At 71.7% G+C, this 57671-nt stretch carries 45 protein-coding genes, 1 tRNA gene, 2 pseudogenes and 1 riboswitch (1 of these 49 only partly in view); of the genes and pseudogenes, 15 read left to right on the forward strand and 33 right to left on the reverse strand.

The genetic code is table 11. From position 1 onward, the window contains the following. Window positions 1-41 precede the first annotated feature (41 nt). The 6 genes and pseudogenes from IE265_RS03330 to IE265_RS03355 form a co-directional block, all read right to left on the reverse strand. Window positions 42-1028, reverse strand: a pseudogene (locus tag IE265_RS03330) (MFS transporter); the annotation flags it as partial. After that, entirely contained in the window at window positions 1003-1953 is a 951-nt protein-coding gene (locus tag IE265_RS03335; protein ID WP_190033792.1) for a catechol 2,3-dioxygenase, read from the reverse strand. The pseudogene IE265_RS03330 and the gene IE265_RS03335, both read right to left, overlap by 26 nt. A gap of 9 nt (window positions 1954-1962) precedes the next feature. After that, entirely contained in the window at window positions 1963-3051 is a 1089-nt protein-coding gene (locus IE265_RS03340) for a 4-oxalomesaconate tautomerase (RefSeq protein ID WP_190033793.1), read from the reverse strand. Beyond that, complete coding sequence (locus IE265_RS03345; protein ID WP_190033794.1) at window positions 3048-3782, reverse strand: 4-carboxy-4-hydroxy-2-oxoadipate aldolase/oxaloacetate decarboxylase; 735 nt, start codon at window positions 3780-3782, stop codon at window positions 3048-3050. Before IE265_RS03345 ends, IE265_RS03340 begins: the two co-directional genes overlap by 4 nt. Further along, window positions 3779-4528, reverse strand: a complete 750-nt coding sequence (locus IE265_RS03350) for a PIG-L deacetylase family protein (RefSeq protein WP_190033795.1) — start codon at window positions 4526-4528, stop codon at window positions 3779-3781. The genes IE265_RS03345 and IE265_RS03350 overlap by 4 nt, the downstream gene beginning before the upstream one ends. 48 nt (window positions 4529-4576) lie before the next feature. Then, on the reverse strand, window positions 4577-5227 hold the full coding sequence (locus IE265_RS03355; protein ID WP_190033796.1) for a GntR family transcriptional regulator: 651 nt from the start codon (window positions 5225-5227) through the stop codon (window positions 4577-4579). A 166-nt stretch (window positions 5228-5393) separates the two neighbouring features. On the opposite strand from IE265_RS03355, the gene IE265_RS03360 reads away from it, so the two are divergent. Then, window positions 5394-6119, forward strand: a complete 726-nt coding sequence (locus tag IE265_RS03360; RefSeq protein ID WP_190033797.1) for a class I SAM-dependent methyltransferase — start codon at window positions 5394-5396, stop codon at window positions 6117-6119. Window positions 6120-6329: 210 nt separating this feature from the next. Here IE265_RS03360 and IE265_RS03365 read toward each other — a convergent pair whose 3' ends face one another. Beyond that, window positions 6330-6755, reverse strand: a complete 426-nt coding sequence (locus IE265_RS03365; protein ID WP_190033798.1) for an FMN-binding protein — start codon at window positions 6753-6755, stop codon at window positions 6330-6332. A 10-nt stretch (window positions 6756-6765) separates the two neighbouring features. Further along, complete coding sequence (locus IE265_RS03370) at window positions 6766-8106, reverse strand: ferredoxin reductase family protein (RefSeq protein ID WP_229916003.1); 1341 nt, start codon at window positions 8104-8106, stop codon at window positions 6766-6768. Between the two features lie 151 nt (window positions 8107-8257). Between IE265_RS03370 and IE265_RS03375 the strand changes: the two genes are divergently transcribed. Further along, window positions 8258-8947: a response regulator transcription factor gene (locus IE265_RS03375; protein WP_190033800.1), complete on the forward strand. Its 690-nt coding sequence runs from the start codon at window positions 8258-8260 to the stop codon at window positions 8945-8947. Next, entirely contained in the window at window positions 8944-10404 is a 1461-nt protein-coding gene (locus IE265_RS03380) for a sensor histidine kinase (RefSeq protein ID WP_229916004.1), read from the forward strand. Before IE265_RS03375 ends, IE265_RS03380 begins: the two co-directional genes overlap by 4 nt. 67 nt (window positions 10405-10471) lie before the next feature. Here IE265_RS03380 and IE265_RS03385 read toward each other — a convergent pair whose 3' ends face one another. Further along, the gene (locus IE265_RS03385; RefSeq protein ID WP_190033801.1) at window positions 10472-11326 is read right to left on the reverse strand and encodes a LysR family transcriptional regulator; all 855 of its coding nucleotides are present in this window, start codon (window positions 11324-11326) and stop codon (window positions 10472-10474) included. 68 nt (window positions 11327-11394) lie between these two features. Between IE265_RS03385 and IE265_RS03390 the strand changes: the two genes are divergently transcribed. Then, entirely contained in the window at window positions 11395-12312 is a 918-nt protein-coding gene (locus tag IE265_RS03390; RefSeq protein ID WP_373302899.1) for an EamA family transporter, read from the forward strand. Between the two features lie 91 nt (window positions 12313-12403). Here IE265_RS03390 and IE265_RS03395 read toward each other — a convergent pair whose 3' ends face one another. The 16 genes from IE265_RS03395 to IE265_RS03470 all read right to left on the reverse strand — a co-directional run bounded on the left by IE265_RS03395 (window position 12404) and on the right by IE265_RS03470 (window position 31741). Continuing rightward, the gene (locus tag IE265_RS03395; RefSeq protein ID WP_190033802.1) at window positions 12404-13921 is read right to left on the reverse strand and encodes a family 43 glycosylhydrolase; all 1518 of its coding nucleotides are present in this window, start codon (window positions 13919-13921) and stop codon (window positions 12404-12406) included. Then, on the reverse strand, window positions 13897-15408 hold the full coding sequence (locus IE265_RS03400) for a family 43 glycosylhydrolase (protein WP_190033803.1): 1512 nt from the start codon (window positions 15406-15408) through the stop codon (window positions 13897-13899). Before IE265_RS03400 ends, IE265_RS03395 begins: the two co-directional genes overlap by 25 nt. A 463-nt stretch (window positions 15409-15871) precedes the next feature. Beyond that, a complete protein-coding gene (gene yjfF, locus IE265_RS03405) occupies window positions 15872-16891 on the reverse strand; it encodes a galactofuranose ABC transporter, permease protein YjfF (RefSeq protein WP_190033804.1) in 1020 nt (339 codons plus the stop codon). Beyond that, window positions 16891-17991 (reverse strand): ABC transporter permease, encoded by a 1101-nt coding sequence (locus IE265_RS03410; protein WP_190033805.1) that lies wholly within the window; start codon window positions 17989-17991, stop codon window positions 16891-16893. Before IE265_RS03410 ends, yjfF begins: the two co-directional genes overlap by 1 nt. After that, window positions 17988-19526, reverse strand: a complete 1539-nt coding sequence (locus IE265_RS03415) for a sugar ABC transporter ATP-binding protein (protein WP_190033806.1) — start codon at window positions 19524-19526, stop codon at window positions 17988-17990. The genes IE265_RS03410 and IE265_RS03415 overlap by 4 nt, the downstream gene beginning before the upstream one ends. Before the next feature lie 97 nt (window positions 19527-19623). Next, the gene (locus IE265_RS03420) at window positions 19624-20637 is read right to left on the reverse strand and encodes an ABC transporter substrate-binding protein (protein WP_190033807.1); all 1014 of its coding nucleotides are present in this window, start codon (window positions 20635-20637) and stop codon (window positions 19624-19626) included. Between the two features lie 166 nt (window positions 20638-20803). Further along, complete coding sequence (locus IE265_RS03425; RefSeq protein WP_190033808.1) at window positions 20804-21850, reverse strand: LacI family DNA-binding transcriptional regulator; 1047 nt, start codon at window positions 21848-21850, stop codon at window positions 20804-20806. Window positions 21851-22836: 986 nt separating this feature from the next. Continuing rightward, window positions 22837-24024, reverse strand: coding sequence for an ABC transporter ATP-binding protein (locus IE265_RS03430; RefSeq protein WP_190033809.1), 1188 nt, complete (start codon window positions 24022-24024; stop codon window positions 22837-22839). A 90-nt stretch (window positions 24025-24114) separates the two neighbouring features. Then, the gene (locus tag IE265_RS03435; RefSeq protein WP_190033810.1) at window positions 24115-24948 is read right to left on the reverse strand and encodes a carbohydrate ABC transporter permease; all 834 of its coding nucleotides are present in this window, start codon (window positions 24946-24948) and stop codon (window positions 24115-24117) included. Then, window positions 24948-25907 (reverse strand): carbohydrate ABC transporter permease, encoded by a 960-nt coding sequence (locus IE265_RS03440; protein WP_190033811.1) that lies wholly within the window; start codon window positions 25905-25907, stop codon window positions 24948-24950. Before IE265_RS03440 ends, IE265_RS03435 begins: the two co-directional genes overlap by 1 nt. 70 nt (window positions 25908-25977) lie before the next feature. Continuing rightward, on the reverse strand, window positions 25978-27186 hold the full coding sequence (locus tag IE265_RS03445; protein ID WP_229916005.1) for an ABC transporter substrate-binding protein: 1209 nt from the start codon (window positions 27184-27186) through the stop codon (window positions 25978-25980). A 571-nt stretch (window positions 27187-27757) separates the two neighbouring features. Further along, window positions 27758-27831: transfer RNA gene (locus IE265_RS03450), tRNA-Pro, on the reverse strand. 361 nt (window positions 27832-28192) lie between these two features. Continuing rightward, complete coding sequence (locus tag IE265_RS03455; protein ID WP_190034075.1) at window positions 28193-29116, reverse strand: ABC transporter substrate-binding protein; 924 nt, start codon at window positions 29114-29116, stop codon at window positions 28193-28195. Between the two features lie 101 nt (window positions 29117-29217). Further along, complete coding sequence (locus tag IE265_RS03460) at window positions 29218-29907, reverse strand: ABC transporter permease (RefSeq protein ID WP_190033812.1); 690 nt, start codon at window positions 29905-29907, stop codon at window positions 29218-29220. Next, a complete protein-coding gene (locus IE265_RS03465; protein ID WP_190033813.1) occupies window positions 29904-30569 on the reverse strand; it encodes an ABC transporter permease in 666 nt (221 codons plus the stop codon). The genes IE265_RS03460 and IE265_RS03465 overlap by 4 nt, the downstream gene beginning before the upstream one ends. After that, complete coding sequence (locus IE265_RS03470) at window positions 30566-31741, reverse strand: ABC transporter ATP-binding protein (RefSeq protein ID WP_190033814.1); 1176 nt, start codon at window positions 31739-31741, stop codon at window positions 30566-30568. The genes IE265_RS03465 and IE265_RS03470 overlap by 4 nt, the downstream gene beginning before the upstream one ends. Before the next feature lie 119 nt (window positions 31742-31860). Between IE265_RS03470 and IE265_RS03475 the strand changes: the two genes are divergently transcribed. Genes IE265_RS03475 through IE265_RS03485 form a run of 3 tightly spaced genes read left to right on the forward strand, consistent with a single transcriptional unit; the run spans window position 31861 to window position 35338 of the window. Further along, a complete protein-coding gene (locus IE265_RS03475) occupies window positions 31861-32871 on the forward strand; it encodes an ornithine cyclodeaminase family protein (protein ID WP_229916006.1) in 1011 nt (336 codons plus the stop codon). Then, window positions 32868-34436, forward strand: coding sequence for an aromatic amino acid lyase (locus tag IE265_RS03480; RefSeq protein WP_190033815.1), 1569 nt, complete (start codon window positions 32868-32870; stop codon window positions 34434-34436). The genes IE265_RS03475 and IE265_RS03480 overlap by 4 nt, the downstream gene beginning before the upstream one ends. Continuing rightward, on the forward strand, window positions 34433-35338 hold the full coding sequence (locus tag IE265_RS03485) for an amidohydrolase family protein (RefSeq protein ID WP_190033816.1): 906 nt from the start codon (window positions 34433-34435) through the stop codon (window positions 35336-35338). Before IE265_RS03480 ends, IE265_RS03485 begins: the two co-directional genes overlap by 4 nt. Window positions 35339-35384: 46 nt before the next feature. Here IE265_RS03485 and IE265_RS03490 read toward each other — a convergent pair whose 3' ends face one another. The 3 genes from IE265_RS03490 to IE265_RS03500 all read right to left on the reverse strand — a co-directional run bounded on the left by IE265_RS03490 (window position 35385) and on the right by IE265_RS03500 (window position 39111). After that, window positions 35385-35891 (reverse strand): hypothetical protein, encoded by a 507-nt coding sequence (locus IE265_RS03490; protein ID WP_190033817.1) that lies wholly within the window; start codon window positions 35889-35891, stop codon window positions 35385-35387. A 510-nt stretch (window positions 35892-36401) separates the two neighbouring features. Next, window positions 36402-37874: a glycoside hydrolase gene (locus IE265_RS03495; RefSeq protein ID WP_190033818.1), complete on the reverse strand. Its 1473-nt coding sequence runs from the start codon at window positions 37872-37874 to the stop codon at window positions 36402-36404. A gap of 145 nt (window positions 37875-38019) precedes the next feature. Further along, the gene (locus IE265_RS03500; protein WP_190033819.1) at window positions 38020-39111 is read right to left on the reverse strand and encodes a maleylacetate reductase; all 1092 of its coding nucleotides are present in this window, start codon (window positions 39109-39111) and stop codon (window positions 38020-38022) included. A gap of 428 nt (window positions 39112-39539) precedes the next feature. On the opposite strand from IE265_RS03500, the pseudogene IE265_RS03505 reads away from it, so the two are divergent. Then, a pseudogene (locus IE265_RS03505) lies at window positions 39540-40607 on the forward strand (RNA polymerase sigma factor); the annotation flags it as partial. Window positions 40608-40631: 24 nt separating this feature from the next. Here the strand turns inward: IE265_RS03505 and IE265_RS03510 are convergent. From IE265_RS03510 to IE265_RS39215, 4 genes are all read right to left on the reverse strand, one after another. Next, window positions 40632-43055, reverse strand: coding sequence for an ATP-binding SpoIIE family protein phosphatase (locus IE265_RS03510; RefSeq protein ID WP_190033821.1), 2424 nt, complete (start codon window positions 43053-43055; stop codon window positions 40632-40634). Window positions 43056-43368: 313 nt separating this feature from the next. After that, window positions 43369-44745 carry an NtaA/DmoA family FMN-dependent monooxygenase gene (locus IE265_RS03515; RefSeq protein ID WP_190033822.1) on the reverse strand — a complete coding sequence of 459 codons (1377 nt, stop codon included), beginning with the start codon at window positions 44743-44745 and terminating at the stop codon, window positions 43369-43371. 19 nt (window positions 44746-44764) lie between these two features. Beyond that, the gene (locus IE265_RS03520; protein ID WP_229916033.1) at window positions 44765-46009 is read right to left on the reverse strand and encodes an LLM class flavin-dependent oxidoreductase; all 1245 of its coding nucleotides are present in this window, start codon (window positions 46007-46009) and stop codon (window positions 44765-44767) included. Between the two features lie 96 nt (window positions 46010-46105). Then, entirely contained in the window at window positions 46106-46225 is a 120-nt protein-coding gene (locus IE265_RS39215) for a putative leader peptide (RefSeq protein ID WP_359309524.1), read from the reverse strand. A gap of 238 nt (window positions 46226-46463) precedes the next feature. Then, window positions 46464-46609, forward strand: a riboswitch (SAM riboswitch). On the opposite strand from IE265_RS39215, the gene IE265_RS39220 reads away from it, so the two are divergent. The 7 genes from IE265_RS39220 (at window position 46592) to IE265_RS03550 (ending at window position 56251) form a co-directional block, all read left to right on the forward strand. Continuing rightward, a complete protein-coding gene (locus IE265_RS39220; protein ID WP_359309522.1) occupies window positions 46592-46711 on the forward strand; it encodes a putative leader peptide in 120 nt (39 codons plus the stop codon). (Overlaps the previous riboswitch by 18 nt.) Window positions 46712-46819: 108 nt before the next feature. Continuing rightward, on the forward strand, window positions 46820-47638 hold the full coding sequence (locus IE265_RS03525; RefSeq protein WP_190033824.1) for a glutathione S-transferase family protein: 819 nt from the start codon (window positions 46820-46822) through the stop codon (window positions 47636-47638). Window positions 47639-48197: 559 nt separating this feature from the next. Next, on the forward strand, window positions 48198-49925 hold the full coding sequence (locus IE265_RS03530; RefSeq protein ID WP_190033825.1) for an ABC transporter substrate-binding protein: 1728 nt from the start codon (window positions 48198-48200) through the stop codon (window positions 49923-49925). Next, window positions 49925-50914, forward strand: coding sequence for an ABC transporter permease (locus IE265_RS03535; RefSeq protein WP_190033826.1), 990 nt, complete (start codon window positions 49925-49927; stop codon window positions 50912-50914). Before IE265_RS03530 ends, IE265_RS03535 begins: the two co-directional genes overlap by 1 nt. Then, window positions 50907-51914 carry an ABC transporter permease gene (locus IE265_RS03540; RefSeq protein WP_229916007.1) on the forward strand — a complete coding sequence of 336 codons (1008 nt, stop codon included), beginning with the start codon at window positions 50907-50909 and terminating at the stop codon, window positions 51912-51914. The genes IE265_RS03535 and IE265_RS03540 overlap by 8 nt, the downstream gene beginning before the upstream one ends. After that, window positions 51911-53659, forward strand: coding sequence for a dipeptide ABC transporter ATP-binding protein (locus tag IE265_RS03545; RefSeq protein WP_190033827.1), 1749 nt, complete (start codon window positions 51911-51913; stop codon window positions 53657-53659). Before IE265_RS03540 ends, IE265_RS03545 begins: the two co-directional genes overlap by 4 nt. Before the next feature lie 531 nt (window positions 53660-54190). Then, window positions 54191-56251 carry a serine/threonine protein kinase gene (locus IE265_RS03550; RefSeq protein ID WP_229916008.1) on the forward strand — a complete coding sequence of 687 codons (2061 nt, stop codon included), beginning with the start codon at window positions 54191-54193 and terminating at the stop codon, window positions 56249-56251. Window positions 56252-56553: 302 nt separating this feature from the next. Here IE265_RS03550 and IE265_RS03555 read toward each other — a convergent pair whose 3' ends face one another. Beyond that, window positions 56554-57671, reverse strand: partial view of a hypothetical protein gene (locus tag IE265_RS03555; RefSeq protein ID WP_229916009.1) — the end only. It continues 1123 nt past the right edge of the window; the window shows 1118 of its 2241 coding nt (coding positions 1124-2241); its start codon lies beyond the right edge, outside the window; it ends in the stop codon at window positions 56554-56556.

A 57671-nucleotide genomic window follows, 5' to 3' on the forward strand; every position in this document is an offset into this window, starting at 1 on the left:
CCGCGCGGCCCGCGGGACCTGACGACCCGCGGGCCGCGCGGTCAGTGGGTGGTGAGGAGTTCCTGCGTCGTGCCGGCGCGCGGCGCCTGCCTGGCGCCGCGCAGGGCGGCGACGCCGATGAGGACCATGGACGACAGGCCCGCGATGGCGAAGGCGGTGAAGCCCCAGTCCCCGTTGCCGGAGGCGAGCAACTGGCCGCCCAGCCAAGGGCCGAAGACCGCGCCGAAGCGTCCCATTCCGGAGGTCCATCCGACGGCGGTGGCCCGGTTGTCGGGCGTGGAACGCAGCGAGACCGTCGCGTAGACCATGGTCTGCGCGCTGTTGAGGAACACCCCGGTGAGGAAGACGACCACGAAGGTCACCCCCAGCGGCATGTGGACGCTGAGCAGGAAGACCCCGGCTGCGGTCAGCGCGAACCAGAGCGAGGAGATGCGCGGGGCCCCGAAGCGGTCGGCGGCCCGCCCGGCGACCAGCATGCCCACGATGCCGCCGAGGTTGAAGACGACCACGAAGGTCAGGGCCGAGCCCAGTTCGTAGCCCTCGCTGCGCATCAGGGTGGGCAGCCAGGTGGCGACGCCGTAGACGAGCAGCAGGCCGCCGAAGGAGGCCAGCCAGTACAGCAGGGTCCGGGTCCACTCGCCGCCGCGGAACAGGTCGGCCAGTGCGTCCCGGCGGTCCGCCGGAGTCCTGCGGTCGGGTGCGGCGGGCAGTTCGACGGCGAAGCGGCCGGCCAGCGCGGTGGCCTCCTCGACGCGGCCCTTGGCGACCAGGAAGCCCAGCGACTCGGGCAGGAACTTGGCGAGCACCGGCACGAACAGCAGGGGGGCCACGCAGACCCAGAACGCGGCGCGCCAGCCGAAGGGCTCCACGACCCACAGGGCCACGTAGGCGGAGAGGATGCCGCCGGCGTGGTGGGCGGTCATGTCAACAATCTCAGGAACGACGAGGGCGGCAGCGGCCGGTGCACGCCGCGTGCCGCCCTCGATGTGGCGTGGGGAGCCGTCAGCCCACCGGCGGAGTGCCGTGGGTGTGGAAGGACTCGATGGTCTTCAGGCCCCAGGCCTGGCCCTTCTTCCGCTCGTCCTCGGTCCAGGTGACCAGCGGCCAGTCGGGGGCCAGCACGAGGCGCGTGAGCGGGTTGCACAGCTCGATCCGGTTGCCGCCCGGCTCGTAGACGTACAGGAAGAACGTCTGCTGGATGGCGTGCTTGTGCGGCCCCGTCTCGATGAACACACCGGTGTCGACGGCGAGGTCGGCGGCCCGCAGGATGTCGTCGCGCGTGTCGGTGGCGAACGCGATGTGGTGCAGTCGGCCGTTCGAGCCGGTCCAGTCCTCGGTGTAGACGATGTCGTACGACTTGCTGCTGAAGGTCAGCCACTGCGCGGCGATCCGCCCGCTGTCGAGCCGGATCTGCTCGGTCGGACGGGCGCCGAGCACCTCGTGCACGAAGCCGCCGCCGCTCGCCACGTCCGCGGCGAGGAAGTTGACGTGGTCCAGGCGGCGCACACCCACCCCGTGGGCCGGCTTGGCCTGCGGCTGGTTCTTCAGCCCCGGCCTCAGTTCCGGCGGGGCCTGGTACCACTCGCTCTCCCAGTAGAGGGCGATCTCGTGGCCGTCGGGATCGGTGGTGACGTACAGCGGGCCGATGCCCGGCTCGTCCTCGACCCACCGGCCCGCGCGGCCGGCGTTCTCGATCTCCTTCACCCGTCGGTGCAGCGCCTGTTCGCCGGAGGCGCGCAGGGCCGTGCGCCGGATGCCGGACGTCTCGTGGGCGGTGAGGGTCAGGCTGTGGTGCTCGTAGTCGTCCCAGGTCCGCAGGTGGACCGAGTCGCCGGAGCGGCCGTTCTCGGTGAGGCCCAGGTAGTCGGTGAAGAACCGGACGCTCGCGTCCAGGTCCGGGGTGAGCAGTTCGACGTGCCCGAGGTGGGCGATGTCGCCGAGCGGCGGGGCCATGGGGCCTCCTCAGGGGTGTTGTGCGGCTCCGGCCGGCCGGGGGAAGACCGTGCCGTCGAAGATCTTTCGTGCGGTGCGCACCACCGCGGTGCGTCGCGCGACCGGCGCGCCGCCCGGCGCGTCGTACGCCACGGCCGTCTCGATGTCGAGGTAGCCGCTGGGGTGTTCGATGCGCAGCCGGTCCCCGCGGGACGGGAGGCGCGCCACGCCCCGGCCGACGCCGCCCTCGATCCGCAGGCCGGCGCCGACGCTCGCGGCGCCCAGTACGCCGATCGACGTGTGGCAGCGGACCGGGATGAAGGTGCGGGTCGCCACGGCACCGTCGCCCGACGGCGGTGCCAGCAGGCTGAGTTTGGGCACCGTGGTGCCCGTGACGTCGCCCAGGCCCATCAGCTTCCCGGCCGCCAGCCGGATCTCCCGGAGCCGGTCCGCGAGGTTCTGGTCCTCCTCCAGCGCGGCCGGCGTCTCCCGGCCGGTGACGCCGAGGGAGGCCGCGGCGATCAGCACGGTCGGCATGCCGTTGTCCACGCAGGTCACCGGTACGTCGGCGACCAGGTCACGGGGGCGGCCGGTGGGCAGCAGCGGGGCGCCGCCCGGCGGGAACTCGATCAGCACCGGCGCGGCGGTCCCCGGCACACCGGAGATCCCGGTGGAGCCGCGGGAGTCGACGCGTCCGCCCGGGGTGGGGAAGGCGGCGACGGCCAGGTCGCCGGTGTTGAGCATCCTGATGCGGACGGACGTCCGGTCACCGCCGGCTCCGACGAGTCCCTGCTCGACGGCGAACGGGCCGACCCCCGCGAGCAGGTTCCCGCAGTTCTGACGGTCGCTCACCTCGTCGCTGTCCACGCCGACTTGGAGGAACAGGTAGTCGACGTCCGCCCCGGGGTCGCCGGCCGCGGACACCACGGCCACCTTGCTCGTCAGGGGGTGTCCGCCGCCCAGGCCGTCGATCTGGCACGGGTCGGGGCTGCCCATGATCCGCAGCAGCAGGTCGTCGCGCTCGGCGGGGGCGGCCGGCAGGTCCGAGGCCAGGAAGTAGGCGCCCTTGGAGGTGCCGCCCCGCATGAGCACGCAGGGCACCCCCTCGGCCCCGGTCACTCGCCCGCTCCGTGCGGGCCGCCGTCGCGCTCGTACTCGTACACGTACTCGTCGTACGACCGGTACCGCACACCCAGCCGTTCGAGTGTCCCGCGCAGCCCGTAGCGGTCGAGCCCCAACTCCCCCTCGGCGAAGGCCGCCCTGGATGCCTCCTCCTTCGCCGTGCGCGCCGCGGACGCCTCGACGGCCTCGCCGGAGCGCTCGCGCGGCACGACCAGCACGCCGTCGTCGTCGGCGAGGACCACGTCGCCCGGGCGGACGCGCTGCCCGCCCAGCACGACGGGGACGTTGACCGAACCGCCGGTCGCCTTCACCGTGCCCTGCGCGGACACGGCCGCCGCCCACACGGGGAAGCCCATCGCACGCAGTTCCTGCGTGTCGCGCACGCCCGCGCCGGTGACCAGGCCGCGCACCCCGCGGCGGCTCAGCGCGGTCGCGAACAGTTCGCCGAACATGCCGTCCGTGGACGGCGAGGTGGTGGTGACGACGAGGATGTCCCCCTCGCCGCACTGCTCGACCGCCGCGTGGATCATGAGGTTGTCGCCCGGCCAGCTCAGTACCGTGACCGCGGTGCCCGCGACCCGGGCGCCCCGCTGGATCGGGCGCAGCCCGGCGCCGAGGAGCCCGGTGCGGCCGAGTGCCTCGTGCACGGTGGCGACGCCGTACCCGGCCAGCGCGTCGACGTCCTTCGCGGGCGCCTTCGGCGGCCCGGTGACGATCAGGCCGCTCATGCCAGAACCGCCGTGACCTGCGGGTACGGGCGCATGTACGCCTCGGCGTACGTCGTGTGCGGCAGACCCAGGTTGGGGCCGGCGTTGCGCTTGAGCTGCACACCGCGCCGGACGGCCAGGTCGGTGTAGTAGTCCCAGAGGTGCCGTTGGGCCGCGAGGCACTCCATGGCCTTGCGCTTGGTCTCCCACACCTCGGAGATGTCGAGGAGCACCTCCGGACGGAATCCGCACATCTCGGGCTGGTGCGGCTCGAAGAAGAACACCGGCGGGGCCCCGATGACCTCGCCCTCGGCCGGATAGCCGACGGCCTGCGCGAGGACACGCGCGTCCAGGGCCATCCGGGCGGCGGCCGGATGGTCCCCGTTGTACGGGTCGTCGAGCGGGTGCGTGAGCACGACGTCCGGCCGTGTGTCGCGCAGCACGGCGACCAGACGGTCCGTCAGTTCCCTTGTGGCGGTGAGCGGGTAGTCGCCCGCGTCGAAGAAGACGACCTCGGCGCCCAGGGTGGCGGCGGCCTGCTCGGCCTCCCCCCTGCGCAGCGCCTTGATCTCCTCCAGCGACCTGCCCTCGCGCCACGCCTTCGCGGACTCGCCGCGCTCGCCGTAGGTCAGGCACGCGATGGTGACCTTCTCGCCGCGCGAGGCGGCGAGGGCAATCGCTCCCCCGGCCCGCCACACGAAGTCACCCGCGTGCGCGGTGACGACCAGGGTGGACCGTGGATCGGTGGGTGCCTTGCCGTGGGTCATTGCTGCAGTCTCCTTGGTGGACAGGCCGGTCGACCCACCCCGGCGACGTCACTCGCGCAACGCGTCGATCACGCCCGAGAGATGGGCGCGGACGGTCGCCTCGGCCGCCTGCGGGTCGCGGGCCCTGATCGCCTCGATCATGGCCAGATGCTCACTCAGGGACTTCTGCGGCCTTCCCGGCCGCAGCGCCAACTGGAAGCGGTGACGCACCAGTTGGCCGTTGAGCCGGTCCAGGAGTCCGTCGGCCACCTGCTGGCCGGAAAACTGCCTGATGGCGGCGTGCAGTTCGTGGTTGAGCTCGGAGTACGTCACCGGTTCGCCGTCGGCGACGGCCTTGGACATCGCCGTGCCCAGGTCCGCCAGCCGGGTCAACTGCTCCTCGTCGGCCTCGACGGCCGCCTTGGCGGCGCACAGCCCTTCGAGGACCATCCGGCATTCGGTGATGGCGACCGCTTCCTCCACGGTGACCACCCGGACCCGCGAACCGCGGTTGCGGATCCGCTCGACCAGCCCCTCCGACTCCAACTCGATCAGCGCCGCCCGGACACTGGCCCGCGTCACCCCGAACTGCTCGGCGAGTTCGTTCTCCACCAGCCGCTGGGCGGGTGCCATCTCGCCGCGCAGGATCGCCTGCCGCAGTTGCGCGAGCGCGTACTGCTTGGCCTGCTCCCCGGTGCTCGGACGGGCTTGCTCCGGCATGTGTGCCCTCCCTGAGTGAGTGCCTGTCGAACCTAAATCTAGACGAACAAGATTGTCAACAATTTTGTTCGGCATATGTCCCGCAGGATGCCGCCGCCTCGGAGGGCTTCGCGCGGACGCCGAACCCGGTGGCTCCGCGGGGCCGGTTCCGCGTACGTTCACCGGCATGGCTGACGAATGCTTCGGGCATCCGCGACTCGCCGCGATCCACGACGCGCTCGACCCCGACCGCCGCGACCTCGACGCCTACCTCCGGATGGCCGAGGAGTCCGGGGCGCGCCGGGTCCTGGACATAGGCTGCGGCACCGGGGTGTTCGCGCTCCTCCTGGCCGAGCGCGGGATCGACGTCGTGGGCGTCGATCCCGCCCGGGCGTCCGTGGACGTCGCCCGGGCCAAACCGGGCGGCGAGCGGGTGCGCTGGATCCGCGGTGACGCAACGGCCCTCCCGCCACTGCGGGTCGACCTCGCGACGATGACGGCGAACGTCGCCCAGCAGATCGTCGATCCGGGCAACTGGCAGAGCACGCTGCGGGGAGCCCGTGAAGCGCTGCGGCCGGGCGGGCGCCTGGCCTTCGAGACCCGTGATCCGGCCGGCCGCGCCTGGGAGCGGTGGACGCGGGAGGACTCCTGGCGGGTGACGGAGATCCCGGGCGTCGGCTCCGTCGAGAGCTGGGTCCGACTGGTGGATGTGACCGGGCCCCTGGTGGCCTTCCGCTGGACCTACGTCTTCGCGGCGGACGGACAGGTGCTGACGTCGGACTCGACGCTGCGCTTCCGGGAGCGCGAGGAGGTCGAGGCGGACCTGCTCGCGCAGGGGTACCGGGTGGAGGAGGTTCGCGACGCGCCGGACCGGCCGGGCAGGGAGTTCGTCTTCCTCGCACGACGCGTCTGATCCCGGAGGGCCGCGCGAACCGAACTCCGGTCGCGGACGTCTGAGTTCGCAGCCCTGGACACCCCCGGCACCCCTCCCCAGCCCGGTGCCGGCGACAAGAGGCGGCCACCGGCACCGGGCAGCGACACCGGGCGGAGGCGTCCGAGAAGGGCCGCGGGCTCTCGGACGGCGACCGGGAGCCCCCTGACGTGCCCGACGCGGCGCGTCCGGTCAGCCCCGCGCGTCGATGGCGGCCTGGAGGGACTCCGCGTATCCCTCGCTGGTGATCGTGGCGCCGGACACCGCGTCGATGTCGGCGCTCTGCGCGCGCAGGGTCTCCTCGATCAGCTTCGGCACGGCGTTCGTCGTCTGCGGGTGGTCGGGCTGCTTGAGCATCCGTACGGAGTCGATGGTGTCCCCGTCGAAGGTCACCTCCACCTGCACGGCGCCCTTCTCCGTGGCGACCGTCGACCCCTGGACGACCCGGGAGGCGTCGTCCGGGGAGGCCGGCGAGGACGCGCCGGAGGACGGGGACGGCGAGGGGGCGGGCAGCGCGGGGGCGGCCTCGGCGGTGGCCGCGGTGTCGGACGGCGCGTAGCGCCAGACGGGGATGAGCCCGGCGACGGTCAGCAGCAGTGCGGGCAGTGCTCGTTTCACGGTGTGGTCCTCATCCCGCCAGGCTGAATCGCTCGAAGTGGATCTGCTTCCTGGGCACGCCCAGCGCGCGCAGGGTGCGCAGGACGGCCGCCGTCATGCCGGGTGGTCCGCACACGAACACGTCCCGCTCGGCCACGTCCGGTACGAGACGGGCCAGTTCGGGCGGTGCGAGCCGGTCCGGGGTGGCGGGTCCGGTCACGAGGTGGAGCTCGATGTCCCTGGTCCGGGCCAGCTCCCGCAGTTCGTCGTGGAGGACGGCGTCCTCCACGCCCGCCACCCGGTGGATGAGCACGGCGTGGCCGTCCAGCTCCTCCAGCAGGGCCCGGATGGGCGTGATGCCGACACCGCCCGCGACGAGCAGGGTGCCCGGCCGGGTCCGGTGCAGGGTGGTGAACGCGCCGTAGGGTCCCTCGGCGAAGACGCGGGTGCCCACCTTCAGGTGCCGCAGGGCCGCGGTGCCGTCGCCGGCCGTCTTGGCGGTGAGCCGCAGCGTCCGGCCGTCGGGTGCCGCCGACAGGGAGAACGGGTTGGCCTGCCACCACCGGTCCCTGGTCAGGAACCGCCACAGGAAGAACTGGCCCGCGCGCGCGGGCAGCCGGTCCAGGTCCCGTCCGGTGATGTGGACGGACACGACGGTGTCGGACTCGGGCACGACGGCCGAGACACGCAGCCGGTGGCGCAGGTTCCGCCGCACCGGGAGGACGAGCCGGCCGACGGCGACCGAGGCCAGCGCGGCACCCCACAGGGTGTACCAGTAGGCGGTGGCCGCGGCCGACGCGGTGAAGGTGCTGCCCACGGCGACCTGGTGGGTGAAGGCCAGCACCACGGCGACGTACGTGTAGAGGTGGACGAAGTGCCAGGTCTCGTACGCGAGTCGGCGGCGGGCGAGGCGCGCCGACACCGTGCCGACGACGAGGATCAGGCCGAGGGCGACGATCGCGCGCAGTACGCCCTCGACCGTCCCGGCGAGGTCCACGAGCTGGTCCACCGGGTCCATGGCGGACAGTTCGGCGTAGCCGAAGGTGATGAACACGGCGTGCCCCAGGAGCGTCCACAGCAGGCCGAAGCCGGCCCGGCGGTGCCAGGAGGTGAGCCGGTCCATGCCGATGCGGCGGTCGAGCCAGGGCAGCCGGGCGACGAGGAGGAGCTGGAAGGCCATCAGGAGGGCGGCGTAGAGGCCGGTCAGCCGCCCGAGCAGGATCAGGGCGTTCGAGCCGAACCCCGCCTGGACGAAGAACACGGTCACGGCGCCCGCGTTCAGGCCCAGCACGCCGTACAGGCCGGCGCGGGCCACCACCGCGGGACGTAGCGCCGGAGGTGGCGGCGGGGCGGTCGTCTGGACAGTCGTCACGGACGGCAACTCCTTGATCGGGTCCTGGGACTCCGAGCCTGCCTGCGGTGAGCTGTCGTTTCCCTGTCGGACGACTTTCAAGTCCCTATCGATGTGGCATCGACGGGCCCGCGGCCGTGGCCCGCGGCGGCGCGTCGAGCAGTATGGGCACGTGGAGAAAGTACGACTTCTCGTCGTGGACGACGACCCGCCCATCGCCGACCTGGTGGCGACGGTCGCCCGCTACGAGGGCTGGGAGGCGGTCACCGCCCATTCCGGCGAGGAGGCGCTGCACCGCGCCGCGGAGTTCCATCCGGACATCGTGGTGCTCGATCTGATGCTGCCGGGCCTGGACGGGTTCGCGGTGCTGGACCGGCTGAGGCGGTCGGGGACGATGGTGCCGGTGGTGTTCCTCACCGCCCGGGACGGTGTCGCGGACCGGGTCGCGGGGCTCACCCGGGGCGGCGACGACTACCTGGTCAAGCCGTTCGCGGTGGAGGAGCTGATGGCCCGCTTGCGGACCGTGCTGCGCCGCAGCGCGGGGCCGGGGTTCCAGCGGTCGGTGCTGCGGGTCGCGGATCTGACGATGGACGAGGACACGCGTGAGGTGCGCCGCGCCGACCGCCCCCTGACGCTCACCCCGACCGAGTACGAGGTGCTCCGCTATCTGATGCGCAAGTCGCCGACCGTGCTGACCAAGGCCCAGATACTCGACCATGTCTGGGAGTACGGCTTCGGGGGCCGCTCCAACGTGGTGGAGCTGGTGGTCAGCCGACTGCGGCGCAAGCTCGACGACACGGGCGAGCCCCTGATCCACACCGTGCGGGGAGTCGGGTACGTGGTGCGGCGGGTCGCCGGGTGAGCGGCGGCCTCCGCGCGGCCTACCGCAGACTGCGGCTGGGGACCCGGCTCGCCCTCGGCATGGGCGTCCTCTCGCTGGCCGTGTTCGCCGTCGTCGGCACGGCTCTGTCGACGTACATGCGCGACTACCTGGAACGCCAGCTCGACGACCAGATGAAGCTCGTGCAGCTCACCCAGTCCAAGGACGCGCAGGCGCACGGCACGGTGGAACGGCGCCCCTACTACGGCTGGTACACGGCCGTGTACGAGGTCTCCGGCGGCAAGGCGTCGTTGCGCAGGCCCAGTGACGTGCCAGCCGACTCCGGTCAGCTCGCCGCCGTCGCCGTGGCGCAGGCGCGGGCCGGTTCGCGGGAGGTCCGGCACACCGCGCGCATCCGGGACGAGGGCGCGTACCGGCTGCGGGCCTGCGAGGTCGAGCCGGGAGTGGTGCTGGTGACCGCGGCTCCGCTGGAGGAGGTCGAGGACACGATGGACCAGCTCGCCACGGTCCAGGTCGTGGCGTTCGCCCTGGCGCTGGTGGGGCTCGTGGTCCTGGGGCGCGCGGTACTGCGGCGGGGCCTGAAGCCGCTGAGCGACATGGCGCGCACCGCCCGCGGCATCACCTCGCACGACTTCACGGACTCGGCACGGCTGCCGGTCCGGGCGGACCGCGGCAACGGGGGCCCGGAGGTCGAGGAGCTGCGGACCGCCTTCAACACCATGCTGGAGCACATCGACGACTCGCTGGCCGTCCGTACCCGGGCCGAGCAGCGGTTGCGCCGGTTCGTGGCGGACGCCTCGCACGAGCTGCGGACGCCTCTCATGTCCGTACGCGGATACGCGGACCTGTTCCAGTACGCGGCGGCCAACGAGCCCGGGGAGCGGGAGCGGCATCTGGCGCGGCTGCGTGCCGAGGCGGCCAGGATGGGGGTGCTCCTGGACGACCTGCTGCTGCTCGCGCGGCTGGACGCCGCCGAGGTGGAGGCGCCGCTGCGGCCGGAGGACACGGACCTGGCGGAGCTGGTGCGGCAGGCGGCGGACGCGTTCCGCGCGGGCCACCCGGAGCATCCGCTGTCCGTGGCGACGGCGCCCGGCCCGGTCCCGCTGCGCCTGGACGCCCTGCGCGTCAGGCAGGTCCTGGACAATCTGCTCACCAACGCGGCCGTGCACACCCCGGCCGGTACGGAGGTGTCGGTCGGGGTGTCCGTGGCGGCCGGCGAGGCCGTGGTGCGGGTGTGCGACACGGGTCCCGGCATAGCGGCCGAGGACCAGGTGCGGGTCTTCGACCGGTTCTACCGGGTGGACAAGGCCCGCAGCCGCGACCGGGGCGGCAGCGGCCTCGGGCTCGCCGTCGCCCTGTCACTGGTGCGGGCGCACGGGGGCACCGTCGACCTGGCGAGCCGTCCGGGCTCGACGGTGTTCACCCTGCGGATTCCGCTGGTCCGTACGGGAGACGCCGTCCCGGCCGACAGCAGCTGAACGGCCCGTCCGTCCGGCCCGTGCGGGGCCTGCGGCACCGTCCGGCCGCTGCGGGCAAGGCCCCGGGTCAGCCGGTCCGGTAGAGGGTGGTGAGCAGTTCGATGGCCTGCTGCACGGCGGGGTGGGGTTCGTCCCGCCACCAGGCGAGGCGCACCGCGATCGGCTCGGCGTCGCGGACCGGCCGGTAGACGATGCCGGGGCGCGGGTACTGGTGCGCGGTCGACTCGGCCGTCATTCCCACGCAGCGGCCCGTGGAGATCTCCGTGAGCCATTCGTCCACGTCCTGGGTGTCCCTGGTGGCCGGACGGGAGCCGGCGGGCCACAGGTCCGTCGTGGTGGTGCCGGTCCGCCGGTCCACCAGCAGCGTGCGCCCGCCGATGTCCGCGAGCCGTACGGACCGGCGGCGGGCCAGGGGGTCGTCCGAGGCCATGGCGCACAGCCGCCGTTCCAGCCCCACGATGGCGGAGTCGAAACGGCTCTCGTCCAACGGCCGCCGGACGACGGCGAGTTCGCCGGCGCCCTCGGCGAGTCCCGCGGTCGCGGAGTTGACGCGGACGAGGTGCAGTTCCGTGCCGGGGTGCGCTTCGGCCCAGCCGCGCTGGAAGGCCAGGGTGTGCCGGCCGAGCGCGGACCAGGCGTAGCCGACGCGCAGCACCGCGTGCCCCGTGGTGGCCTCACGGACCAGTTCGGCCACCTCCGCGAGCACCCGCCGGGCGTGCGCCAGCACGCGCAGTCCCGCCGGGGTCGGCGCCACCTCGCGCGAGGTCCGCCGCAACAGCCGTGTCCCCAGGGCGCGTTCGAGGGAGGCCAGGGTGCGGGACACGGCCGCCTGGGAGACACCGAGCGCGATGGCGGCATCGGTGAAGGTGCCCTCGTCGACGATCGCGACCAGGCAGCGCAACTGCCGCAGTTCCACATCCATGACTCCAGCGTATGGGTGCGCCGGTGGATGCATTTTGCGCATGGTGCGGCGCGGCCCAGCATCGGGCCATGCCCGAAGCCCTCGCCCGTACCGCGGACGCCTCGCACCGGCCGCCCCCGGCCCCGTCCGGCCCGGGGCCGGCCCTCGTGCCGGCCCGCCCGTGGCCCGCCGCCGTGCTCACCATGACCGCGAGCAGCCTGTCCAACCAGACCGGCGCCGCGATCGGCGCCCTGGCCTTCCCGGTCCTGGGTCCCCCCGGGGTCGTCGCGGTGCGCCAGTACGTCGCCGCGCTCGTGCTGTGCGCGGTGGGCAGGCCGCGGCTGCGCGCCTTCACCGCCCGCCAGTGGTGGCCCGTCCTGCTGCTGGCGGTGGTGTTCGCGACGATGAACCTGTCCCTCTACACGGCGGTGGACCGTATCGGCCTCGGGCTGGCGGTGACCCTGGAGTTCCTCGGGCCGCTGGGCATCGCGCTGGCCGCCTCGCGGCGCGGCAAGGACGCGTGCTGCGCCCTGCTGGCGGCCGCCGGCGTGCTCACCCTGACCCGGCCCCAGCCCTCCGCCGACTTCGTCGGGATGGGCCTCGGGCTGCTGGCCGCCGCGTGCTGGGCCGCGTACATCCTGCTGAACCGTACGGTCGGACGGCGGGTCCCCGGTGCGCAGGGGCCGGCGGCCGCCGCCCTGGTGTCGGCCCTGGTGTTCCTGCCGGTCGGCGTGGCCGTGGCGGTGCGTCACCCTCCGACGGCGGGGGCCGCGGGGTGTGCCGTCGCGGCGGGGGTGCTCTCGTCCGCGGTGCCGCTCCTCGCGGATCTGAGGACCCTGCGCAGGGTGTCCGCACCGGTGTTCGGGCTGTTCATGAGCGTCAATCCGGTGCTGGCCGGCCTGGTGGGCTGGATCGTCCTCGGTCAGGGACTGGGCTGGGCGGAGTGTGCCGGCATCGGCGCGATCGTCGCGGCCAACGCGATCGTGATCGGCGCGCCGGACCGGTAGCCGCCGCGCCGAACGGCCGGGCCGGTGGTGCACCGGCCCGGCCGTTCGGCGCACCACCGGCCGGGTCCGCGGCGGACCCGGCCGGTGCGCTTCACTCGGCGTAGAACGTGGCGTCCGCCTTCGCCGCCGCCGTGTCGGCGGGCTGCGTGTACAGCAGGTAGTCGTAGTGCCGGACGAACCGGCCGGGGAAGTTGTACGACTCGAAGGAGACGCCGGCCGAGCTGTCGGCCAGGCCCGCCCGCCGGTGGAAGGTCGCGTCGTTCTTGAAGGTCGTGGTCCCGTCGTTCTTCTCCACCCACACCTCGTTGTTCCTGTGGCGCAGGTAGTACCCGGGGAAGTTGGCCGACTCCAGGGAGACGGTCCCGCTGCCGGCCAGTCCGGTCACCACGCGGAACTGCGAGTCGGCCAGGTTCGTGACGTTCGCCTCCAGCCTGCCCCGGTACTCCCAGTGCCGGATGAACCGGTCGGGGAAGTTGTACGAGGAGAAGCGGACGGGGGTGGCGCCGTCGGCGACCGGGATGCCGAAGTTGGGGGTGCCGTCGGCGTTCCAGTACAGCTTCTGGAAGCGCGTGCGGCGGTTGGGGTCGTTGAGCGGATCGCCGCTGATGTCCTTGTAGTTGCGGTCGTGGTAGACGAGGACGTCGGACTTCCCGTCCTCGGACACCGTGAAGGTGTTGTGGCCCGGGCCGTACTGCCCGGTGGCGGCGTTGCTGGTGAACACCGGGTTGGGCGTCTTGGTCCAGGAGGAGGCGCTCATCAGGTTCGCCGAGGCCGAGGCGGTCAGCAGGCCGAGGCAGTAGTTGCTGTCGGTGGCGCTGGCCGAGAAGGTCATGAAGACCTTGCCGCCCCGCTGGATCACCGCGGGCCCCTCGTTGACCGTGTGGCCGATCTTCTCCCAGGCGTTGGTGGGCCGGGAGATCATGACCGGACTGCCGCTGATCGTCCAGGGGTTGGACATCCTGGCCAGGTAGATGTTGGTGCCGTCGCCGACCGCCGGGTCGTTCTGCGCCCAGCTCAGAAAGCGGGTGCCGCCGACGGTGAAGGTGGTCGCGTCCAGGGAGAAGGTGTCCAGCGGCAGGGCGATCCGGCCCTTCTCGGTCCAGCTCCCGGTAAGCGGGTTGGCCGCGCTGCTCTCCAGGACGTAGGGCCGGATCTTCCAGATGTCGTTGGAGGCGCCTGCCGCGAAGTGGACGTACCACTTGCCGTCGATGAAGTGGATCTCCGGCGCCCAGATGTGGGCGCCCATCTCACCGCTGGAGTGCTTCGTCCAGATGGTCGTCTCGGACGCCGTGGACAGCCCCTGGAGGGTGGTGGCCCGGCGCATCACGATCCTGTCGTACGCGGGCACGGTGGCGGTGAAGTAGTAGTAGCCGTCGCTGTGTCTGAGGATGTGCGGGTCGGCGCGCTGCGCGGCGACCGGGTTGGTGTAGGTGACGGCGGGCGAGGCGGGGGCCGCGGCCCCGGCGATGCCGGAGGTCAGGGCGGCCAGGGTGACGAGCAGGGCGGTGACGATCCGTGCGGCGGTGCGCTTCACTGATGTCCTCTCGATCACGTCGGGTGTCGTTCTCGCGTCGCGCGCGGCGGTCACGTCGTGGGCCTCAACTGCCATTGCTGGCAGGTGTTCCCGAGCCAGGTCCACTGGCGGACGTCGGTGCCGTCCGCGGTGCCGCAGCCGGCCACGTCCGCGACCTTGCCGGTGGCCTGGTTGACGACGCGCACGTGGTCGCCGGTCGCGGTGTGCACGAGGCGGAACCTCTGGCAGTTGTTGTTCAGCCACGACCACTGGCGCAGGTCGGCGCCGTCCGCCGTGGAGCAGTCGGCGGTGTCCATCACCTTGCCGGTCGCCACGTTGACCAGCCTGCTGGTGTCGTCACCGAGGTCCTCGACGCGCCACTTCTGGTTGGCGCCGCCGGTGCAGGTCCACTGGAGGATGTCGGTGCCGTCCGCGGTGGCGCCGCCCGCGACGTCCAGGCACTTGCCGCTGTTGCGGTTCACGAGGGTGTACGCCGTCGGGGTCGCGGCCGTCTCCCCGGCGGGTCCCGGCAGGGTGGTGCCGAGTGCCACCGGAGTGCCCAGGTTCGGTGTGCCGTCCGCGTTCCAGGTGAACTTCTGGGCGCGCGTGGTCCGGCCGTTGCCGCAGCCTCCGGAGGCGCTGGTGTTGCCGTGGTAGACGATCCAGTTCTCGGTGCCGTCCGGTGAGGTGAAGAACCCGTTGTGGCCCGGTCCGTGGACGCCGGCCGCGTCGTCGCGCTGGAAGACGGGCGTCTGCGTCTTGGTCCAGGAGGAGGCCAGCAGCGGGTTGGCGCCGGTCAGTTCGAGCCGCCCCAGTTTGTAGTCCGCGGTCTGGCATGAGCTGGCGGAGTAGGTGAGGAAGGTCCTGCCGTTGCGGTACAGGGGTTCGGGGCCCTCGTTGACCGGGCGGCCCTGCGTCTCCCAGCTCAGGGTGGGGCTGGAGATGACGCTGAACGTCGAACCGGCCAGCGTGTACGGGTTGCTGAGCGGGGCGATGACCAGGCTCTGCGTGCTGCCGTTCACGAAGCCGCTGCCGAGGAGGTAGAGGCTGTTGCCGTGTTTGAGCACGCTGGCGTCGATCAGCCAGCCGCCGGGGCTCAGATTGGCGCCCGTGAGCCGGCTCTTGAAGGTGTAGGGGCCCATGGGGTCGGTGCCCGCGCTCTCCAGCACGTAGGTGCGCTGGGAGTCGCAGCAGGCGACCCCGCTCTGCCCGGCCGAGTAGTACAGGTACCAGCGGCCGTCGAGGAAGTGCAGTTCCGGCGCCCAGAAGTTGGTGTCGCGGGTGGCGGTGGTGTCGCTCCAGACCTGGACGCTCGGGGCGGTGGACAGTCCCGCGAGCGTCGGCGACTTCCGCATGGTCAGCACGCCGGTGAAGGAGGTGGTGACCAGGTGGTAGTTGCCGTTGTGGTACTCGATCCAGGGGTCGGCGCCCTTCACCGACTTGACGGGGTTCGTGTACGGGCGGCCCTCCGCGGCGGCTGCCGGCTGCGCGAGCACCGGCACGAGCGTCACGAGCAGCGCTGCCACGAGAGTGAACCACTGACGGGTGCGGAACACGGCAGGTCCTTCCGACGAACGTGTCATAGTTCGAGATATCGGACAGCGTGCGTAACTTCGACCAGAAGATAGGTACGCATGAGGCGCGAGTCAACGCTTCCGACACGGTCGGTTCCGATCGGCCTCCTGGGGCGCGAACGACTGACGGCCCCTGAACCTGCGCCCGTTGCCGCCGCCCGACACGTCGGACACCGTCCCGGGACCGGTCGGCGCCCCGCCCGTACCGCCGCACACCGGCGGGGCACGCGGCAGCAGGGCGACACGGGAAGCGCAACAAGCACCACAGGACGTCAGAACGGCAGGCGCGACGGCACGGCGGCGCGGGAAGGGCAACGAGCACCGCAGCGCGGCGAGCACGACCGGCACGGCAGCCGACGGACACGGCAACGCCACGGCACCGACCACGCGGCGCCCGGGGCAATCCCTCCCGGACACCGCGTCCGACACGCGGGACGGGGTCGGCCGCGCGGCCGCGCCCGTCCCGCCGGGGTCAGGTCCGGCGGCTCGTCATGGCGCGCTGGACCAGGATGAACACGCACAGCAGGACACCCGTGGCGATCTTCGTCCACCACGAACTGAGCGTTCCCTCGAACTGGATGATGCTCTTGATCAGGCCGAGGACCAGGACCCCGAACAGGGTGCCCAGCACATAGCCGGACCCGCCCGTGAGCAGGGTGCCGCCGATCACGACCGCAGCGATCGCGTCGAGTTCCATCCCCGTGGCGTGCAACGGGTCGCCGGACTGGATGTAGAGCGTGAACAGCAGCCCCGCGAGCGCCGAGCAGAACCCGCTCACCGTGTACACGGCGATCTTCGTGCCGCCCTGCGGAAGCCCCATCAGCAGGGCCGACTGCTCGTTGCCCCCGATGGCGTACACCCTCCGTCCGAAGCGCGTGAAGTGCAGCACGTAGATCGCGACGGCCAGCACGACGAGCGCGACGACGGCGCCGATCGACAGGAACGCCCCGCCCAGGGACACCTGCGTCTGGGCCATGCTGCTCACGGACGCGTCGCCGATGGAGATCGACTCCTTGCTGATGACCAGGCACAGGCCCCGGAAGAGGAAGAGGCCGGCGAGCGTCACGATGAAGGGCTGGATCTCGAAGTTGTGGATCACGTATCCCATCAGGAACCCGCCGAACGCGCCCACGGCCAGCGCCATGGGGATCACCACCACGATCGGCAGTCCCTGACGCTCCACCAGCCACGCCGTGAACATGGTCGTGAAGCCGATGACGGAGCCGACCGACAGGTCGATGCCGCCGGACAGGATCACGAAGGTCGCGCCGACGGCGGCCACCAGGAGGTAGCCGTTGTCGATGAACAGGTTCATGAAGACCTGCGGTTCGGCGAAGCCGTAGTTCTGGTAGCGGCTCAGACCGACCACGTACATCACGAGGAACAGTCCGGCGGTCACCAGGACGGGCAGCCGCCGGTCCCCCAGCAGCCGCGCGGTCCTGCCCGGCGTGCGTGCCTCGGGTGTCGTGGGGCTCTGGGTGGTCGTGCTCATCACGACACCTCCATCCTGGGAGCGGCCTCGGGCGCGGGGGCGGCGTCGGCCGGGGACGTGTCCGGCGTGCCGCCGCCCTTCGCGCCGGAGCGCCGGGCACCGAAGACCTTGGCGCGGAACTTCGGGGACTGGAGCAGGCAGACCACGATGACGACGGCCGCCTTGAAGACGAGGTTGGTCTGGGTCGGAACGCCGATCGTGTAGATCGTCGTGGTGAGTGTCTGGATGACGAGGGCGCCGACGACCGTGCCGCCGACGGAGAAGCGTCCGCCGAGCAGCGAGGTGCCGCCGATCACCACGGCGAGGATCGCGTCGAGTTCGATCCACAGGCCCGCGTTGTTGCCGTCGGCGGCCGAGGTGTTGGAGCTGATCATCAGGCCGGCGATGCCCGCGCACAGCGCGCAGAAGACATAGACCATGATCTTGATGCGGCGGGACCTGATGCCGACGAGCCGGCTGGCCTCGGCGTTGCCGCCGACCGACTCGACGAGCAGGCCGAGGGCCGTACGGCGGGTCAGCGCCACGGTGACGGCCACGACGGCGGCCACCACGAAGATGGAGAACGGCAGGGTCAGCCAGTAACCCCCGCCGATCAGCTTGTAGGGCTCGCTGTTGACGGTGATGATCTGCCCGTCGGTGATGAGCTGGGCGACGCCCCGGCCGGCGACCATGATGATCAGCGTGGCGATGATCGGCTGGATGCCCATCCGCGCGACCAGGAAGCCGTTCCACAGACCGCAGACGGCCGCCGCCGCCAGGCCGAGCGCCATGGCGAGCAGCACTCCGGACAGGGCGCCCTGGTCGGTCTGGTCGCTCAGGTACGAGCAGGCCAGCGCGCCGGTGATCGCGACGACCGCGCCGACGGAGAGGTCGATGCCGCCGGTGGCGATGACCAGGGTCATGCCGACCGCGACCAGGATCAGCGGTGAGCCGAACAGCACGATCGAGACGAGGCTGCCGTAGAGGTGGCCGTCCGTCATCCTGATCGAGAAGAAGTCGGGCGTGAAGGGGACGTTGACGAGCAGCAGGAGGACCAGCACGGCGACCGGCCAGAACAGGTGGTGGTGCGTCAGTGCTCGCCATCGGGGCGTGGTGGTCACTGGTCTTCTCCGCTCGCGATGGTCTCCAGGATGCGGCCGGTGGTGATGTCGGGCCCGTTGGCGATCCGGGCCACCAGGCGGCGGTCGCGCAGCACCCCGACGGTGTGGCTGAGCCGGAGCACCTCCTCCAGCTCGGCCGCGATGTAGAGCACCGACATGCCGTCCTCGGAGAGCGAGACCACGAGCTTCTGGATCTCGGCCTTGGCGCCGACGTCGATCCCGCGGGTGGGTTCGTCGAGGATCAGCAGCTTCGGCCGGGTGATGAGCCAGCGGGCGAGCAGCACCTTCTGCTGGTTGCCGCCGCTGAGCCGGCCGACCCTGGCCTCGGGGTCGGCGGGCCTGATGTCCAGTGCCGTGATGTACCGGGTGACGAGTTCGTCGCGCTGGGCGGCCGGGATGGGCCGGGTCCAGCCGCGCGCTGCCTGCAGCGCGAGGATGATGTTCTCGCGCACCGTCAGTTCGGGGACCAGGCCCTCGGTCCTGCGGTTCTCCGAGCAGAACGCGACCCCGGCCGCGATGGCGTCGTTCGGGGCGTGCATCGGGATGCGGCTGCCGTCGATGGTGACGGTTCCGCTGTCCGGCTGGTCCGCGCCGAAGAGCAGGCGGGCGAGTTCGGTGCGGCCGGAGCCCAGCAGGCCCGCCAGGCCGACGACTTCGCCCTTCTTGATCTCCAGGTCGAAGGGGGCCACGGCACCGGTCCTGCCGAGGCCGCTCGCCCGCAGGAAGGGCTCGCCGACATCGGCGTGCAGTTGCTGGTCGTGCAGCTCCTCCAGCTGTCCGAGGGCCTTGCCGATCATCAGTTGAACCAGTCCGACCTGGTCGAGTTCGCCGACCGGGTGCTCCCCCACGTGCGCGCCGTTGCGCAGGACGGTCATCCGGTCGCAGATCTCGTAGACCTGGTCGAGGAAGTGCGTCACGAACAGGATCGCGACACCCTCGTCCCTCAACCGCCGCATCAGGCGGAAGAGTTCGAGGACCTCGTCGCGGTCGAGGCTGGACGTGGGCTCGTCGAGGACCAGGACCTTGGTGCCCGATCCCTCGCCGTCGCTGTCCCCGGTGCCCACCGCCCGTACGATCGCGACCAGTTGCTGCACGGCCAGCGGGTACGCGGACAGGGGCGCGGTGACGTCGATGTCGAGTCCGAGCCGGTCGACCAGTTCCGCCGCCTCGCGCCGCAGCTGCTTCCACCGGATGCGGCCCCACCGGGTGGGCTCGCGTCCGATGAAGATGTTCTCGGCCACGGAGAGGTTCGGGCAGAGGTTGACCTCCTGGTAGACCGTGCTGATGCCGGCGTGCTGCGCGTGCAGCGGGCTGCCGAACCGCACGGACTCCCCGTCGAGGGTGATCGTGCCTCCGTCCAGGGAGTAGACCCCGGTCAGGACCTTGATCAGGGTGGACTTCCCGGCGCCGTTCTCGCCCATGAGGGCGTGGATCTCACCGGGGAAGAGCCGGAAGTCGACGCCGGACAGAGCCCGTACCCCCGGAAACTCCTTGACTATGCCCGTCATCTCCAGGACGGGCTGCGGCTCTGCCATGGCAGCGCTCCTCATGAAATGGGTTCAGGCCTGCGGGGAGCCTCCCTGGCCGGGGCGTGCCCGGCCGGCGGAGGCTCCCCGTAGGGGGTGCGGTCCGTCAGTACTTGCGGTCCGGGAGCGCGGCCTTGGCCTCGTCCTGCATGAAGTCGCCCTCCTCGGTCTTGATCCGGCGCTCGACCGTCTCGCCGTCGTTGACCTTCTTCACGAGGTCCATCAACTGCGGGCCGAGCAGCGGGTTGCACTCGACGATCGCGTTGATCTTGCCCTCGGACATCGCGACGAAGCCGTCCTTCACGCCGTCGACCGAGACGATGAGGATGTCCTTGCCGGGCTTCTTTCCGGCGGCCTCGATGGACTGGATGGCACCGAGGGCCATGTCGTCGTTGTGCGCGTAGAGCACGTTGATGTCCGGGTTGGACTGCAGGAAGGCGGCCATGACCTGCTTGCCGCCGGCCCGTGTGAAGTCGCCGGTCTGGCTGACGACGACCTTCCAGTCGTCCTTGTGCTCGGCGTCCATGACCTCCTTGAAGCCCTTGGCCCGCTCGATGGCGGGAGCCGCACCGGTGGTGCCCTCCAACTGTGCGATCTTCACCGCGCCCTTGTGCCCGGCCTTGGCGAGGACCTTCTCCAGCATCCGGGCCGCGCGGCGGCCCTCGTCGGTGAAGTCGGAGCCGATGAAGCTGACGTACAGGGAGTCGTCGGACGTCTCGATGGAGCGGTCGGTGAGGATGACCGGGATCTTCGCGGTCTTGGCCTCCTTGAGCACCGCGTCCCAGCCCGTGACGACGACCGGCGAGAACGCGATGACGTTCACCTTCTGCGCGATGTAGCTGCGGATCGCCGAGATCTGGTTCTCCTGCTTCTGCTGCGCGTCGGAGAACTTGAGGGTGTAACCGGCCTCCTTGGCCGCCGCCTTGACCGACTTGGTGTTGGCGGTGCGCCAGCCGCTCTCCGAGCCGACCTGCGCGAAGCCGAGAGTGATCTTCTTGCCGCCTCCGCCGCTGCCGGAGTCGGAGCCGGAGGAGCTGTCGTCCTCCTTCGCACAGGCCGCCAGGCCGCTCGCAGCCGCCACGCCGACCGCCGCAGTGAGGAAGCCTCGTCTGTTGAGCATGTTTCTTCTCCTTTGAAGAGCCGGCCCTGGCGGACCTGCTGGTACTCGATGGCACGTGCTGGGACGGCCTGCGCCGCGTCCAGCCTGTCGATCATTGTTCGAAATACCGGCCACGCATCTGTCCGGCCCGGCCGGCGGATACCCCGTCGGGGAGGCGCCCACCGCGTCAGGTCGGGGCGGCCCCCTGGCCGGAGGCGTACGGGAAGGTGCTCGCCCGGACGACGAGCTGGGGCTCGATGGCGATGCGGGGCACCCCAGCGGGCTCCCTGCCCTCGATCATGTCCAGCAGCAGGGCGATGCTCCGCTTGCCCACCGCGGAGAAGTCCTGGCGGACGGTGGTGAGCGGCGGGGCGAAGAACTCCGACTCCGGGATGTCGTCGAACCCGGCGACCGCCACGTCCTGGGGCGTCCGCACCCCCGCCTCGCGCAGTGCCCTCAACACCCCCAGCGCCATCTGGTCGTTGGCGACGAACACCGCGGTCAGCCCCCGGCCCACCCAGCCGGCCAGCTCCTGTCCCGCCCGGTAGCCCGACAGCGGACTCCAGTCCCCGCGCAGTGTCATCGGCGGTTCGACGCCCGCGGCTTCGAGGGTCGCCCGCCAGCCGGCCGCCCGGTCGGCGGCCTCCTGCCAGTCCTCGGGTCCGGCGAGATGCCAGACCGTGCGGTGGCCCGCCGCCAGGAGGTGGCCCGTCGCCAGGCGCGCGCCCAGCTGCTGGTCCACGTTGACTCCGGGGATGCCCACCCCGGGACCGCTGCCCACCGTCACCACCGGGAACCGGTGGCGCAGTTCGGCGAGGGCCTCGACCGCCGACCGCTGCGGGGCGATGGCGACCACGCCCTCCACCCCGCCCCCGCCGAGGTGGTCCAGTGCCTCGGAGAGCGTGTCCACGGTCAGCCTGCGCAGACTGACCGTCGAGACGAGGTACCCCTCGGCCCGCGCCGCCTCCTCCAGTGCGAACAGGGTGCTCGCGGGACCGTAGAGCGTGGTGTCGGAGGCGACGACTCCGAGTGTCCTGGTGCGCCGGGTGACCAGGGCCCGCGCGGAGGAGTTGCGGCGGTAGCCCATCTCCTCGATCGCACGCAGCACCCTGGCCCGTGTCTCGTCCCGCACGTTGGGGTGGTCCCCCAGCACCCGGGACACGGTCTGGTGGGAGACACCCGCCCGTCGTGCGACGTCGGCCATGGTGGGCGGCCGGAGCTGAGCCGGTGCCATGCCGCACCTCCTCGGCGGTCGTGTACCGGAAGACCTGGGTGGCAGGTCCGGACGTCTCCGTGCGGTGGGGCGCGGATCGGGCGACGGCGCCCGATCCACCCGGGGGGCGGTCGGGCCGCGGTGCGTCCCGCCTCCCCGCGGCAGGCCGGCGGGCCGGCCCTTCCGGACCCTCCGGGGCCTCACGACACGTACCGCGGAGGCGAGTTGGAGCGCTGTGGACGCCACTGTCGTTCCTCCCCGGCTCTCGTCTGGTGGATGCGGAGGTCATTGTGAGCGCTAACAATTCATGCGGGTCAAGGGGTCCCGCAGCAGGAAGACGTCACGTTTGAGTAACGCGACGGAAGCACGCCGTGTCCGCCCCCGGGCCCGCGTGACCGGTCGCGACGCGGGGTATTGACGTCCTCGGGGCGCGGCCCTATTTTCGGCACCGAAACTTCGAACCGCGCACGAAATATCGGACGTTGGTGATGAACGGCTCCCGTCCCAGACCACCGCACCCGCCCCTCGCCGGCCGGCGAACGGGACTCGCGCGCCCGGTGCGACCAGTCGTTCCGGACCCGGCGCGGCCGGACGGCCGGCCCGCTGCGCCTGCGGCGACCTTCGGACCCGGGCATGCGGAAAGGGCCCTCGCGGACTCTCGTCCGCGAAGACCCTTCGTAAGTCGGGACGACAGGATTGAACCTGCGACCCCTTGACCCCAGGAGCGAGAGTCACCTACATCATCGGCGGACAACAGACGCAATCCGGGCGTGTGTTGTGCGTCAATGGCCCTACCGTGCAAGATCGCGCAGACCGTGCGGTCCCCAACTGGTCTTCCCCAAGCCGCTTCAGAGGAGCACCTGGCACCGCCCGCCGGTGGCGCCTGACACCACGCGCCGCCTCCGCGGGGAACACCCTTTCCGGGACGCCTGCACGGTCGACGAAGACCAGCCGCCTCTTGAGTCGCCGGGTGCACGGCTGCGGATCGCGCCCCGTGTGGTGCGTCGTCAGTCCGCCCTCACTGGATGCGTGAGGTTCGCTCCGGTCGCCGGGTCGAACACGTGGGCCTTGGCCATGTCGACCTGCAGCTCCACCGGTTCGCCCTCGCGGGCACGTGTGGCGGCATCCAGGCGGGCCACGATGTGCCGGGTGTCGGCGCCGGTGTCGCGCAGGCCCGAGTCCTTGGCGAGCTCCTCCAGTTCGGTGGTCGTCGCGGGCCCGCCCTCCGCAGCGAAGTAGACGTACACATCGGAGCCCAGCGACTCCAGTACCTCCACGGTGGCGGTGTGGACCGGGCCCGTCCGGTCCCGGTCCCGCGACAGGGCCACGTCCTGGAATGCCTCCGGTCGTAGCCCGACGATGACCTCGCGGGGCGCGTCCTGTCTCTCCAGCGCCTGCCTCGTACGGTCGTCGAGGGTCAGGTCGCCCAGGGACGAGCGCAGGGCGCCGTCCGCCAGAGTGGCGTTCAGGAAGTTCATCGCCGGGGAGCCGATGAAGCCCGCGACGAAGATGTTGCGCGGCAGGTCGTACAGCTCGGCAGGGGTGCCGATCTGCTGGACCAGGCCCTGCCTCATGACCACGACCCGGTCGCCGAGCGTCATCGCCTCGGTCTGGTCGTGGGTGACGTAGACGGTGGTCGTGCCGAGGCTCCGCTGCAGCCGGGAGATCTGAGTGCGCATCTGTACCCGGAGTTTGGCGTCCAGGTTGGACAGCGGCTCGTCCATCAGGAACGCCTTGGGGTCACGGACGATCGCGCGCCCCATGGCCACCCGCTGGCGCTGACCGCCCGAGAGGTTGGCGGGCTTGCGGTCCAGGTGCTCGGTGAGGTCAAGGATCCGGGCGGCCTCCGTCACCTTGGCGTTGATGGTGGCCTTGTCCACCTTGGCCAAGCGCAGCGGGAAGCCCATGTTCTGCCGGACGTTCATGTGCGGGTACAGGGCGTAGCTCTGGAACACCATGGCGACGTCGCGTTCCTTGGGAGCCAGGTCGTTGACGACTCGGTCTCCGATGCGCAGGGTGCCCTCGGTGATGTCCTCAAGTCCGGCGATCATGTTCAGGGTCGTGGACTTGCCGCATCCCGACGGGCCGACCAGGATCACGAACTCGCCGTCGGCGATCTCGAGGTCCACGTCCTTCACCGCGAGGGCCCCGTCGGGAAAGCGCTTGGTGACTCCCTCGAGGATGATCTCGGCCATGGATGGTGCCTCCTTGCCTTCATGCCTTCCGGATCCGAGTACCGGGGTCGGCGTCTCGGACCGGTGGCCTGTCTGCCACGGTCGGCCCGTTCACCCCTTGACTGCCCCGGAGGTCAGTCCGGCGACGATCCGCCGCTGGAAGAACAGGACGAAAAGGATGATCGGGATGGTGATGACCACAGCGGCGGCGGCGATCGACCCCGTGGGCTGCTGGAACTGGGAGCTCCCGGTGAAGAACGCGATCGCAGCGGGCACCGTGCGCGCGGACTCGGTGGAAGTCAGCGAGATCGCGAACAGGAAGTCGTTCCAGCAGAAGATGAACACGAGGATGGCGGTGGTGAACACGCCCGGCGCGGCCAGCGGCACGATGACCATCCGGAATGCCTGCGCGGGCGTCGCCCCGTCGACCTTCGCGGCCTTCTCCAGATCCCAGGGGATCTCCCGGAAGAAGGCCGACAGGGTGTAGATCGCGAGCGGCAGGGAGAAGGTCATGTACGGGATGATCAGCCCGACCCAGGTGTCGAAGATCCCGATGATCCTCTCAATGTTGAACAGCGGTGACACGAGGGAGATCGGGGGGAACATGGCGATCAGCAGTGACATGCCGATGAGCACCCGCTTGCCGGGGAAGCGCAGCCTGGCCACCGCGTAGGCGGCCATGGTGCCCAGCGCCACCGCGATCACCGTGGAGATCAGGGCGATACCGATCGAGTTGATCAGTGCGCGGGTGAACTCGGAGGTGTCGAAGATGCCCCGGTAGTTCTCCAGGGTCCAGTCCCTGGGGATGTAGTCGCCGTCAGTGAGGGTGCTGGGGTCCTTGAACGACAGTGCGGCGATCCACCACACCGGGAACAGGGCGTACAGCACCACCACCACGTTCATGACACCCCATCGGGCGGCATGCGTGTTGCCCGCCGCGGCCATCAGCGCTTCACCTCCGCGCCCGGTGCTGCAGCGCCGAACATCTTGACGAAGGCGAAGGCGATGATCCCGACGCAGATGAAGATCAGGACCGAGATCGCCGACCCGATGCCCAGGTTCAGCGAGGTGAACAGGTTGTCGTACCCGAGGATCGACAGGGAGCCGGTCCCCTGGGCGCCCGCGGTCAGGATGTAGATGTTGTCGAAGATCCGGAACGCGTCCAGTGTGCGGAAGAGCAGTGCCACCAGGATGGCCGGTTTCATCAGCGGCAGCATGACCTTGGTGAACCGCTGCCAGGCGGTGGCACCGTCCACCATGGCCGCCTTCAGGGTCTCCTCGGGGACCAGCGCCAGGCCCGCGAGGAGCAGCAGGGCCATGAACGGCGTCGTCTTCCACACCTCGGCGAGGATGATCAGCCACAGTGCGGGCCACTGCTCGGTCAGCGGGGCCTCTCCGCTGGGCAGCAGCGCGGCGAGGTATCCGAGATCCGGGGTCCAGGCGTACTGCCAGGAGAAGGCTGCGACCACGGTGACGATCCCGTACGGAATGAGGACCGACGTGCGGACGACGCCGCGCCAGAAGATCGTGCGGTGCATCACCAGAGCGAGTCCCATGCCGAGGACCAGCTCGATCACCACTGACACGGCGGTGATGAAAAGCGTGACCCAGAAGGCGTCCCACCAGAACGGGGATGACAGCACCGCCCCGTAGTTGCTCAGGCCCACGAACTTCGCCTGTCCGGGAAAGCGCAGGTCGTACCGCTGGAGGGACAGATAGACGGCGTACCCGATGGGGTAGGCGGTCACCGCGATCATGACGACGACCGCGGGCGCGCAGAGCAGCCAGCCGAGCCGCCGCTCCTGCCTGGCACCCGCCGAGAGTGCCGCCCGGTCCGGCTCCGTCCGCTCCGTCTCCGCCTCGGGGGACGGCGGGGTTCCGGCCGGTTGCGCCCGCGCGCTCATCTCGGGCCGTCCGAGGACGAGGCCCGCGCGCCGCGGCGCCGGCTGACGGAGTGGTGCGGGATGAGGTGGTTCACGGAATCACACCCTCGGATCGCAGGGCATCGTCGATCTGCTCCCTGATGGTGTTGACGGAGCTCTCCGGTTTGATCCCGGCCGGCGGAGACAGCGTGTGGGAGACCGCGATCGACACGTTCTGGTAGACCGGAGTGATCGGGCGCACGCTCGCCGCCTCCAGTGCGGCCAGCACCTCCCTCGAGAAGGGGTACTCCTTCATGAACGCGGGCTCGTCGTACAGGGCGCGCAGGGTGGGCGGCAGACCGCCCTCGAGCGCGGCGGTGAGCTGGTTCTCCCGGTTGCGCAGGCACAGCGCTGCGTCGAAGGCCAGGTCGGGGTGGCGCGAGTAGGCGCTCACCGCGAGATCGATGCCGCCGATGGTGGGCCGTGCCGGGCGGTTCGGGTCGACCCGGGGGTACGGCGCCCAGCGGAAGTTCTTGAACAGCTCCGGGTTGTTCGCCTTCATCGACGGATAGACGAACGGGTAGTTGAGTTCGAACGCCGCCGTCCCCGACTCCATGGCGAGGCGGTTCTGGTCCTCCATCTGGTTGGGCAGGGAGGGGTCCGCGGCCGGCGACTTCGCCAGATCACGCATGATCCCGGCGGCTCGCACGGCAGGAGGACCGAGGGAGGGCTCGGTCGCGCTCGCGTTCAGGATGGAGCCGCCCGCACTGTTGATCAGCGTGTTGAACCAGACAGTCAGGCCCTCGTACTGGGCACCCTGGGTCTCCACGAAGTGCGGCTTTCCCTGCCGGGCGAGGTCGCCGGCCATGTCGAGCATCTCGGCCCAGGTCCTGGGCGGGGTGGGCACCAGGTCCTTGCGATACCACAGCAGTTGGGCGTTGGTGTTGTACGGGACGGCGTACAGCTTGCCCTTCCATGTCGAGGTCCGCAGGGGTACGCGCAGAGTGCCTTCGACAGCCTGCTGCTTCGCCGCTCCCGTCCATTCCCGGATCCAGCGCGCCTCGGCGAACTCCGCCGCCCAGGTGACGTCCAGGCCCAGGATGTCGAGCGAGTCGTCCTCGGCGGCGAGTCTGCGGACGAGTTGCTGGCGCTGGCCGTCCGCGGCACGCGGGAGCTTGTTGTAGCTGATCCTGTAGCGGCCGCCTGACGCCTGGCTGCACCGGTCGGCCGCCTTCTGGAGCGCACCGGAGTCGTCGGGGAAGTTGTACCAGTTGAGGGTGGGCCTACCGGACCCCTCGTCACTGCCACAAGCGGCGAGCACCGACGCCAGCAACGGCAGTACGGCGAACGCCCGCAGCCATCGCGTCCCTCCAGGACCCTTCCGACCCGAAACATGCCGAAAGTCGCACCTCGCGTGCATACGCTCCACACCTCCCTTCCGGACGGTGGCACGGGACTCGGACCTCGCAGCGTTTCCCTTCCGGCGGACACTAAATGCCACATAAGGCAAGAGCAAGCACATATCGTGCCCAATCGCCCAGCGTGGCCCAGTGGTGGGACCGGCTCGGCGAACCCACGGGAGCGGAAGGGGGCGATCGACTTCGGCTTCTTCCTGCTGCTCTACGGCAGGGGGTGCGATCCGCTCGACCTGGGGGAGTCCGCCGAAGCCGATTGGGGCGCCGGTTGCGCGCAGCGTGCACTGTCGGCCGGAAGCGACATCAAGGAAACGTTTGCGCAGGTCGGAGCGTTCGACGATCCCCATGGCGCACTTGACCGAGTCAAGGGGCGTTGCACGGCCGCCTGTGGCACGCGGTCCACATCTGGTCCCCGAGAACGACGAAGAGGCCACTTCCGATCAACCGGAAATGACCTCCGACCTGCTACTTCGCAAGTCGGGACGACAGGATTTGAACCTGCGACCCCTTGACCCCCAGTCAAGTGCGCTACCAAGCTGCGCCACGTCCCGATGCGCCCCGCCGCGGTGAACCGCGTGAACACGCAGGTGAACCCTACCGCACCCGACCACCCGACCACCCGACCACCCGACCACCCGATCACCCTGGCGCTCACGGCAGGCCCGGTCGGCCCGTCGTCCTACGGCGACCGCCCGCCCGAGCGCGCGGGCCGCCCGCAGGAGGTGCGGGCCGGCCGGCCTACGGGCGGCGACCGGAAGCGCCTCGGCGCCGCCACCGCGGCTCCCGGCTCCCGGCTCCCGGCTCAGTCTTGTGTGCCGTGGCGCGGGGCACGCCGGGCGGGGCGGACGGTGACGGCGGCGCGGGGCCGCGGACTCCGTCCGCCCCGGACGCGCCGGGCCGGGACCTTCCCGGTCAGCTCGCGAGACCGGCCCCGGTCAGCCACTCCTCGGCGACGTCGGCGGCGTCCGCCTTGTCGTTGACGAGCTTCTTCATCATCTCCAGCAGGTCCTCGGTCGTGAGCTTGGCCGAGATGGCGTTGAGCGTCTCCCTGGCCTTGCCGTCGACGGCCGACTTGTGGACGAGGGGGGTGATGTTCTGGGAGGAGAAGAGGTTCTTCGGGTCCTCCAGGACGACGAGCTTGTCCTCGACGATGGCGGGATCGGTGGTGTACAGGTTGGCGGCCTGCACCGTGCCCTCCTTCAGCAGCTTCAGCAGGGTGCTCTGGGCGCCCGCGTCGAGCGGCTGGAACTTCCCGAACTCGACGCCGTAGACCTTCTCGAGGCCGACCAGGCCCTGCGTACGCGTCTTGAACTCGGAGCCCGCGCCGATCGCCAGGTCACCCGCGACGGGCTTGAGGTCGGCGAGGGTCTTCAGGTTGTGCTTGGCGGCGACCTCGGAGGTGACGGTGACCGAGTCCTTGTCCTCGGCCGCGGCGGAGTCGAGTATCTCGACCGACTTGGGCAGCTTCGCCTTCAGTTCGGCGTTGATGTCCTCGGTGCTGGTGGCGGTGCTCTTCTTGTCGACGGCCACCGACAGCAGTGCTCCGTTGTACTCGGGGAAGACGCTGATGCCTCCCTTGACGACCTGGTCGTAGTAGACCTCGCGGGCGCCGATGTCGAACTTGCGGGTCACCTTCAGACCCTTGTCCTCCAGCGCCTGCGCGTAGATCTCGGCGAGCAGCTGGTTCTCCGGGAAGTTGGCCGAGCCGACGACGATGGACTTGCCTCCGCCGCCACCGCCGCCCTCCGTCAGCGGATTGTCGTCGCTGTCGCCGTCCCCGCCGCAGGCGGTCAGCGAGAGGGCGGCGATCAGACCGAAGGCGGTGACGCGGAACATGCCTCGCATGGGGTGTCTCCTCTTTCTGCTTCTCTGGTTGTTCTGTTGTTCGGTTGTTCGGGAGTCCCCGGCGGCCCTCGGGGGCGCGGGGGTCCGGGAGGTCAGGGGCCGGACGCCGGGGCCCGCAGGCCCGGCGAGACGACGACGCGCCGGAGCGCGGTGAACACGGCCTGGACGACGAGCGCCAGCAGGACCACGACGGCGGAGCCGCCGATGACGAGCTCGTAGTCGTTGCGGGCGAGCCCGTCGACGATGAAGCGGCCAAGACCGCCGAGGCCCGGGTACGCGGCGACCGTGGCGGTGGCCACGACCTGGATCGCGGCGACCCGCAGGCCGAGCAGGATCAGCGGCAGCGCCATCGGCACCTCGGCCTTCAGCAGGACCTCCCAGCCGGTCATGCCCATCCCGCGCGCGGCGTCCCTGGCGTCCGGGTCGACGCCCCTGATCCCCTCGAAGGTGTTGATCAGGATGGGCGGGACCGCCAGTGCGGTCAGTGCCACCAGGACGGGTGCCGTACTGAGCCCGGCGAGGGTGACGACGAGGACGACCAGGCCGAAGGTCGGCACCGCCCGCGCGAGGTTCGCGACGCTGGCCACGGCGAAGGCGCCCCGGCCGGTGTGTCCCACCAACAGCCCCAGCGACAGCCCTATGAGCGCGGCGAAGAGCAGGGACAGGCCGCTGTACGTGAGGTGCTCCAGCAGCCGGTGCGGTATGCCGTCGGGCCCGTGCCACTGCTGCGACGAGGTCAACCAGTCGCCGACGAGGCTCAGTTGGTTCAGGAATCCGTTCACGCGGCGGCCCCCTTGCCGCGCGCCCAGGGCGTCAGCAGCCGCTGGGCCAGGACGAGCAGCGCGTCGGTGACGAGGGCCAGCAGCATGATCAGTACGGTCGCGGTGATGATCGGCGTCGGGAAGTCGAGCTGGAGCCCCCGGGTGATGTAGTAGCCGAGGCCGCCCTGCCCTATCAGCTGCCCCACGGCCACGAGGCTGATGGAGGAGACCGCGGCGACGCGCACGCCGGCGACGACGACGGGCACGGCGATGGGCAGTTCGACCTGGACGACGCGGCGTACCGTGCTGAAGCCCATCGCGGTGGCCGCCTGCCGGACGGGGTCGGGCACCGCCGCCAGTCCGTCCACGACGTTGGGTATGAGGACGGACAGGGTGTACAGCGTCAGCGGGATCATCACCGTGCGCTCGGTCAGGCCCGTGTAGCGCACGAAGATCATGAACAGCGCGAGGGACGGGATCGAGTACAGGATGTTGGCCGCGGTGAGGGTGGGCGGGTAGGCCCACCGCCAGCGGTGGCACAGGATGCCCAACGGGATCGAGATGAGCAGCCCGAGGAGCACCGGCAGCAGTCCGAGGCGCAGATGCACTCCGGTGTAGTGGGCCAGTTCGTCGACGTGGTCGCCGATCCACGCCCACCTGACGAGCGGTTCGCCGTCCCTCATCGCTTCTCACCCGCCTCGTGGACGGGAGGCCCCTGCTTCCCGACCTCTCCGGACGGGGCCGCGGACGTGGAGGGCCCGTCCTTCTCCGGGCCCGACGTCGCGGCCGACAGTTCGTACGCGTCCGCGACCCCGACGACCTTCCCCTGCGCGTCCACGCCCACCGCGAGCCGGGAGGGCGAGAGCAGCGCGGCGTCCAGGGCGGCCCGCGCCGAGTCGCCGGCCAGGCTGAAGGTGTGGCCGAGCGGCGCCAGCACCGCGTCGGCCAGCGTGCCCTCGTCCGGCAGTCCCCCGACGGCCGCCCAGCCGAGCGGACGACGGTCGCCGTCGACCACGAGGACCCAGGGTTCGTCGACCGCCCGGGCCCGGGCCACGGGCGTGGCGGCGGACAGCACCCGTCCTTCGCGCAGCGGCAGTTCGGCCGCGTCGACGAAGGAAAGCCGGCGTATGCCGCGGTCCTGGCCGACGAATCCGGCCACGAAGTCGTCGGCGGGGTCGGCCAGCAGCCGCTCCGGGGAGTCGAACTGCGCGAGCCGGCCGCCGGTGCGGAACACCGCGATGTTGTCGCCGAGTTTGATCGCCTCGTCGATGTCGTGGGTGACGAACACGATCGTCTTGCGCAACTCCTTCTGGAGCCGTATCAGTTCCGTCTGCAACTCGGCCCGGACGATGGGGTCCACCGCGCTGAACGGCTCGTCCATCAGCAGCACCGGCGGATCGGCTCCGAGCGCGCGCGCCACACCGACGCGCTGCTGCTGTCCGCCCGAGAGCTGGTACGGGTAGCGCTTGGCCATCCCGGCGGGCAGCCCCACCAGTTCCAGCAGTTCCGCCGCGCGCGCCCGGGCCTTCTTCCTGCCCCAGCCCAGCAGCAGCGGAACGGTGGCGATGTTGTCCAGGACGGTCCGGTGCGGGAACAGGCCGGCGTGCTGGATCACGTAGCCGATACCGCGCCGGAGTTCGGGCGCCGCGACGTCCCGGATGTCCCGGCCGCGCAGGCTCACCGTCCCGGCCGTCGGCTCCACCATGCGGTTGACCATACGCAGCGTCGTGGTCTTGCCGCATCCGGAGGGGCCGACCAGGACCGTGATGCCTCCTTCGGCCAGCTCCAGGGACAGATCGTCCACGGCTGTGGTGCCGTTGGGATAGTTTTTGCTCACCGCGTCAAATCTGATCAAAGCTGCCCCTTACCCGACTGCATATGGTCATGCACAGTTGTTCGTGGCTGAATTACAGTCAATCCCTATTTGTAAACGGGGTGTTACGTTCACCCGAAGAAAGTGAAGGGGTGCCCGGAATGCGCGCGTTGGAACCGGTCTGGTTGACCTTCCTCAGCGGCTCGGACATCGAACAGCTCCCAATCGACGACTCCGAGGTGCTCGACGCGGTGGAACGCGGGCTCCGCGCCCAGGGCCACGGACAGACCGTCGTCGAACCGCGTGTCCACCTCACACCCGACCCCGCGTTCAACGGCCACTTCAACGTCCTGCGCGGCTATGTTGCCCCGATCGGTCTGGCCGGGGTCAAGATCGTGGGCGACTACGTCGACAACTACCGCAGCGGCCTGCCCTCGGAGATGGCCCTGCTCAACCTGTTCGACCCGCGGACCGGGATGCCGGTGGCCGTGGTCGACGCCACCGCCCTCACCGAGATGCGCACCGGCGCGCTCACGGCCCTCGGCGCACGGCACCTGGCCCGCCCCGACTCCAAGGTGCTCGGGCACATCGGCGCCCGCGCCACCTCGTACTGGAACGTCCGCCTGCTCGACCGGATCTTCGACCTCACGGAGATACGGGTCCACTCGCGCCGCCCGGAGAGCCGGCGCGCCTTCGCCGACCGGCTGGAGCGCGACCTCGGCAAGCCCGTGGTCGTCACCCCGGACTGGCGGAGCTGCGTCGAGGGCGCCGACATCGTCGTGGAGGCGTCCCGCCTGGAACGGCCGGAGCCGCTGCTGCGCACCGAATGGATCACTCCGGGGGCCCTCGTCGTCCCGTACGGCACGATGAGCGCGGTCGAACCCGACCTCACCGACATCATGGACAAGATCGTCGTCGACGACTGGGGGCAGGCGCGCTCCGGACCGTTCGGCGCCCTGCGCGCGCACGTCGACTCCGGACGGCTCAGCGAGGCGAACCTGCACGCGGAGCTGTGCGAGATCGTCGTGGGCGACCGGCCCGGCCGCGAGAGCCCCGACGAGACCATCCTCTTCTGGCACCGCGGGCTCTCCCTGTCCGACATAGCGCTCGGCGCCGTCCTGCTGGAGAAGGCCGGCGAACACGGCCTCGGACAGCGGGTGCGCTTCTCGTGACCGGCGCACCACCCGCACCCCCGTCCGGCCACGCCGTCGGCGACCCGGTGGTCCTCGACGGCCACTCGCTGACCTGCGCCGAGGTCGTCGCGGTCGCGCACCGCGGAGCCCGGGTCGTGCTCGCCGACGAGGTGGCACCGCGCCTGGCACGCGACCGCGCGGTGGTCGACGACGTGGTCGACCGGCAGGTGCCCGCGTACGGCCTGACGACCGGACTCGGCAGCCGGTCCTCCTACGCGCTGCCCCGGTCGGAACTGGACGAGTTCAGCGTGCGCACGCTCCGCGGACGGGCCGACGCCGTCGGCGACCCGCTGCCCGTGCCGGTCGTCCGCGCGACCGTGCTGGCCCGGATCAACGGCATCGCGGGCGGCGGCAGCGGGGTCCGGCCGGAGATCCCCGCGCTGCTCGTCGCCATGCTCAACGCGCGCGTGCATCCGGTGATCCCCGGGATCGGGTCGATCGGCGCCTCCGACCTGTGCCAGACGGCCCATGCCGGGCTGGTCGTCATCGGCGAGGGCCGCGCCGAGTTCCTCGGCGAGGAGCTCGACGGCGGGACGGCCCTCCGGCGGGCGGGCCTCGCGCCCGTCCGGCTCGGCCCGAAGGACGGCCACGTGCTGTGCAGCGCGAGCCCGCTGGCCGCGGGACAGGGTGCCCTCGTCCTGCACGAGGCGGCTGTCGTCCTGACACTGGCCCAGGCGGTCACGGCCCTCACCTTCGAGGGTTTCCGGGCCAACACCGGCCCGCTCGACGCCCGCGTGCTGCGGCTGCGCCCGGCGCCCGGGCAGGCCCGGGCGGCGGACGGACTCCTCGCGCTCCTGTCCGGCGGCGACCTCACCGCACCCGGGCACGCCCGACGCGTCCAGGACCCCGTCAGCCTGCGCTGCGCGGCCCAGGTGCACGGCGCCCTGTACGCGGCGCTCGACTTCGCCGACGCGGCGCTGGACCCCGAACTGAACGGCTGCGGCGACAACCCCGTGGTCCTCACCGGGCCGGACGCGATCGTGTCGTCGGGCAACTTCCACACCCCGGCCCTGGCCCTCGCCCTCGATACCCTCGCGCTGGCCCTGACCCAGACCGCGGCGATCTCCGCCGAACGCATGCGCCGGCTGCTGAACCCCGCGGTCAGCGGCCTGCCCGCCAACCTGTCCCCGTACGGCCCCGAGCGGTCCGGGTTCGCCCCGCTGGCCAAGACGGCGCAGGCACTCGTCGCCGAGGTCAGGGCGCTGTCCGCGCCGGTGTGCACCGACCCGCGGCACGGGGCGGACGCCGTCGAGGACGACTCGACCAACGCGGCGCTCGGGGCACGGCGGCTGGCGACCACGCTGGTCAGGATGCGCCAACTGCTCGCCGTGGAGGCCGTGGCGGCCGCCCAGGCGGTGGACCTCGCCGCCCCCGCGGCACTCGGGCGGGGCCCGGCGCTGCTGCACCGGGCGATCCGCGAGGTCGTCCCGCCCCTCGACGACGACCGGCCGTGCGGGGTGGACGTGGAACGGGTGAGCCGCGACGTGCTGGGCTCCGACGTGGTACGAAGCGCACTGCGTGCCCTGGCGGAAGGAACTGCGTGACCAACGTCGACGTACACCAGCACCTGTGGAGCGCCGCGTTCACGGCGGCCCTGCGGCGGCGGGACGAACCGCCGTACCTGGACGGCTGGACGCTGCACCTGGCGGGCGAGCGGCCCTACGAGGTGGCGCCCGCCGACCACGACGTCGACCGGCGCGCCGAACTCGCGGTCACCGACGGGCTCGACCTGGCGCTCGTCTCCCTGTCGGCGCCGCTCGGCGCGGAGTGGCTGCCGCACGACCGGGCGCGGCCCCTGCTCGACGCGTACCACGAGGGTGCGGCGGAGCTGCCCGCGCCGTTCGGGGCGTGGGCGGCCACCGGTGTGCGGGACATCGACGCGGACGCGGCGGCCAAGGACCTCGACCTCGGGTTCGCGGGCCTCCAGCTCCCGGCGAACGCGCTGGCCGACGCCGCCGGCTACGCGCGCTGCGCACCGCTCCTCGACCTGCTCGAAGCCCGCGGCCTCCCGCTGTTCGTCCACCCGGGGCCGGCCCCGGGCGCGCACCCCGGGCCGGGCTGGTGGCCCGCGATGGTGCCCTATGTGCAGCAGATGCACTCCGCCTGGTTCGCCTTCCGGGCGTACGGCCGTCCCCGTCATCCGCGCCTGCGGGTGTGCTTCGCGCTGCTCGCCGGGCTCGCCCCGCTGCACGGGGAGCGCCTCGCCGCGCGGGGCGGCGAGGAGGGCCGCGGGGAGAGCGACCCGGGAATGTTCGTCGAGACCTCGTCGTACGGGCCTCGTGCCGTGGAGGCGGTGGCCCGCGTGCTGGGCACGGGCCAGGTGGTGCAGGGCTCGGACCGCCCCTACGCCGAGCCGCCCCAGCAGCCCGGCTTCGGCCTCGGCGGGGCGGCGGCCTACGCCTTCCGCATAGCCAATCCGCGGCGGCTGCTCACCGGCAAGGAGTGACGGACACCGTACGGAAGGCGGCCTCCGGCGGGAGCCGGGGCCGTCGTCAGTTCCGGTGGTCGGTCCTGGCCCACACGCCGCGGGTCGTGGAGTGGACTTCCGTGTGGTCCTGGTGGACGGGTCCCGTGTAGTGGTGGTGGTGCTCCTCGGGGGCGGCCTCCCCCATCCGCCGTACGAACCGGCCGAGCGCGAGCACGAGCACGGCCGGAGCCCCGAACACGATCGCGCAGACCGCGGGGTCCGCGTGGCCGGAGGCCCACAGGACGGCGGTCGCCGCGCCGCCGACGGTCGCGGTGAGCACGCTGCCGGTCAGCATGAGCGCGCTCGCGTCGGTGGCCCGCCTGCTCATCGGCGGACGCCCGGGCTGGGCGACGGGCGGGGCGGTGCCCACGGCGGGCAGGGGGCTGGTGTCGCGGTAGGAGGTGTGCCGTTCGGCCAGGGCCTCGTCGACGGCGTCGATGATCTGCCTGGCCCGCGCGTCGGCGGACGCCTCCGGCCGCTCCTCGGCCGGGGTGGCGTAGCGCTGGTACCGCTCGGGCAGCGGACTGGTCATGGTGCGGGTCCTTCGCGTCGGTGCCCGGGCGGTCCGCAGCGGTGGCGAAGGGCTCACGGACCAGGGGGACGGCCTCGGGCGGCGGACCGCCGGGACGGCCCGCGCGCCTCCGGTGGGCGGCCTGACGGCGGAAATCTCGGCGGATGCGGATGCGGATGCGGGTACGGGGGCGGATGAGCGGGTGAGGACGTGCGGGCGCGGATGTACGGGTACGGGCGTGCCGGACTCGATGGGCGGGGCCTCCGCGTCCGGCAATTCATAGTGACCCTTTTCATCCGATTTCGCCGTGTTTGGCAATATGTGGCGGTCGGGGCGGAGTGTCGCCGTGCGCGCCGGCGACGGCAGGCGGCATGACGGCAGGCGGCACAGCGCCGGGCGCGGCGGGGTCACGTACGCGGCACGCGACAGCGGTACGAGCACGATCAGGGGCGGGCACACGCTACGGCGGGCACACCGAAGGGCGGGCGCCTCCCGTGGGACACCCGCCCTGCCGGACCCCCGGGCCGTGCGTCAGACGGCCACCCCGTCGATCTCGAAGGTCTGCACCGAGCCCGCGGCGAAGGGGACGCTCAGGCTCTTGCCGTTCAGGTAGGTGTCCGAGCGGGCGGTGTACAGGTCGCCGCCCCCGGAGGTGAGGGTGCTCCAGCGCCGCACGAGCCCGCCGGTCCCCCCGGTCACCCGGCCGAAGCGGGACAGGTCGAAGGTGAGGGTCTGCGCGGCGCCGGAGTTCACGGCGACGACGACCAGGCGTCCGCGTTCGGTGTCGTGGGCCGCGACGGCGTGGCCGACACCCGTGTCCAGGACGGTCATCCCGGGGCGGATGTGACGGCTGAACTGGGCCATCACGTAGTACTTCGTCTGGACGGCGGTCGGCTGGAGCGTGCTCGCGTCGTACGCGATCATCGCCCAGCCCGCGGTCGGGTCCATGACCTGCCAGTAGACCCAGGCGGTGGGATGCAGCCAGCGGAAGTCCAGGCAGAGGTTGCTCGCCAGGGTCAGCCCCGTGGCGTCGCCGTCGCCGGTCTCCGAGTTCCAGAGTTTCTTGCCCGCCGTCGTCACGACGTCCGTGTGCAGCAGGTCCCGGCGACCGCCGGACCCCTGGTAGCCGTGCACGTTGACCTGGGAGACCAGGGCCTTCGTGGACGCGCCGAACGAGTTCCAGGTCGTACGGGCCAGGTCGTAGCTCGTCTCGTCGGACGCCGAGATGCGGATGCCGCCCAGTCCGCGACGGTCGAGTTCGCTGCGCATGTACGGGAGCACGGCCGCCTGCACGGCGGCGTCCATGTGGCAGCCCTCCTGCGTGCCGGTGCTCGTCCACCAGGTCGAGGCCGGCTCGTTGAAGGGGTCGACGGTCGCGAAGTCCACGCCCCAGTCCGTCCTCGCCCTGAGCGCGACGGCGGCCAGGTGGGAGGCGTGCTGACGGTGGTTCCAGGACTGGAGGTTGTTGCCCCCGCCCGCCGCGCCGGACGGATTGTGGTTGAGGCACATCCACCACATGGGCGAGTTGGCGAACAGCTCGGCGACCGCGCCCCGTTGGGTCGCCTTCGTGAGCGCGGCCCGCTGGGTGGCGTCCGCGGTCCAGTTCCAGGCCGAGGAGGCGGGGTCCTCGTTGTTCCAGTCCTGCCAGTAGCCCTCGATCTGCTTGAAGCGGGGGATGTTGGGCGAGGCGGTCATGGTCGTGCCGCCCACGCTGTTCCAGCTGCACGCCCCCAGGTTGTAGCGGGCGATGTTCAGACCCAGCCCCGGCAGCGTCCTGCCGCCGTACGCGACGGACTTGGTGGTGAAGAAGATGTCGGCGAAGTCGTCCCGGGCACCGAACACATTGGCCCACCAGGCGAGCGAGGTCCCCCAACCCTCCCAACGCCCGTAACTGGTGCCGGGGTTGACGGCCACGGTCGCGTCGGCCCGGGCCGTGCCCGTCGCCAGTGCCCCGCCCAGCACGGTGCCGCCCGCCGCGGCCAGCAGGGATCGTCGCCCGATCATCGCATCTCCTGTCGCGTTCATGTCAGAAGTTGCTTGAAGAATGGGCGTCCGGGCGCCCGCTTGTCGAGAGAGGTGACAGCGCTTTCTGTCCCGATGCCTCCCGGGCGGCCGGAGCCCGGACCGCCGGACGCCCCGCCCTCGCGGGTCAGCCGTCGAAGGCCGCCCCCGCGCTCTCCCCCGCCCCGGGAGCCTCCCCCTCGTACGCCGCCCTCAGCACGCCGAGCACGCCCTCCACCGTCACCTCGCGCGGGTTGGCGTACCCCTGGCCGGCGGCCCGCTCGGCCGCGACGGCCAGGTCCGACTCCTTCAGCCCCAGCCGGGCGAGGGAGCGGGGTGCGCCCAGCCGCCCCGCGAGGTTCCACAGCGCGAGCGGCGCGTCCTCGGCGCCGAGCGCCCGCCGGAGGGAGCGCACCGCCTCCGGCGCGGCGGGCGCGTTGTACGCGAGGACGTACGGCAGGACGACGGTGTGCGTCTCGGCGTGCGGCAGGCCGAACGTGCCGCCCAGCACATGGCACAGCTTGTGGTGCAGCCCCATGGCGGTGGCCCCCAGGCACGAGCCGCAGAGCCACGCGCCGTACAGGGCGCGGCCGCGCGCCTCCAGGTCCGAGGGCCGCTCGGCGATCACCGCGAGGGCGGAGGTCATCGCGCGTACGCCCTCCTCGGCCATCAGGGAGACCAGCGGGTTGCCGTCCGGGGCGTACAGCGCCTCGACCGCGTGCGCGACGGCGTTGACGCCGCTGGTGACGGAGAGCCCGACGGGCAGGGAGAGGGTGAGTTCGGGGTCGTACACCACGCTGCGCGGCAGCACCGCGGGGTCGCGCCCCGTGCGCTTCCCGCCGTGCTCGGTGAGACCCCAGACCGGGGTCATCTCGGAGCCGGAGTAGGTGGTGGGCACGGCCAGCAGCGGCAGCCCGGTACGCAGCGCGACCATCTTGCCGAGGCCCGTCGCCGAACCGCCGCCGACCGCCACGCAGCCGTCGGCGCCCGTCTCGCGCGCCACCTCCACGGCCCGGTCGGCGACCTGTGCGGGGACGTGCATCCTGGCCTCGTCGTGCAGCCCCGCGCACAACGGGCCCAGCGAGTCGGCGACTCGGCGCGCGACGTCCGCGCCCCGTGCGCCGGAGATCACCAACACCCGCCGCAGGCCCAGCCGTTCGACCTCGTGCGCCGTCGCGGTGACGGCGGCGCCGGGCCGCAGCACCACGCGCGCGGGTCCGGCCTCGTAGGTGAAGTTCATGCGCGCCACCGGCCCGTGGCGGTCGTGCGGGGGACGTCGCTGTTCATCCCGGCTCCTCGTCGAGTCCTTCGGTGGCCTCGGTTCGGCCGTGTCCGAGGATCGCCCGCGGCGCCTGCGCGGGCAACCGCTGCCGGACCCGGCGCCCCGCACGCCCGGGAAGGGATCGCTCGGAGCACCCCGGCGGGCGGGGCGCCGATTTTCGGGCCCAGAATCCACCGGGAAATGCAACAGCGCGGTGCACGTGATTCATGTCACCCGAATTTCGCGGCAATACGGGACCGCCGATCAAGGACCGGTCGGGTGTACCGTAAATGACGAGCCCGATGACGTTTTGCACGTCTTTCCACCATCACCGCGAACGACGTGAATTGGGGATTTCCGAAGGCCGGACGGTCCAGCTCGGCAACGGTTGGCCGCGCACGGGGAACACTCCGGGCGCGGAGACACGGGAAGAGATCTTGAGCGCAATGGAGACGGACACCCGGGCAGAGGACCAGGAGGCGGCGCCGCCGGCGCCCGCCCCGTCGATGGCCTCCGGCTACGACGACGACGCGCCCGCGCCCCGGCTCACCTCCGACGGCGCGACCATCGACCAGGTTCGGGACTATCTGAAGGTGATCGGCCGCGTACGGCTGCTCAGCGCCGAACAGGAAGTGGATCTCGCCAAGCGGATCGAGGCGGGCCTGTTCGCCGAGCGGAGGCTCGCGGAGGAGCCCGCCCTCGACCCCCTCTTCCGGCGTGAGCTGGAGATCCTCGTCGAGGACGGCCGGCGGGCGAAGTCGCATCTGACCGAGGCGAACCTGCGCCTGGTGGTCTCGATCGCCAAGCGCTACGCGCGTCGGGGTCTGACCCTGCTGGACCTGATCCAGGAGGGGAACACCGGCCTGATACGCGCCGTGGAGAAGTTCGACTACACCAAGGGATTCAAGTTCTCGACGTATGCCACCTGGTGGATCAGGCAGGCGATAACGCGCGCCCTGGCCGATCAGAGCCGCACGATCCGTATTCCGGTGCACGCGGTGGAGCTCATCAACAAAGTGGCCAGGGCCCGGCGGGAAATGCTCCAGGAACTGGGTGTGGAGCCCACGCCCGAGCAGGTGGCGGAGAAACTGGAGCTGCCGACCGCGCGGGTCATCGAACTCGACGGCTACATGAAGGAACCCGTCTCCCTGCACCTGCCGCTGGGCGAGGAGGGCGGCACCGAACTCGGCGATGTGATCGAGGACAGCGAGAGCCCCTCCCCGTTCGACGCGGTGACCTTCCTGCTCCTTCGGGACACCATCAAGGCCGTCCTCTCCCACATGACCCCGCGCGAGGCGGGCATCATCACCCTGCGCTACGGGCTCGCGGACGGCCGCGCCAAGACGCTGGAGGAGATCGGCCAGATCTACGGCGTGACCCGCGAGCGCATCCGCCAGATCGAGTCGAAGACGATGTCCAAGCTCCGCCACCCCTCGCGCTCCCAGGCACTGCGCGACTACGCGGACCTCGGCTGAGCCCTCCGCGACGACCCGTACGCGTCAGTCCTCCGGCAGTCTCTGCTCCGCCCAGATGGTCTTCCCGGACCCACTGGGACGGGTGCCCCAGCGGTCGGTGAGCTGGGCGACGAGCATGAGGCCCCGGCCGCCCTCGTCGAAGCTGCGGGCCCGGCGCAGGTGCGGCGAGGTGCTGCTGGCGTCGGAGACCTCGCAGATGAGGCTGCGCTCGCGGATCAGCCGCAACTGGATCGGGGAGCCGCCGTAGCGGATCGCGTTGGTGACCAGCTCGCTCACCACGAGTTCGGTGACGAAGGCGGCCTCCTCCAGTCCCCAGGCGGCGAGCTGGTCGGACGCGTACTGGCGGGCGGTGCCGACCACCGCGGGGTCCGATTCCAGGTCCCAGACGGCCACCTGCCCGGCGTCCAGGACGCGGGTACGGGCCAGCAGCAGCGCCACGTCGTCGGCGGGCCGCTCCGGCAGCAGGTCCTTGAGGATGCTGTCGCAGGCGTCCTCCAGGCCGTGCGAGGGTGCGGCCAGGGCGGCGCACAGCGCGGCGGTGCCCGCGTCCACGTCGAGGTCCCGGGCCTCCACGAGTCCGTCGGTGTAGAGGGCCAGGACGGCCCCCTCGGGCAGGTCTAGCTCCGTCGCCTCGAACGGGAGGCCGCCGACACCGAGCATCGGGCCGGCCGCGACCTCGACGACCCGCACGGTGCCGTCCGGGAGCAACAGCACGGGCGGCGGGTGACCGGCCGCGGCGATGGTGGCACGGCGGGACACGGGGTCGTACACCGCGTACAGGCAGGTGGCTCCGAGTTCCCCGGTCGCCGCGCTCTGGTCGGCCGCCAGGTGTCCCACCAGGTCGTCGAGGTGCGTGAGCAGCTCGTCCGGCGGCAGGTCGACGTCGGCCAGGGTCCAGACCGCCGTACGCAGCCGGCCCATGGTGACGGAGGCGTGGATGCCGTGCCCGACGACGTCGCCGACGACGAGCGCCACCCGGGTGCCGGACAGCGGGATCACGTCGAACCAGTCGCCGCCGACGCCCGCCCGCGAGGCCGCCGGCAGGTAGCGGGAGGCGAACTCGACCGCCACCTGCCCCGCCATCTCCTGCGGCAGGAGGCTGCGCTGCAGGGCCAGGGCGGTCGCGCGCTCCCGGCTGAAGCGGCGGGCGTTGTCCACGCAGACGGCCGCGCGGCTGGTGAGTTCCTGTGCCAGGGAGAGGTCGTCGCTGTCGAGCGGGTCGGGGCTGCTCGCGCTGAGCGGCCGTACGAAGACGGCGACACCGAGGGTCGTGCCGCGTGCCACCAGGGGAACCGCCATCAGCGAGAACTCGCCGGAATCCCCCGCCGGGTCGGCGGCGGCCTCCGCGCCGGAGCGTCTCAGCCAGGCGTCGACGTCGCGGTCGCCGCTGCGGGCGAGCACCGCGCCGCCGGTGGCCAGCGCCCTGGCGGGCGGGGAGAAGGCCGGGTGGACGTCCGCCTCGCCCAGGTCGACGGCCGTGCCCGGGGACCAGTCGGTCCGGGAGTGGTGGGCGACGCGCCGCAGCTCCACATCGGTGCCCACCGGGCCCACGCAGGGCTCCTCCCCGCGCAGCACGGAGTCCAGCAGGTCGACGCTGACGAAGTCACCGAGCCCGGGCACGGCCAGCTCGGCCAGCTCCCGGGCGGTGTGGATCACGTCGAGCTTCGAGCCGATGCGGGTGGCGGCGTCGTTCAGGACGGCCAGCCGTTTGCGCGCACCGTGCTGCTCGCTGCTGTCGAACGCGGCGAGCGCGACGCCGAGAAGGTCTCCCGAAGGGCCTCTGACCGGCCACATCTCGGTGTTCCAGGCGTGCGTCCTGGTGCCGGACGGCGCCCGGGTCCAGCTCTCGTAGTGGACCGGCATGCCGGTGTCGGCGACCTTGCGCACATGCTCCAGGAAGCCGCGGCTGTGCTCGGCGTCCTCCACGGTGTCGGCGAAGTGCCGGCCCCGCAGCTCCGCCTCCGGGACGCCCATCACCCGGCACGCCGCGTCGTTCGTCATCAGGTAGCGCTGCCCGGGGTCCAACACGGACATCGGCATCGACGCCTGCCGGAAGGCCCGCTCGCCGAGGTCGCCGAGGTCTTCGCGGTCGGAAGGGCCATCGTCGGGCACGCCGGGCACGCCGGGCACGGCGGTGACCACGTACGCCCTCGCCCGTCCGCGGCCGGCGCGCAGGGGGCACAGCCGCGCCGCCAGTTCCGTACGCCGTCCGTCGCGGCACCGCACGGCCAGCGTCGCGCCCCCGTCCCGGAGCAGGGCCCGCCAGGCCCGGGCGGGGTCCCCGTCCAGCAGTTCCGCGGCCGGCCGGTCCATGACCTGGTCCGCGGTGCGGCCCGTGAGCACGCGGGCGCCGTCGCTCCAGCCCGTGACGACGCCGCGCGCGTCGACGGCCACCATGGCGTCAGCCGCCGTGGCCCTTCGCCCGGCGTCGCGCGGCAAAGTCACCATATGTACAAGGATCATCCCAGTCGGCGGGTGCATCAAGCGGGGGCGGGCCCACCCCCGGGTGCCCGGCCCCGGGGCGGCCGTCGACCGGCGGCTCGCCCTCGAGGACGCGGGGTCACCGCGCGGGCCGCCGGGGCCACCGCCGCCACTCCACCTCCGGCAGTTCGTACGAGCCTCGATCAGGCCGAACTCCTCGACCGCGGACAGAGCCGTCCGGTGCCCCGGCCGCCCGGCACCGGGGCCGAGCCGGATCGTCCGGGACGCCCGCGCGGCAGCCCCGGGGCTCGGCCCCCGGGCGGTCGCGCGGGCGTGCGGGTCACGACGCGGCGAGCCGGTCGCGTGCGTCCGCGTCCGGGTGGGCGAGCCCGAGGTGGTCGCGCAGGGTCGTCCCCTCGTACTCGGTGCGGTACACCCCGCCCTCCTGGAGCAGGGGGACCACCTTGTCGGCGAACGCGTCGAGGCCGCCCGGCGTGATGTGCGGGACGAGGATGAAGCCGTCGGCGGCGTCGGACTGCACGAAGTCGTCGATCGTGCGGGCGACCGTCCCCGGCGAGCCGACGAAGGACTGCCGGTTGCCGGTCTCGATGACCAGGTCGCGGATGGACCACCCTCGCGCGGCCGCGAGTTCGCGCCACTCCCGGGCGGTGGCGAGCGGGTCGCGGTACATCCGGACCTGGGCCCGGCCGCGGGACACGGTGTGCTCACCGGGGTCCGGGTCGATGTCCGGCAGCGGGCCGTCCGGGTCGTACGCGGACAGGTCGCGGTTCCAGACGAACTCCAGGTGCTTGATGGCCGTCGCGCCGCTCACCTGCTGCCTGCGCACCACGCGGGCCGCCTCCTGCGCGTCGGCGTCCGTGTCCCCGAGGACGAAGGTCGCGGCGGGCAGGATGAGCAACTGGTCGGGCGTACGGCCGTGTCGGGCGAGGCGGCCCTTGACGTCCTGGTAGAACTCCTGGCCCTCCGCGCGTGCGGCGTACCGGCTGAAGATGGCGTCGGCGGCCTGCGCCGCGAACTCGCGGCCCTCCTCGGAGTCCCCGGCCTGGAAGATCACCGGTCGGCCCTGCGGGGATCGCGGCACGTCGAACCGGCCCTCGATGTCGAAGTGCCGGCCCCGGTGGGTGAACGCCCCGGCCTTCGCGTCGCCCAGGAACACCCCGGACTCCTGGTCGGCCAGGATCTCGTCGCCGCGCCAGGAGTCGAAGAGCTCGTTCGCGGTGGCCAGGAACTCCTTCGCCCGTGAGTACCGCTCCTCCTGGGGGAGGAAGCCGCCGCGGCGGAAGTTCTCGCCGGTGAAGGCGTCCCAGGAGGTGACGACGTTCCAGGCGGCGCGCCCGCCCGACAGGTGGTCGAGGGCGGCGAACTGGCGGGCCACCTCGTAGGGCTCGTTGAAGGTGGAGTTGATGGTGCCGGTCAGTCCGAGGTGCTCGGTCACGGCGGCGAGGGCGCTCAGCACGGTGAAGGTGTCCGGCCGGCCTACGACGTCCAAGTCGTAGATCTGGCCGCCCTGTTCGCGCAGGCGCAGTCCCTCCGCGAGGAACAGGAAGTCGAACCTGGCGCGTTCGGCGGTCCGCGCGAAGTGCGCGAAGGAGCTGAACTCGATGTGGCTGCCGGCCTCGGGGTCGCTCCACACCGTGGTGTTGTTGACGCCGGGGAAGTGGGCCGCGAGGTGGATCTGCTTGAGCGGCTTGCTCATGGTGTCGGGTCCTTCCGGCTCAGGCGGTCGCGTAGCGGCTGGCGGGGCGGGCGAGGCCGAGCAGCCCGCGCAGGGTGTCGGCCTCGTACGAGCGCCGGAAGACGCCGCGGCGCTGGAGTTCGGGCACCAGTCCGCGGGTGATGGCCGGCAGGTCGTGTCCCACGACGGCAGGGCGGAGCCGGAACCCGGTGAGCCCCGAGCCGCCCAGTTCCTGGAGCAGGTCGGCCAGTTGGGCCGACGTGCCGGTGAAGATCCGTGCGTCGCTGCGGTAGGGGCGGCCGGCGAGGCCGTCGAGCCGGTCCCTGCGGGCGGCGGCGGCGCCGGGGGCCTCGTCCAGGAAGACCACCAGGTCGCCGAAGAGGCGCAGGGGCTGGTCCGCCCGTCCTGCCTCGGCCCGCGCGGCGCGGACCGCGGCGACGATCGAGGCCGCCCCGGCGCTGTCGTGCGGGGTGACGTATCCGATGTCGGCCGAGCGGCCCAGGAGCCGGAAGGGCGCTCCGGCGGCCCCCTCGTGGGCGAGCGCGCTCACGGGCGGCTGCCCCTGCGGCGGCCGGGGCGTGATGGAGGGGCCCTTGACGCCGAAGTGCCGGCCCTCGAAGTCGATGTGGTGCAGTTTGCCGCGGTCGACGAAGCGGCCGGTGGCCGCGTCCCTGATCTCCGCGTCGTCCTCCCAGCTGTCCCACAGGCGCCGCAGCACCTCGACGTAGTCGGCGGCCTCGTCGAACAGGTCGAGGACCACCTCCCGCACGGCGCGGCTCTCCAGGTCCTCGGGGCCGAAGCGGGGGATCGTGCGCCGTCCGAAGTGGGCCGCCTCGTTCTGACGCGCCGACACCTGGACGCGCACTCCCGCGCGTCCGGTGCTCACGTAGTCGAGCGTGGCGATGGCCTTGGACAGGTGGAAGGGCTCCGTGTGGGTGGTCACCACGGTCGGGACGAGGCCTATGCGGCTGGTGAGCGGCGCGACGCGGGCGGCGACGAGTACGGCGTCGAGGCGCCCGCGGACCTGGTCCGTGCGGTCGTCGGGCTCGGTGGGGTGGGAGGACTGGAGGCCGAGCGAGTCCTCGATGGTGACGAAGTCGAGGAGGCCGCGTTCCGCCTCGGTCACGAGGTCGGCCCAGTAGCCGGCGGTGAGCAGTTCGCGGGGCCGGGACACCGGTTCGCGCCAGGCGGCCGGGTGCCAGCCCGCGCCGTCGAGCGCCACGGCGAGGTGCAGTGCGGCGGGCCGGCCCGAGGGGGCGGCGGGATCGGAGTCGTCCGGGGGCAGGGCGGAGGGAGTCGATGACACGGGACGTGCGCCTTCCTGATCGACCGTGCGGGAGGACCGGCCCCGTGGTGGCGGGAGCGGCCGCGAAGGTACGGGTCAGGAACGACAGAGCGCGCCGGCGACGCGCAGCAGATCGATGTGCTGCCTGGAGTAGAGGCGTACGCGAGGGGGCGGTACGAGCTCGGGGACGCGGCGGGGCGCGGCGAACGGTCCCATGTGCGCCACCTCCACCCTCCTGTCCCGCGTCCTGCTCGTCCGGGCCGGACCGCGCTCGCGCGGCGGTGCCCGGTGCCGACGGACCGTCAAGGAGCACAACGGTACGGCTGTGTCATTTCTTCCGGCCTGCGGGCTCCGGGAAACGCGGACTCGGCCCGCGGTGTCATCCCGACCAACTGGTGAGACGGCGTCTCGCCTTCTTGACGCCCTCACTGAGCGCACCGACACTTGCGGGGACGGTCACGATTGTCAGCGCCTCCCGTACGGGTTGCACCCGTGCGTGCGGTAGTCGGCCCCGGCCCGCTGGCAGGCAACCCTTCCACCGCGACGGGGTGCCCCGGGTGACGACCGGGTTCCGCCGCAGCGGTGGGACAAGCGTGGTCCCGCGACGCGCGGGCCCCGACCGTGGAGCAGGTGAACATGCCGAGGAACGGTCTCACCAGGCGCCTGCACATCGACCTGCTGCGTGTCTCCAGCGCCTACTAGTCCGCTGCGCGTCCGCCCGATCCGGACCCGCACGCCAGCGCTGTCACTCCGTTCCGCCACTGGCGCCCACAAGGCGGCCAGGGCTTCCGCGTTGCCCTCTGGAGAGTCATGCACGAGACAGTTTCCCGCGCCCCGAGCACCGGCACCCACAGCACGTCCGCCGCCCGGCCCGCCACCCGTCCGCACCCCTTCCGCGACCGCATCGGCGTCGGCCTCGCCGGCGGCTTCTACCCTGCGCCGCACCGCTACCGGCTGTTTCTGCGCGAGGGGTGTCCGCGCTCACTGCGCGTGCGCATCACCCTGGACCTGCTCGGTCTGCGCACCTCTCTCACCACCACGGTCCTGGCGCGCTCCGGCGGCTCGCCCGACGCCCTCGCCTCCCTCCGCGGGGCGTACGAGGCCACCTGGCACCACTACGAGGGCCCGCTGACCGCACCGGCGTTGTGCGACCGGTGGACCGGACGCGTCGTCAGCAACCACACGCCCGACATCCTGCGCGACCTCGCGGCCCTGCCCGCCGAGGACGGCGCCTGTCCGCCCGTGCTGCGCCCGCCGGCCCTTGCGGCCGGGATCGACGCCCTGCGCGAACTCCTGGACCGGGACCTGGCTCCCGCCGCCCGGCCGGAGGCACGCGAGGCCGCGCTGGCGCTGCTGGAGGTCCGGTTCGCCCCGCGGGAGGAGGCGTCGGCCGCGGGCTCGACGGCCCCCGTCATCCCATGCCCCTCCGCAGGGGGTCCGCACGTCCCGGGTCCGCACCTGCCGGGCCCCTACGCGTTGGGGGGCGTCCTCACCGCGGCGGACGTGGACCTCTGGGTGGCGCTCGGCCGCCTGGAGCCGGGTGCCCTGTCCGCGTACCCCCGGCTCCAGGAGTACGCGCAACGCCTCGCCAGGCAGCCCGCGTTCAGGGACGCCGACCCGACGCCGTAAGCGGCGGGCCACCGGGGCGGCCGCCCCCGCGTGGCGGGCCCGTTCGCGGATTCCCGGGCACGGGTGTCCGCGGCGGCCCCCGCGCGGCGTTGGCCCGCTCCCGGCTCCCCCGGGCCGCGCACGTCCGACGCGGGGTCCGTGCGGGGCAGCGCGAGGTCCGCAGGGGCCACGCGGGGTCCGCCGGCCGCCCGCACGCGGGGCGGCAGCCAGTTACGTGTCCGACATGCGGGACGACTTGTCTCGCATGGTGACACCGTGTTGAACCGCGGCGCGCAATCGATCAGTCTTCTCCCCATGTCGACCCACCGCGTCTCCGAAAGCACCGGCTTCCGCCTGGTGCTCATCGGTGTGCTCGCGCACGCGGTCTCCGACATCGACTGTCGCTGAGCCACGGGCTCGAAGAGGCGCCGCGCGCCTCCCGTCGACATCACCACGAGCCCACTCCGGCACCACACTCCCCGTGTCGTCGGTGCGGTTCCGCGCGATCCAGCGCCCGCAGCCAGCTGTTGCCTCCTGCCTTCCGACGGCACTCACCCGCCCCGAAAGGCACCCATCCCCCATGCGTGACCGCAGACTGCTGTTCCAGCGCGCCGCCGTGACCACCGTCGCCCTGGTGCTCCTCGGAGGGCTCGCCGCCTGCTCCGGACCACAGGACGGCGACGCGAAGCCCGCGGCCGGCGACGCGAAGCCCGCCAAGGGCGGCAAGCTGACCGTGCTCAACTCCGACACCCAGTCGGACTTCGACCCCGCCCGCCTCTACACCTCAGGCGGCGGCAACGTCCCCTCGCTGGTCTTCCGCACACTCACCACCCGCAACCGGGAGGCCGGCGAGGCGGGCACCGAGGTCGTGCCCGACCTGGCCACGGACCTCGGCACCCCCAGCGAGAACGCCACGGTGTGGACGTACACGCTGAAGAAGGGGCTGAAGTTCGAGGACGGCTCCCCCATCACCTCGGCCGACGTCAAGTACGGCGTCGAGCGCTCCTTCGCCGCCGAACTGTCAGGCGGGGCGCCGTACTTGCGCGACTGGCTGATAGGCGGCGACAGCTATCAGGGCCCCTACAAGTCCGGCAAGGGCAAGAAGACGCTCGACTCCATAGAGACCCCGGACCAGCGGACCATCGTCTTCCGGCTGAAGAAGTCCGTCGGCGACTTCCCCTACCTGGCGACCCAGACGCAGTTCACACCCGTTCCCCGGGCCCAGGACACCGGCACCAAGTACGAGGAGCACCCCGTCTCCTCCGGCCCCTACAAGGTCGTCAGGAACACCAATGACGGCGAGCGGCTCCAACTGGAGCGCAACCCGCACTGGTCCGAGAAGCTCGACGACCAGCGCAAGGCCTACCCCGACACCGTCGACGTGCGCTCCGGACTCGACTCGGCGGTCATCAACCAGCGCCTGTCGACCAGTTCGGGCGACGACGCGAACGCCGTCACCACGGACACCAACCTCGGCCCCGCCGAACTGGCCCAGATCGGGCAGGACAAGTCGCTCAAGGCACGTGTCGGCGTCGGCCACTTCGGCTACACCAACTACCTGGCGTTCAACCCGGACGTGAAGCCCTTCGACAAGCCCGGGGTGCGGCAGGCGATCTCGTACGCGATCGGCCGCAGCAGCGTCATCAACGCCGTGGGCGGCTCCTCGCTCGCCGAGCCCGCCACCACGTTCCTCCCCGACCAGAAGGCCTTCGGATACACGCCGTACGACCACTTCCCCGCGGGGAAGAACGGAAATCCGGAGAAGGCCCGGGAGGCGCTGAAGAAGGCCGGCTACAAGAACGGGCTCACCATCACGCTCACGCACTCCACCGAGGAGGGCGAGATGGGGCCCAAGGTCGCCTCGGCGATCCAGCAGTCCCTGGCCAAGGCCGGGATCACGGTGAAGCTCAAGGGCCTGGAGGGCAACGCGTACAACGAGAAGCGCTGGGACGCCGACGGCAGCCCCGGGCTCTTCATCACCCGCTGGGGCGCCGACTGGCCCGCGGGCTACCCGTTCCTCGCGCCGATCTTCGACGGCCGGCAGATCGTGAAGGACGGCGCCAACTTCAACAACGCGAAGCTGGACGACCCGGCGGTCAACAAGGAGTTCGACGAGATCAGCGGACTCACCGACCTGGACGCGGCGGCGAAGCGCTGGGGCGCCCTGGACAGCAGGATCGGCGAGCAGGCCCTCACCGTGCCGCTCTACCACCCGGTGTACCAGCGGCTCGTCGGCAAGAACATCAGGAACGTCGTCATCAGCGACTGGACGGGCGTCCTGGACATCTCGCAGGTGGCGGTCAAGTAATGACCGTGCAGGACGTGTTGACCCCGGGTGCGGGCGCGCCGCCCGCCCCGGGGCCGGCGGCGGGGGCCCGCGGGGTGTGGCGGAGGCTGCGCGGGCGCCCCTCGGCGGTCGTGTCGGGCGCGGTGCTCGCCGTGCTGCTCCTCGCCGCGCTCGCCGCGCCGCTGCTCACGGCGCTCAGCGGCCAGGACCCGTACACCTACCACGACGAACTCGTCGACTCCGCGAGCGGCGGCGCGCCCCAGGGGTCCTTCGGCGGGATGAGCGGTGAGCACTGGCTCGGCGTCGAACCGGGCACCGGGCGGGACCTGTTCGCCCGGCTGGTCCACGGCGCCCGGGTGTCACTGCTCGTGGCGGCGGGCGCGACGGTGCTCCAGGTGGCGATCGGTGTGGCCGTGGGGCTCGCCGCGGCCCTCGGCAGCCGGTGGGCGGACCAGGTCCTCAGCCGCGTCACCGATGTGATGGTGGCGCTGCCGATGCTGGTCCTCGCCATCGCGCTGACCACCGTGGTGTCCGACGACTTTCCCCGCCCGCTGCTGCTCGTCCTGGTCATGGGCAGCCTCAACTGGGGCGGCACCTCGCGTGTCGTGAGGGCCCAGGCCCTGACGCTGCGCGGCCTCGACTTCGTCGCCGCGGCCCGGCTGGGCGGCTCGCGACCCGTGCGGGTCGTCCGCCGGGAGCTGCTGCCGTCGCTGGCCGCACCCGTCATCACCTACGCGGCCGTCCTCCTGCCGTCCAACATCGTGCTGGAGGCGTCGCTGTCGTTCCTCGGCATCGGCGTACGGCCGCCCACCCCTTCGTGGGGCCAGATGCTGTCGACGGCGACCACGTGGTTCCGCGCCGACCCGCTCTACGTCCTGCTGCCCTCCGCCCTGCTGTTCGTCACCGTCCTGGCCTTCACGGTCCTGGGCGACGCGGTGCGTACGGCGCTCGACCCGCGGGAGGCCGGCCGCCTCCGGGTCGGCACCCGCAAGGAGAAGACCCGTGGCTGACCGTTTCCGGGGCGTGCCCTTCGTGGCGAAGCGCCTGCTGGGGGCCGCGCTGGTCCTGCTCGTGCTGGCCACCGTCCTGTACGCGCTCTTCTACCTCGTGCCGGGCGATCCGGCCCAGCTCGCGTGCGGCGAGCGCTGCAGCCCGGCCCAGGTGGCCCAGGTGCGCGGGCAGCTGGGACTGGACGAGTCCGCCCACGCCCAGTACCTGCACTTCCTCCAGGGCCTGTTCGCGGGCCGCGACTACTCGTCGGGCACCTCGGTGCAGCACTGCGCCGCCCCGTGCCTCGGCCTGTCCCGCCAGAACGACCAGCAGGTCACCACGCTCATCCTCGCGGGACTCCCGGCCACCGCCTCGCTCGCCTTCGGCGCGATGGTCGTGTGGCTGACGCTCGGTGTCGGTACGGGGCTGCTGTCCGCGCTGCGCCGCGGCGGGGCGACCGAGCGCGTGCTGACCGTCCTCACCCTGGCCGGGACCGGCACCCCGGTCTTCATCCTGGGCCTGCTGCTGATGATGGCCGTCTGCGCGTACCTCCAGTGGCTGCCGTTCCCGTCGTACGTGCCGCTGACCCAGGACGCCGAGCAGTGGGCGTGGAACATGCTCCTGCCCTGGCTGACGCTGGGACTCTTCGAGAGCGCGAAGTACGCCCGGCTCACGCGGTCCTCCACCCTGGAGGTGCTGGCCGAGGACCACATCCGCACGTTCCGCGCGTACGGGGTGAGTGAGCGCGCCGTCGTCACCCGGCACGCGCTGCGCGGGGCGCTGCCCCCGGTGATCGCCCTGAGCGCGATCGACCTCGGCTCGATGATGGGCGGCGCGATGCTGACCGAGCAGTTGTTCGGCATCCCCGGGCTCGGCCGGCTCCTCATCGACAGTGTCCGCTCCGTAGACCTGCCCGTGGTCGTCGGTGTGGTCCTCGTCATCGGGACGGCCGTGGTCGTCGCCAACGCCGTCGCAGACGTCCTCTACGCGCTGGCCGACCGAAGGGTGGTCCTGTCATGACCCCGCAGCCGAACGGCCCGACGCCCGACTCGGCGCCCGTGCCGGTGGCGGATACGGCGACCGGCCCGACTGGGGATCGGGCCGCCGGGGCGCTGATCGACGTCCGGGGGCTGACCGTCGACTTCCCCGCGGGCGACGAGTCCGTCCGGGCGGTCGACGGACTCTCCTTCCGGCTCTCCGCGGGACAGGCACTCGGCATCGTGGGCGAGTCCGGCTCCGGGAAGAGCACGGTCGCGGCCGCGCTGCTGGGACTCCACCACGGTACGGGCGCACGCGTGAGCGGCTCCGTGGAGGTCGACGGGATCGACGTGCAGGCCGCCTCCGTGCGGGAGTTGAGGCGCCTGAGGGGCGGCACCGCCGCCATGGTGTTCCAGGACCCGCTGTCCTCCCTCGACCCCTACATGGCCATCGGCGACCAGATCGCCGAGGTCCACCGGACGCACGCGCCGCACGTCTCCCGGCGCGAGGCCCGCCGCCACGCGGTGACCGTGCTGGACCGCGTGGGCATCCCCGACGCGGCCCGGCGCTCCCGGTCCCGGCCGCACGAGTTCAGCGGCGGCATGCGGCAGCGGGCCCTCATCGCGATGGCGCTCGCCTGCGAGCCCCGGGTCCTGGTGGCCGACGAGCCGACCACGGCCCTGGACGTGACGGTCCAGGCGCAGATCCTGGACCTGCTGCACGAACTGCGCACGGAGACCGGCATGGGCCTCGTGCTCGTCTCGCACGACCTGGGCGTGGTGGCGGGCAACGTCGACGACATGCTCGTCATGCGGAACGGGCGTGCCGTGGAGCACGGCCCGGTCGGCACCGTGCTCGCCGCCCCGCGCGAGGCGTACACGCGTGAACTCCTCGCCGCCGTGCCCCGGGTGGAGACCCCGAGGACACCGGTCGCGACCGCGGGCGCGGTCCCTGCCTCCGCCCCGGCCTCCGGCGGCGACCTCCTGCTGGAAGCCGTGGGGGTGCGGCGGGAGTTCGGGCGCGGGAAGAACCGTACGGTCGCCGTCGACGGGGTGTCGCTGTCCGTGGCGCAGGGCGAGACCCTCGGCATCGTGGGCGAGTCCGGCAGCGGCAAGACCACGCTGGGGCGGATGCTGGTCCGGCTGCTGGAGCCGAGCGGCGGTTCCGTGCGCCACCAGGGGCGCGAACTCACCGGCATCCGCAGTGACCTGCAGATGGTGTTCCAGGACCCGGTGTCCTCGCTGAACCCGCGCCGCAGCGTCGGCGAGTCCGTGGCCGACCCGCTGCGCGCCGCCGGAGCGCTCACCGACGCGGAGATCACCCGTCGGGTGCGGGAGCTGCTGGAGCGGGTGGGGCTCGATCCGCGGTGGTACCACCGCTATCCGCACGAGTTCAGCGGCGGGCAGCGCCAGCGTGTCGGCATCGCCCGCGCGCTGGCCCCCGGGCCCCGGCTCATCGTGTGCGACGAGCCGGTCTCCGCGCTCGACGTCACCACCCGGGCGCAGGTCCTCGACCTGCTGGCACAGCTCCAGCGGGACCTCGGACTGGCCCTGGTGCTGATCGCCCACGACCTGGCGGTGGTACGGCAGGCGAGCGACCGGGTGGCGGTCATGCGCCGGGGGGTCGTCGTGGAGGAGGGCCCGTCGGACCGGGTGTACGACGCGCCCCGGGACCCGTACACCAAGTCCCTGCTGGCGGCGGTCCCCGTACTCGACCCGGTGGAGGCGGCCGCGCGCCGGGCGGCGCGCGGCAGCGTCGGCGCGCTGCTCGGGACGGCGGCGGGGTAGCGGGGAGCCGCGCCTGCGGCGTCGCGTTCCGGCGAGGTGTCCTCGCCGGAACGTGCCGCCGCACGGCACCGGGGTGCGGGCGGCGGCACGGGCGGACACAGCGCCGGACGGACGGACACGGGCAGCCGGGCACACGGGCATACGAAGAAGGGCCCTCACAGGCTTTCACCTGCGAAGACCCTTCGCACCGTCGGGACGACAGGATTTGAACCTGCGACCCCTTGACCCCCAGGAGTGAGGGTCGGAGGTATTTTCTGGATATAACGGACTTAATCTGGATGCGATTTGCGCGTCCGAGGCTCCGCCGTGCGCCATCGCGCGTACCGTGTGGTCCCCAACTGGTCCCCACCCGCATGTCATAGCTCTGCCGCCAGGCCACTCCGTGGAGCGTCCTCGCGACAACGAAGCTGCGAACTGCCCGACCCGCTGCGGCAGTCTGCCGATACGATCCCGTTCCCAAGGCTGGGGCTCCGTTCACGGGCGTGCGTCCAGTCTCATGGCGCTCCATCGCAGAAGAGGAACGAACACCCTGTGAGCATCGCTCGCGCAGAGACGCGGGTCCAGCCTGCCCGCTCTGGTGACCCGAAGCAGGTCGGCCCCTACCGGATCGTCGGCCGTCTCGGCGCGGGCGGCATGGGTACCGTTCACGCCGGTCTCGATCCGGCCGGCCTGCGTGTCGCGGTGAAGGTGATTCACCCCGCGCAGGCCGAGGACCCTGAGTTCCGGGCCCGCTTCCGCCGAGAGGTCCAGCTGTCAGCCCGAGTGCAGGGGCCGTGCCTCATACCTCTTCTCGCAGCAGACCCGGATGCCGAGAACCCCTGGCTGGCCACCGCCTACGCCCCAGGGCTCACCCTCGATCAGCATCTCGCCACCCACGGCGCGCTCACCGGCGGCACCCTCTACGCCTTCGCCACCGGTACCGCCCAGGCCCTCGCCGCCATCCACACTGCCGGCGTCGTCCACCGAGACGTGAAACCGCAGAACGTCATCCTCACCCCGGCCGGCCCCCGCGTCCTGGACTTCGGCATCGCTCATGCCGCTGACGGCACCTCGGTAACCCGGAACGGTGTCGTGACCGGCACCCCCGGTTGGATCAGCCCCGAGCAGTGCCGAACAGGTACCGCCGGCCCCGAAGGCGACATGTTCGCCTGGGGCGCGCTGGTCGCCTACGCCGCCACGGGACGCTTGCCCTTCGGCACTGGAGCTCCTGACGTCATCGCCTACCGGGTCATGTCCGAGGAACCCGATCTCGACGGCCTCCCCGACGAACTCCGCGGGCCCCTCACGAAGGCGCTGGCAAAGAACCCTGCCGAGCGCATCATCGCCGACGCGGCGGCAGAGGAATGCGCACGGCTGCTGGCCGACCAGGTGACCCAGGTCCTCGGCGCCGACGCCGGGGCGGAGCCCACACGCGTCAGCGACTGCCTCACCGCCGAGTGGAACCTGCCCAGCGTGGAAGATCCCGCCTGGCACTTGACCGCTGCTCCCATCCGTAGGCGCGCGCTCATCACCGCCGTCGCAACGGTGGCAGTCGGCGCTGCCATCACAGGCGGCATCGTCACCCTCTACAGCAAGGGTGACCGGGCGGACGCAGCCATCACGTCCGGGCGCAACCCCAATTCGGCGCCCTCCTCGCAGAGACCCACCGCGCTCCCCGCTTCCGCAGGCACGGCTTCCGGCGCCCCCGGCGAAACCGTCACCGCGCCTGCGGTCGATCCACGCACGATCAGGATCCCGACGGATCCCCTAGCTGGGGTGCCCAACCCTGCCTACACCCGTGCCGCTGACGAGACCCAGCCATCTGCCGACGAGTGGAGATCGAGCACTACCGCCAACACCACCGAGGAGCGGGGCGCCGATACGGCGATCCGTGACCGGATGACGTCCATGCTGGCGACCAAGGACATGGGCTTCATGAAACCCACCATCACATTCAACCAGCGGGCCCAGACGGTCATGGTGACCGGTGGGCCAGTGCCGCAATTGCCCGACACCTATCAGGACGTGTTCCGTAGGGCCGCGGAGATGGCGGCCTGCTCCACCCTGGCGCACCACCTCAAGAAGGATCCGAGCACCTGGCCCTACGGCCGCTTCTCCATCCACTGGAAGACATCCGACGGAGACCTCGATGCAGCAGCCATCGGTTTCGGAGAGGCCACCACTGGATGCTTCACAGAGGTAGCCGGCCAGTGGTACGGAGACGAATCCGGCATGGCCACGGCTGAGATTCCCAGCAGCGACAAGGCGGAGATCCGCATCGCCGACGCCACGGTCAAAGCCATCGTTAACACCTGGAACACCGACACCACCACGACGAACGAGGACGCCCTCACCGTCAACGACGGCATCAACCTCGGCTTCGACCCTGTCGAAAACGCGGCGTACGTATGGACCGACGACCTCAACAGCCGATTCGCCAGCCGCGCTTCGCAGTCCAACCTCACAGGCGCCACCGAGAAGGCCCTCTGCGGCAAACTCACCGCCGAGTTCAAGAGCAACAGAACCTGGAACTACACCCACTGGGCAGTCGCCGTCTTCGACCCCTACACCGGAACACGCCAGTTCATCGGCTCAGGCACCTGCACTCCGTAAGCCTCTCGACGACGGCTCAATTTCATGAGGAGCGGATCGGCGACCTCCAGCGAAGAAGGGCGCCCACCCGGACGAGGGGGCCCAAGGGCTGCTGTCGGTCAGGAGGTCGGCCGCTGGGGCGCATTCCTCTTCCCTCTGGTCTCCGCCACCGCCACCGCCGAAAGGCAGATCCAAGCACCGACCACTGGTCCCCAGATCTGGTCCCCAGGTCAACCTCGCCGAGCTTTCGGCCCAGTTGGAGGAGACGCTTGTGTCATCGCCGACGGGGCATCCGCGACGCACGTCCGAGGACCGCCGCCTGGTCAGGAGGCGGGTTCACCAAGGACGGTCACGGCGTGAGAACTCGCGACTCGCCGCCTGAGCTCGCGGATGGTGTCCTGCCATTGCCAAGAATCACTGCCACACCACTCTGCTTCATCATCCGCGTGCCAGGCTGCCAGTTCGTCCAGGCGAGCGATCACCGTGGAGATCTCGGTGTCGGGAATTCCGCTCCCGCCGTCGAGTCGCCCTTTCATACCGTGCAGTTGGTGAGCTGCACGGTAGTAGGACAGTTGGGTGTCGCTGAGCCTGCGCATGGCGTAGCCGCCGCACTTGCTGCACCAGTCGAAGTCGGTGCGCGCCATGAGGTCGGCGACCGTGAGGAGGTCGTCGCCGGCCACGACCGCACGTTCGTGGGCGTGCCGGCACAGCGGCGAGTGGCCCTTGCCCTCGATCAGAGGGCTGGCGTTGGTGGTGTAGAGCTGGACTGCGGCCAAGGGCCCCAGAGGGAGGCCGCTGCCGCTTCGCCAACGGTCGCTGCCGGGCTGCCGGAAAGGCGCGAGGCTGAGGCGGTCCTCGGTGAGCAGGCCGTGCCATACGGCCACCGGCAGCCCGCCAGGCCGTCCGGCGTCCAGGCTTCGCAGGTCGTGCGCGCCGCGCGCCAGGGCCAGCAGGCGAAGATTCAGATCCCGGTCTTCGGTGCCATAAGTCTGGCGAAGGGTCCGGCGTGTGCCCTCGGCAAGACCCAGTCCTTCGCCGAAATTCGCATCGTGGACGCCCTGGCCGCGACCGGGCAGCCGGGCCTCACGCGCCTCCGGCTCGGGACTCTGTTCCAGCTCCTGCAGGCCCAGTACGCTTCCGGGCAGGTCACGGGCCCCTGCGATGAGGACGCCCAGCCACCCGTTGGCCAGCCGCTGCTCGATGGTGTCCAGAGGCAGTACTTCCGCTCCCCCGCTCGCCGAGAAGACGAGGTAAAGCTCGTCGGCACCTGGCCCGAGTGTGCGCAGGGCACGGATGTGATCGAGGGTAACCGGGCGCCGGTCGAAGACCGGGGTGTCATCGAAGACACCCGGGCGGACGATGCCCGGCCGTCTTTGCGGACTGCGGTCAGGTTCGGGCAGATCCGCCGCCACGGCGGCTGGACTGCACGGAAGGCTGCTCA

This window comes from Streptomyces fructofermentans (assembly GCF_014651055.1).
Classification (GTDB): Bacteria; Actinomycetota; Actinomycetes; order Streptomycetales; family Streptomycetaceae; genus Streptomyces; species Streptomyces fructofermentans.

Excerpts from the sequence above, each read along its gene's own strand:
- IE265_RS03335 (WP_190033792.1), bottom strand. The coding sequence starts at position 1,953 with ATGGCCCCGCCGCTCGGCGACATCGCCCACCTCGGGCACGTCGAACTG.
- IE265_RS03345 (WP_190033794.1), bottom strand. The coding sequence starts at position 3,782 with ATGAGCGGCCTGATCGTCACCGGGCCGCCGAAGGCGCCCGCGAAGGAC.
- IE265_RS03350 (WP_190033795.1), bottom strand. The coding sequence starts at position 4,528 with ATGACCCACGGCAAGGCACCCACCGATCCACGGTCCACCCTGGTCGTC.
- IE265_RS03355 (WP_190033796.1), bottom strand. The coding sequence starts at position 5,227 with ATGCCGGAGCAAGCCCGTCCGAGCACCGGGGAGCAGGCCAAGCAGTAC.
- IE265_RS03360 (WP_190033797.1), top strand. The coding sequence starts at position 5,394 with ATGGCTGACGAATGCTTCGGGCATCCGCGACTCGCCGCGATCCACGAC.
- IE265_RS03385 (WP_190033801.1), bottom strand. The coding sequence starts at position 11,326 with ATGGATGTGGAACTGCGGCAGTTGCGCTGCCTGGTCGCGATCGTCGAC.
- IE265_RS03390 (WP_373302899.1), top strand. The coding sequence starts at position 11,395 with ATGCCCGAAGCCCTCGCCCGTACCGCGGACGCCTCGCACCGGCCGCCC.
- IE265_RS03395 (WP_190033802.1), bottom strand. The coding sequence starts at position 13,921 with ATGGCAGTTGAGGCCCACGACGTGACCGCCGCGCGCGACGCGAGAACG.
- IE265_RS03400 (WP_190033803.1), bottom strand. The coding sequence starts at position 15,408 with ATGACACGTTCGTCGGAAGGACCTGCCGTGTTCCGCACCCGTCAGTGG.
- yjfF (WP_190033804.1), bottom strand. The coding sequence starts at position 16,891 with ATGAGCACGACCACCCAGAGCCCCACGACACCCGAGGCACGCACGCCG.
- IE265_RS03415 (WP_190033806.1), bottom strand. The coding sequence starts at position 19,526 with ATGGCAGAGCCGCAGCCCGTCCTGGAGATGACGGGCATAGTCAAGGAG.
- IE265_RS03420 (WP_190033807.1), bottom strand. The coding sequence starts at position 20,637 with ATGCTCAACAGACGAGGCTTCCTCACTGCGGCGGTCGGCGTGGCGGCT.
- IE265_RS03425 (WP_190033808.1), bottom strand. The coding sequence starts at position 21,850 with ATGGCACCGGCTCAGCTCCGGCCGCCCACCATGGCCGACGTCGCACGA.
- IE265_RS03430 (WP_190033809.1), bottom strand. The coding sequence starts at position 24,024 with ATGGCCGAGATCATCCTCGAGGGAGTCACCAAGCGCTTTCCCGACGGG.
- IE265_RS03435 (WP_190033810.1), bottom strand. The coding sequence starts at position 24,948 with ATGGCCGCGGCGGGCAACACGCATGCCGCCCGATGGGGTGTCATGAAC.
- IE265_RS03440 (WP_190033811.1), bottom strand. The coding sequence starts at position 25,907 with ATGAGCGCGCGGGCGCAACCGGCCGGAACCCCGCCGTCCCCCGAGGCG.
- IE265_RS03455 (WP_190034075.1), bottom strand. The coding sequence starts at position 29,116 with ATGTTCCGCGTCACCGCCTTCGGTCTGATCGCCGCCCTCTCGCTGACC.
- IE265_RS03465 (WP_190033813.1), bottom strand. The coding sequence starts at position 30,569 with ATGAGGGACGGCGAACCGCTCGTCAGGTGGGCGTGGATCGGCGACCAC.
- IE265_RS03475 (WP_229916006.1), top strand. The coding sequence starts at position 31,861 with ATGCGCGCGTTGGAACCGGTCTGGTTGACCTTCCTCAGCGGCTCGGAC.
- IE265_RS03490 (WP_190033817.1), bottom strand. The coding sequence starts at position 35,891 with ATGACCAGTCCGCTGCCCGAGCGGTACCAGCGCTACGCCACCCCGGCC.
- IE265_RS03495 (WP_190033818.1), bottom strand. The coding sequence starts at position 37,874 with ATGATCGGGCGACGATCCCTGCTGGCCGCGGCGGGCGGCACCGTGCTG.
- IE265_RS03500 (WP_190033819.1), bottom strand. The coding sequence starts at position 39,111 with ATGAACTTCACCTACGAGGCCGGACCCGCGCGCGTGGTGCTGCGGCCC.
- IE265_RS03510 (WP_190033821.1), bottom strand. The coding sequence starts at position 43,055 with ATGGTGACTTTGCCGCGCGACGCCGGGCGAAGGGCCACGGCGGCTGAC.
- IE265_RS03515 (WP_190033822.1), bottom strand. The coding sequence starts at position 44,745 with ATGAGCAAGCCGCTCAAGCAGATCCACCTCGCGGCCCACTTCCCCGGC.
- IE265_RS39215 (WP_359309524.1), bottom strand. The coding sequence starts at position 46,225 with ATGGGACCGTTCGCCGCGCCCCGCCGCGTCCCCGAGCTCGTACCGCCC.
- IE265_RS03525 (WP_190033824.1), top strand. The coding sequence starts at position 46,820 with ATGCACGAGACAGTTTCCCGCGCCCCGAGCACCGGCACCCACAGCACG.
- IE265_RS03530 (WP_190033825.1), top strand. The coding sequence starts at position 48,198 with ATGCGTGACCGCAGACTGCTGTTCCAGCGCGCCGCCGTGACCACCGTC.
- IE265_RS03535 (WP_190033826.1), top strand. The coding sequence starts at position 49,925 with ATGACCGTGCAGGACGTGTTGACCCCGGGTGCGGGCGCGCCGCCCGCC.
- IE265_RS03545 (WP_190033827.1), top strand. The coding sequence starts at position 51,911 with ATGACCCCGCAGCCGAACGGCCCGACGCCCGACTCGGCGCCCGTGCCG.